The organism is Acidithiobacillus sp., from assembly GCF_027322205.1.
GTDB lineage: Bacteria > Pseudomonadota > Gammaproteobacteria > Acidithiobacillales > Acidithiobacillaceae > Acidithiobacillus.
In genome coordinates this window covers 1-53,235 of the sequence record NZ_DAHVHY010000005.1, presented here as the reverse complement: position 1 = coordinate 53,235, position 53,235 = coordinate 1, and the positions used below count along the sequence as shown (strand labels likewise).

The following is a 53,235-nucleotide window of genomic DNA, read 5'->3' as shown; positions in this document are numbered from 1 at the left end:
GGCCGGACTCGCCGGATTCCAGTGGGATTACAACGGCCTCATCGCCGCCACAGTGTCGGCCAACACCCAGCCCCCCACCGCCACCCGTGACCAGGGCTGGTTGGCCTCCGGCGCCGGGGACTTCGATCAACTCGCCCTGCCCTTCACTTCCACGGATGTGCTCCTGAGCGATGCCGAGAGCGCGCCCAGCCCGCAGAGCAACAGCAAATACGTTTACAACCAGATTTCCAGTCTCGTCCCGCTGAGCAAGCTCAGCTTCGTCAATAGTGCATTGTCGGTCCTGAAATACGGCATACCCGACCTCTCGGGGCTGGATATCGGCAAGATCCTGACCAACGACCCCAACGAAGTGCCCGCCGACCGCCTCGCCAACTATCAGGGCGGCAGCGGCGGTTCGTCGTCGGGGAACGCGACCCCGGCGCAGCAGGCCCAGACGGTCATCACCGAGATGACGAAGGCCGGCGACACGCTCCAGTCGAAAACCACCGATGCCCAGGGCAACATTCATCTGGTATTCACCACGCCAGGAGGCACCGATATCCCCATCACCATCTCCGCCGGTGGATCATCCCCCCAGAATCCGGGAGCACAAAAGACGACCACGCAAAGCACGCAGGACGTTTCCGCCACCGCCAACAGCCTGACGAGTTCGCTGACCACGAGCACGCCGGCGTGGACGCAGGTCCCGGTGGCAAATCCCCTCTGGCTCCCCGCGAACTGGGCGGCCTATGGAACGGGCGGGGCTACCGCTACCTTCACCCAGCAGCACGTTTATGCCAACCAGCAGACGACGGAAACCATGGTCGTGACCATTACGCCGATCATCACCAATGGCAATGTCACGGGCTCCACCGTGACCACCACGACCAGCAGTAGCAGCGGCCCGGCGTGATGGCGATGCGATCATTGCTTCTCCTGATGGGCATTGGCTGCCTGGACTTTTCCGGTCTGGCCGCCGCCGGCCAGGTGCCCGCGGTCAACTGCGCCCGGCCGCCCTTCCCGACCGGGACGAAACTGACGGTGGTGGCGCAGCAGGTGGCCATGAATGGTACACCCATGAGCATCCTGGCCATGGCGAACCGGCTGCCACCGGCTGCCGTACTGGATTTTTACCGGCATCGCTGGGTGGTCAACGGGCACCCCGCCTATGTGCAGTATCGGGTCGGTCCCTGGCAGGTGGTGGCGCATCGTGACGGCTCCTGTTTCTACACGGTGCAGGTCCAGGCCCAGGGAAGCGGTACCGAAGGGCTGGTGGGCGTCTCCTTGCCCGGCGAGGCGCAGGGGATGCCCGGCCAACCTTCCTTCCCGGCACCGAGCGGCACCAAGGTCATCAACGATATGGCCAGCAACGACGGCGGCAAGATCGGCCACACCTGGTATCTGGGCAATCGCGAGACGGTGCAGCAGAACGCAGATTTTTATCTGCGCACCCTGGTGCATCAGGGCTGGTCGCGGCAAATCGCCAACCACCCGCCCATGTCCCACGGAGCGGTGGCCATGATGTTTCAGAAGGGGGCGCAGACAGTCAGCATCGTCGTCGAACCCGCCATCTTCGGCTCCACTCTGCTGATCACCAAGGTACGGCGTTAAGAGGACCCCCATGCGAATCCTGATGCAACTCCGTAGATTCTCTGGCCGCTCCTCTCAGCAAGGACAGGCAATGGTCGAATACATCATCGTGCTGATCTTCGCCATCATCGTGCTCGTTTCCATTTCGGCGGGAAGTCCCTCGCCCATTGATCAGCTCGCCACTGCCCTGAAGACCTACTGGCAGAATTACTCTTACATCATTTCTTTGCCTTGAAAGGATCGCTATGCGTCTCCCTAACCTACCACGGCTAAACCGTTTTACGGTAATGCTCATTATCGCCGTTCTGCTTGCCGGTGCCGCCGCGTTTCTGACGGTGCATTACCTGCAAAACCGTGAACACCAGTTCAAAACGGAGCTGCAGACCAAGTTGAGCGCGAACATGGTGGATGTGGTGGTGCCCACCGCCAATGTCCATGCCGGCACCGTGGCCACCAATAAAAACATGGCGATCCGACCGGTGCCGCGCGATCTCATTTATTCCAGCACCATTACGGTCGCCCGTTGGGGCAGATATGCCGGCCGCATCCTGACCCATCCGGTGGAAGCGGGGCGTCCGCTGCTCGCGGAAGACTTCGCCAAACCCTATAACGGGGATTTTGCCAGCACCCTGCCCACGGACATGCGCGCCATCACCATCGACGTGGGCGGCGTCAATGCCCTCGCCGGCTTGATACGTCCAGGCGATCGCGTGGACGTGCTACTGGTCAAGACGGGCAACGGCGGCTCGGGAAACGCCGGTAGCCTGATCCCCCTCCTCCATCGCGCCCTGGTTCTGGCCACGGGACAGAATACCAAGTTCACGCCGCTGCTGGTGCATGACAACAACGTGCTGGAGGCGCAAACAGCGCTGGATAGCTATGGCAACATTACCTTGCAGGTGACCCCCGATCAGGCGGCCCAACTGGCGCTGGCGCAACAGGCCGGCCAGTTGCGGATTGTTTTGAGCCCGCACGCCGTGCCCGCTGATGCGCCCCAGATTCCATCACTTTCAGAGGCCACGCTGAGCAATGGCGGCACCGCCGGAGGGGATTCCGAAGCTACGGTGCAGTACATCATCGGTGGTGGCAGCGGCAATGTGGCCAGCCAGACCGAAGGCATGGGCGCCGGTGTGCCAAGCGATAGCGCCGCCCCAGCCAGCGCCACCCAAGATAGTGCCAGCAAGCAGAGGAACGCGATGAAAAAAGCCGTTTCCGGTCTCCAATCCATTCTCCATCTCGACCAGTCCGCTGCCGCGCAAATGCAAAAGGGAATGCAATGATCAACAAAATAAACACACGGTTTCGAGCTGTTGCCTTCGCTGTCTCCGGCGCCATGGTCGGCATGCAGCCGGCTCTGGCAGCCCAAGGAGGACTCTCTCCGGTTACCCAGGTCCCCATGGTGCGCCACACGCTGCAGCTTTACGATGGGCAAGTAAAGGTCCTGCCAGCCGAAGGGGTCACCCGGGTTGCCATTGGCAATGGCAAGATCATCGGGGTCAAGACCTTGAAGAGTCAAATCGTTTTGCTGGCCACCGGTACGGGCACTACCGATTTATACGTGTGGTCCAAAACAAATGAACTGCAGGCCTACCATGTTTTCGTCACTGGTGATGATACTGGGCAAAGCTACCGGCAGGTGGCGGCGGTACTTCATGGCGTGCCGGGCCTGCATATCGATCAGGAGGGCGGGAGGGTCGTCCTGTCGGGCAGCCTCGATCCAACGGAAAGCAAGCGGGTGGCCGATATCGCCAAGACCTTCCCCGGTGTCACCGATATGGTCAGGTCAGACAGTGTCGGGATGCGGCGCATGGTCTATCTGGATGTGCAGGTGGTGGATTTCAAGAAAAATGCGCTGCACAACTTGGGCATCCAGTGGCAACAAGGCATCGCCGGACCGGCGGTCGGGCTGGTGGGTGACTTCGTACATAACAGTACGTATCGATTGGGGGACGTGACCCAGGGCGGATTGCAAAGCAATACGCTGAACGGTCCGGCCGGACCTTTGCAGGGCCTGCCGCTGACCGTGAACCCGTTTGCGAGTTATCTCGGCCTCGTTTCGACGCTGACCTCGACGATCAATCTGGCGGTCCAGAGCGGTGATGCATATATCCTCGCCAATCCGCAGCTCAGTACACGCAGCGGCGGCAATGCGACCTTCCTCGCTGGCGGCGAAGTGCCCATTCCCATTAGCAGCGCCCTCGGCCAGACCTCGGTGCTCTATAAAAAGTATGGCGTACAGCTCGACATCAAGCCGGAGGCTGATGCCCAGGGCAACGTGCTGGCCAGCATTTCCACGGAAGTGAGCCAGATCGACCCCACTGTGACAGTCAACGGCTATCCGGGCTTCCTGACGCGCAAAACCACATCGGTGGTGAATGTGCACAGCGGTCAGACCATCGTACTCTCCGGACTGATCCATTCCGTAGGCTCGTCAACGCTGACCAAGTTCCCCTGGATCTCCGATATTCCAATCCTCGGGTATCTGTTCAAGAACAACAACTTCCAGGCGAGCAGGAGCGAGTTGGTGATCTTCGTCACGCCGGTGATCTTCAATCCCAACTCTGTCGTGAACCAGGAAGCGGTACTGCGGGGCACGCAGCTCATGCACCAGTTCAATGCAACGGCGGGCAAGGGGATCTACATGCCGGGCTTCGGCGTGGGACCAGGCAGCCACCTGCTTCCGGCCGGGGTGGGAAAAGCGGATGGATCGCAGCTTGGGAAGACGCCCGCGGCGCCGAGTCCGGCGGCCCCGGACGCAGGGAAAGCAGGACCCGCCGCTACCTCCATGGCAAAAACGCCGCCTGTAACGGTGCAGACGACCATCCCGCTCAAGACTCAATCCTGACCCAGGAGGTAGGGCATGTTTCGAATCAACAACACCAACTCCCGCGGGAAAAGCGAGCAGGTCAATTGCGCTGCCAATAGCTGCTCGGTGGGGAAGTCGGACGAGAATCTGGTGGTCCTGCAGGGATGGCAGGTGGCGCGGAAGCACGCCACCTTCTTTCAGGATGAATCGGCGATGTTCGTCAAGGATGAAGCCAGCGCCTTCGGCGTGAAGGTCAACGGCAACCGCATCAGCGGCACCACGGGTCCGTTGCGGCCCAGCGACATCGTGGAGATCGGCAGTTATCTGCTGACGGTGGAGGTGCTCAATAAAACGACCGAAGTGGATGCCCCCCGAGAAGCGCCGTCTCCAGTGGGGGAAGTGGTGGCCACTCCGGTTGTGGTGGCGGGCGGGACCTCCTCCAGCGACGGCGCTGCGGCTGGGGCGGCGCCGCAGGTCTCGCGTGACCATCATCAGTTCGCCACCCTCCGCATCGTTCAGGAGCGCCTGATATCACGCATGGATTTTCGGCGCATCGATACCACGAAGATGACCGAACTGGAATTGCGCCAGCGGACGAAAGAGCTGATCGAAGAGATCATCAACGAGGACCCGTCATTGGCAAAAGACGGCGACCGGGAGCGGTTGGTACAGGCCGCTCTCCACGAAGCGGTCGGTCTTGGACCGCTGGAAGTGCTCCTTGCCGACGACGGTATCACGGAAATCATGGTCAACAAGTATGACGAGATCTTTGTCGAAAAGAGCGGTCGCCTAACGCCGTCCGAAATCCTGTTTTCCAGCGACAAGAGCGTGTTGTCGGCCATCGAACGCATCATTGCGCCCCTTGGGCGGCGTATTGATGAAAGCTCGCCGATGGTGGACGGACGTTTAAAGGACGGTTCCCGCGTCAACGCCATCATCCCGCCATTGGCACTCAAGGGGCCGTGCATCACCATCCGTAAGTTCGCCAAAAACCGGATGACGGACGAGGATCTGGTCCGCTACAATTCCGCAAGCAAACCGATGATAGAGTTTCTGCGCCTTGCCGTGGAGCAACGCCGCAACATCGTGATCTCTGGCGGTACCGGATCAGGCAAAACCACCCTGCTCAACATCATGTCCAATTTCATTCCCGGCCACGAGCGTCTGGTGACGATCGAGGACGCGGCGGAACTGCGCCTTTATCAGCCCAACCTGGTATCCATGGAGGCGCGGCCGCCCAATGTGGAGGGACAGGGGGCCGTAACGATCCGCGATTTGGTGCGCAACAGCCTGCGCATGCGCCCAGACCGCATCGTCGTTGGCGAGTGTCGCGGCGGCGAGGCCCTGGATATGTTGCAGGCCATGAATACCGGTCACGATGGTTCGCTGACCACCGTCCACGCCAATATGCCCCGCGATACGCTGTCCCGTCTGGAAGTGATGGTGCTGATGGCCGGGATGGAGTTGCCCCTGCAGGCCATTCGCCAGCAGATCTCCTCCGCAGTACAGCTGATCGTCCAGCAGACCAGATTTTCCTGTGGCAGCCGCAAGGTCACCTATATCACGGAAGTGACGGGCATGGAGAATGGCACCATTCAGCTCCAGGATATCTTCCTCTTCAATCAAAAGGGCTATGGTTCCGATGGTAAAATCCAGGGCGATTTTATCGCGACCGGGGCGATACCGGAGTTTTACGAAGATCTGGCCAAACGCGGAATCGACGTGGATCGCAGCATCTTCCAGGGCAATAAAAGCGGGGGGATGAGACTATGAGCCGCGGTATGCATATCTATTTGATCGGCGGGGTCATGTTCGGCGCCATTCTGTTTTTCGCCGTGATTTTCATGCAAGTCCTCGGAAAGAGCGCGAAATGGCAAGAGAAGCGCATCAAGGAGGGTACCTACAGAGAACTGGAGGACCTCTTCATCTTCGTCGATTTTGAAAAGCTGACCTATGTCAACTTTGCCGCATTCCTGTTTGTTCCGGTATTGGTATGGATCATTACCTCCAACCCGATATTCACCACCGCCAGCGTGTTGCTGCCGATCTTTGCGCCGAAGTGGATCGTGGCGAGGGTGCGCCAAAAACGCCTGGATCAGTTCATTTCGCAGTTCCCGGACGCGCTGATGATGCTGTCCAGTTCGCTACGGGCGGGGTCCAGCCTGGCGGTCGCCATGGAAAATCTGGTGAATGAGAGCAAGGCTCCCTTGAGCCAGGAGTTCGCCATGCTCATTCGTTCCCAGCGGCTGGGGGCCAGCTTTGAAGATGCGGTGAGGGATATGGAGCGGCGCCTGCCCATTCAGGAGTTCATGCTCTTTTCCGCGGGGTTGCGCATTGCCAGGGAGGTCGGCGGCAATTTGGCGGACATGCTGGAATCGCTGGCGGAAACGCTGTACACGAAGATGCAGACGGAAGGAAAAATCAAGAGCTTGACAGCGCAGGGCAAGATTCAGGGCGTGGTGATGTCCGGCCTGCCTATCCTGCTGATGCTGGTGCTCACCCAGTTGCAGCCGGTCGCCATGCATCCCCTGTTTCACAGCGTGACGGGTTGGGGGGTGCTCACCCTGATTGCCGCCATGGAGTTCATGGGTTACATCGGCATCCGCAAGATCACCAGCATAGACGTATAATAATGAGTAAAAATAATAAGTTGAAAGGGGTTCGGCGATGATATGGTACTACATCGGCATCGGTTTGGCAGTGGCTCTGACCGTAATCTTGGTGATATGGGCATTTTCCGGTCTGCACTGGGAGGTTCCTGATGATGAGCGGGGTTATCTCGACCCGTTACCTCCACTGTTGCGTTTCATTTGGCCTTTGACACGCTTTGTCGCCTACTATGCGGGTGGCCGCATGCCTGCTCCGTGGCTCGAAAGTGCCCATCGCATGCTGGCCCGGTCCGGCGCCAATTACATGATGAACGCCGAAGAGTTCTATGCCATCCGCTTCATCGCCGCTACAGCGGCTTTTGTGCTGATCTGGCTCGGGACCAGACCGTTAGGCTCAACGGGACTGTTTCTCGCGACGATGGTCGGGATATTGGGCTTTGTCTACCCGGTCATGTGGCTGAACGGTCGCTACAACAGTCGCAAGAAAGACATTCTCAAGGCGTTACCGATGTTCCTCGATTATATCGTTTTGGCTGTAGAGGCTGGCACCAACTTCTCGGGGGCGTTGGCCCAGACTGTGGAAAAGGGGCCTGTTGGGCCGATGCGCCAGGAGTTCTTTCTGGTTCTGCGTGACTTGCGTGCGGGGCTGTCACGGGCGGATTCCCTACGCCGTATGGACGCTCGTCTGAAGATTCCGGAAGTCAGCTCGGTAGTGTCTTCCATCATCCAGGCCGAGCAGGTTGGGGCCAGCATCGGCAAAGTCTTGCGCATGCAGGCGGAAAGGCGGCGCATGGAGCGCTTTCAGCGTGCGGAAAAGCTGGCGATGGAGGCACCCGTCAAGCTGATGTTGCCACTCGTGCTGTTCATTTTTCCGACGACGTTTATCGTGCTGGCCTTTCCCATTGTCATGATGATCAAGCAGCAGGGATTGCTGTGAAGTGCGGATCGCTCCATACGGAAGATGGCGGTCTGGCGGTGACCGTGAGGAGGACCGAAACTGCGTGGGAACGCACGCGCGGTCTGCTCGGCAGCCCGGCACCAGGTCGCGGCCAAGGTTTGCTGATCGCCCCCTGCAACTCGGTTCACACCATGGGAATGTCATATGCGCTGGACGTGGTTTTTATCAACCGGCTCTGGCGAGTGGTCAAGGTGGTACACGTGCTTTCTCCATGGCGCTTTACCGCCGCACTGGGTGCGCGTTTCACCCTTGAGATGGCGGGTGGAGAGGCTGACCGGCTGGGTTTTGCAGCGGGCAGATTGTTGAGATGGGAGGAGGTCTCATGCAAAAGCGGGCAATAGCTGCAGCAACTCTGGTTTTTTTATCGCTCTCGGGATGCGCCGAGATGCAGAGCAAACCGCTGTTGACCCTCAATCAGAAGGCCAATGCAGCCTATGCGGCTGGGCAGATGGGCCCAGCCTTGAATGATTACGAGGCGCTCGCGTCCCGGTCACCGGACGATCCCAAGATCTGGGAAAGACTAGGAAATCTCTATGTGCTCTCCAAACAGCCTGAAAAGGCCATTGCCGCCTACCGGCGGGCCATCGAAATCACCCCGGGGAATGCTACAGTGTTTTACAACATGGGTGTCTTGCGCCTGCGGCAGGCCTGGGCCGTTCTGATCCAGGCCTATCAGAGCACAGCTCCCGGAGATCCCAACAAGGTGCTGATCGAGAAATTGCTCGATGGTATGGAAAAGCTGCCCGTGCTCGATATCGACGGGAAGGCCGCCGCCTCATGGCGGTTGTCGCCGCCCGCGAACGCGAATAAATCAGGTACAGAGAAACGGGTAGGAGCGCCTCGTGAGTGACTTGCCTGCAGTGCCCCTGCGGAACCACACCTCCTCGTCAAGGAGGAGCACCCTAGAGGACCCAGGAGCCGGGCACGCTGGGCAGGCGATGGCGGAGTTTATTGTCGTCCTGCCGGTTTTGCTGCTGCTCATCCTTGGCGCTTTCCAGTTTGCCCTGGTCTTTATGGCCAAATCCACCTTGAACCAGGCAGCCTTTTACGCTGATCGCGAGGGGACGCTGAACAACGCCAGTTCAACCTCCATGAAGGAGGGCCTGGCCAGCGGTCTGGCACCACTCTACCAGAATACGAGCTTTGGTACGGGAGTAACCATGGCGGGAGTGGCCCAGGCGAGCGCGCTTGCGGCTGTCTATACGCCAGGGACGGCCTGTATTCAGGTGCTGAATCCCGGTTCGGCGGCATTTAGCGATTTCGGTGTCAGCGTGCCATCGGGTAATGCGGGGGGCGGCAACGTAACGGAAATACCCAATGCCCGTCTACTGTACCAGCCTACCACGGTGGGAGCCAGCTCGGGTGAGGACATTCAGGACGCCAACCTGCTCAAGATACGCGTAAACTATTGTTACCATTTGATCGTGCCTTTGATCAATACTACGATAAAATCGTTGGCGGCAAATGGTGCAATCAGCGTTGGCGGAGCTTGGCAAGCGGCGTGCTATGCGAATGGGGGAATACCGCTGGTAGCCAATTCCACGATGCTCATGCAGTCGCCGGCCATTCAAAGCAAGAATAATACATCTTCCTGTACCTGATGGCGAGCACGATGCCAGAGCTACTCGTTATCTCCGCGGAGGTGCCAGTCTGATCCATACTTTGGTACGAATGCCATCATACTATAGCCATGATCACGTTTTCTACCATAGCAGTTTTACGCCGTTATGCAATACGATGATAATGTCGTTTTAAAAAGGTCTGTGATGCCCTCCAAAAAGATCAATAAATTACAGTCACGCAAAGGCACGTTAGTGAAAGTATGTGTCATTGGTCCGGTTAGGCTGATTGTGAACGGCAATATTCAGCCCTTGGCGCTCCAATCCAGCAGGTTGCTGCTCGCCTATTTGGCCTTGGAGCGTAACATGCAGAGGCGGGATGGCATAGCCAAGCTGTTGTGGCCGAATATCGATTCGGAGATAACGCGCACCCGCTTGCGGCAGGCAGTCTACCAGTTGCGTATTGCCTTGGGACCCATTGCCGAGAAGACGATCATCGGCGATCGCCATTTCATAGGGCTTGCACCGGATCGGATCTTGCTGGATACCGACGAACTTGCGACTGCTGGCGAGGAGTTGAGCTGGCAAAGGGTAGAATCGTTGCTGTCCGGCCCGTTTCTGATGGGTGAACAAGAGCCGGAAGGAGCATGGTTGCTTTGGCGGCGGCGTAGGAATGACGAGATTTCCAATCGCGTGGAAGCAACTATGGATTTTCTGGTTTGCAAGTACGAACAGGAAGGCAGGTCCGCCATGGCTCTCCAGGTGGCCAACCGGTGGGTTGCGTTTTCCCCATTTAGCGACAATGCCAATCTTGCCATGATGCGAGTTTTGAGCCGGGATAATGTCCATGCCGCGTTGGCGCAATACGATCTATTTCAGCGCAGGGTCATCGAATCGCAGGGCCGACGTCCAGGGCCTATGGTACAAAATCTGCGGCAAAGATTGGTTTCTACCTACAAAGGCCTGTCGCCAGCTTTGCCCCCTACCGGCGCTCCCGCCACCTTCCGGCAGATTCCCGTTAGTGTTCTTGTATTACTGCCTATCCTCGGGCAAGAAGATGATAGAGGAGTAACCCTCGAAAGGGTTTTTGTGCATTTCTATCCCACCATTCAGGCGGCTACGACGCGCTTTGCAGGGAGGCTACAGGTTGCTCCCGATGGGGCCATGGAGATCCGCTTTTGTGGCATGGATGATGGTGCAAGACGCGCTGTCGCTCTTGCATTCTCTATCATTGGGCAGAGCATCCGCAACAAAACATTACGTGTCGGCGTGCATAGCGGAATCATGATGGCCTGCCCGGGCGGGCAGCAGGATCTGATCGGAGAGGTCCCAGCTATTGCTCGATCCATTGCTGGACACAGCAACGGAGAAATCCTTGTCTCCATCGCGACTCTGGATCGGTTGGACAATGCGTTTTCAACCCGGTTTGCTGGTGTTTGGCAAGCGCCGGAGGGGGCGATGGGGTTCTATAAGGTTCTCGATTCGCGGAAATCACCGCGCCGTGCAGCAGTTCCAACTGTGGGGCGCGATGTGGAATTGCAAACGCTGGTGAACAAATGGCGAATCGTGCAGCGGACCGGAATAGGTGCGGTTATGCTGATTCGCGGCGATGCAGGAATAGGGAAAAGCCACTTGCTTGAAGATTTTCGTAAAGTGGCAGGTGATGTTTCATGGCGGACCTATCAGTGCTTGCCGGAATATTCGAAAATCATCTTATCTCCTGTAGCCGATGTCGTTCGTGATCTTTTAGAAGTAAATTTTAGCACCCGGATCAATAAAATAGAGATTGCGCGACTGCTCGGAGAATATGGAATAAACGACTCATTAACCGTAGATCTTTGGGTGCGTTGGCTCGATATCGGAGGGCAAGAAAATCTTTCCGTAGACGCTACAGATGGGCATAAAGAAATCTTGTATGAAAGCATTCTGGAGATTTTGGCTGCCGGACTTGGATCGCTTCCCCGCGTGATTGCCATTGAAGATCTGCATTGGGCTGATCATGCCTCGCTGGAACTGATGAGCCTGCTGATGGAAAAATTAGCAGTGCTACCGGTTCTGGTGATTATTACGGCACGAACAACTTTCGCACTAACCACCACCAATTGGCCAAACTGCAAAGAAATAAATCTCAGTCCCTTATCTAAAGCTAATGCCGCAAGGATGGCCGCTTCAATCAAACCTGACCGTACGGAGGAGTGGTATCTGGATGTGGCGCAGCGCAGTTGCGGTATCCCGCTCTTTGTTAGAGTCTTATCTCAGCAGACATCGTCACAATTAAAAGAAAGCAATGCCAATCCGACAACAATTTCAAGTGAAATCATGGATGTCATCCTGGCTCGCCTAGAGATTCTGGGTGAGGCGTTATCGGTTGCGCAGTTTGCTTCGGTATTGGGACCCCTTTGTAGCGAGAAGCTGCTTTCGTTGATATGTGCCGATAGCGGTTATTTGGTCGAGGAACTGATTCCAGTCCTTTTCGATAATTATATCATGATCAGGGGCGCGCATGGGTTTGAATTCTATCATGAACTATATCGTGACGCCATATATTCCGGAATACCACCAGAAAAGCGCAAAAAGATGCACCTTGACGTTGCCCAATTTTTGGTCGACAACCTGGAAGGCGGTGTTTACCCAGAAATGATTGCAGAACATTTCGAATTGGGCGGAAATATCGCAGCCGCAGTTCCATTTTGGCAACGTGCAGGCCACCGTGCGATGCAACTGTATGCTTTCAAGGAAGCGAAGGAATATCTTGCCAAGGCGATCCGTAATTTTTGCGATCATGGGGAAAGATCGGAGCCATGGAGGGATGAGATACATTTGCATCACGATTTTGCCATAGTTTCAGTGATGGATGATGGGTATGCGTGCGAGGCGGCACGATCCAGTTTTGCTCATATTCTCGCTCTTTGCGCACAGTACAAAATAGGTGGAAGACCCTACTATGCTGCATTATGGGGCATCTGGTTACAAATCTTTAGTTCCGGCGATATGTATCAGGCCATATCGGCAGCAGAGAAGCTATTGTCTTGTGCCCAGCACTGTCCTGATAATGGATTTGGCCTTACCGTTGGGAGATTTGCAAAAGGGGTATCCCTCGCCTGGCAGGGGAGTGTGGAAGAGGCGTACCAGCTATTTTCAGAAGGACAGAAACATTGGAAAGAGGAATATAGCCACTTGAGCATTTCCATGTTCGGAGAGAACTTGGAGATCAGCCTTCATTGCTACAAAGCGCTGGTATTATTACTCTTGTGCCGACCGGAAGAAAGTAGGGAAGAAATCGCCTATGCGCGCAATCTGGCAGATACTTCCGGCATGGAAGCCAGTGTGGCCTACGTTTCTGCCATGCAGCTTGCGCTGGATTTCTTCGGTAATTCTACCGCTGCTGCGAAGAATAGTCTGCTTCGTATTGAAGAAATCTGTAACCGGGAGTCGTTGGTCATGTGGTTTGCCTATAGTCAGGTATTTCGCGGCTGGTTGGGTATTCTTGAAGATGAATCAAATCAATCTATCCACCTACAAAAAATGCAGTCCGGTATTGATTGCATAAGAAACATCTGGCCTAGCGGCCTAGCCTTCCTGTCTATCGTAAAATCCGCTGCCTTGCTATCTGCTGGTAGCGATTTATTTTTAGCTGATTTAGTGGAATCTAGGAAAATAGCGAATAAAACCGCATCGTTCCTTATGACTTGGCACCTGTTGCTCCAGGAGGCCAACTGGTATTTGAATCATGTCCAGCCACAGGATGGGAAAAGGGCCGTGCGATGCCTACGCAAAGTGCAGAAATGCGGCGTTCCTTTTTTCTCGCGGTTGGCCGACATGGCTTTATTGAAAGTGAATGGTGGTTTTGAAAGTTCCCGACCAAAAAGAACGGCCGCAGTTTCTTCGGGTACAGGATAAGCGGTAGCTGCGCCACGATAGATTTATACTGCCCACAGGAGACCAGTGGGCGGGCAAACTGGATGACCAGGACGACGGCAAGAGAAACATCGGGGACACAAACTCTCCGACAACAGCGGTGCCAAGGCACGCTTCTACCATGCCGTCTGCGAGACGCATTTGTCGCGCATCATCCATGTCGACATGGCCGCACAGCAGTTTAACTACGACATCGACGAAAGCGCTCGGACGCTGGCGGAACGTATGGATGGCAAGTTCCTGCTCGTGAGCAATGCAGGATCTATCCCCCGAAGGAATCGTCGCGCGCTACAAATCTCTCGCCGATATCGAGCGGGGCTTCAAGGTGCTCAAATCCGAACTGGAGATCGGTCCGGTTTATCACCGGCTTCCTGAGCGGATACGGGCGCCCCCAACATACTCTGCGGGGACGTCGGTCTGGGTATAGAGTTCTAGCTGATCAAAAGGCTGGGAACCCACACCGATTTCGAGCGGTCTATAGCATAGGTTGCGGGTTCTCTGACCTCTTTTGGTGGTTATCTGTATTGATTGAAGTGAGGAGGAATACCATGAAGTGTGAACCGACGAAGAACTCAACTAAACGCAAAAAAATACCGGCTTTCGCAACAGCAGTCATTTTAGGCTCCGCCGCAGTGACGCTGGCCCACGCCACAACAAGCCCGGGCCGACCCGTTCGGCACCCTGTAGAAACCCCCATCATTCACATCTGGGTCAATGGCCATGCCATCCCCGCCTCAGCACAGAGCCGGGTGATCCATTTTCCGGGTGGGATAATGCGCATACAAACGGTCACCTGGGACAGCGGCATGCAACCCGGCAGGGTGCGGATTACCGATAACAGCCTTTCCACGGTGCGGGCACGCGCCATAGTGGAGAACGATCTGCAGCAAATGCGATCCATGCAGGTCTCCATGGATCGCGAAGTGGCACAAATGCAGCGCATGATGCAGCAGATGGCATTCAGTCCACTGACGATGCCACAGTTAGGTCTGCCCATGCAGGTCCTGATCCCCGCAGCGCCCCCAGCGGGTGTCCAGCGAACAGTATCTCCGACACTACCGGCAATAGGACCCCATGAGGCTCCGCCCCTGCCAATCACCGAGATGCCCGGACACCAGGTGCTCAGCGTACGCTGGAACCATAAGGCACCTACTCAGCAGGCCGCGCCCAAGGTCCCCGTTTGACCTCGGAAAGACACCCCAAGACCAGCCAGCGGAGTCTCAACACTGGCAGCGGACGATGGCCGCCCCTTCTCGGTCTCCTTACGACAACCAGGCGTCTGCCGCCGTGGGTCCGTTGCTCCTGCGGATCAGGCCCCACATGACGGGGCCATCTTTCTTGATCACCGGGCGTCGGGGAAGGATACAGTCGCGTACTTATCGAGTCGCCGTTCTGGCCATCCTGGCCGCCACCCTCACCTCCCCCGCCTTTGCCGGAATTGGAACAGCCCGACACTTTTCTGGACATACTGAATCCAGGCTGATGGATTTCGCCAGGCCCTCTGCACAAACGTCCATTCATGTACAGTATGCACCGCGTACCCTGTCACAATGCGATATGCAACACTTGCGGCAATTGGCGGCAGCAGGTGATCCTGCTGCCGCCAATGCGTTGGGAGATCGCTATTTTCATGGCAATAAAGGGGTCAAAAAGAATCGCCGGGAGGCGGTGCACTGGTTTCGCAAAGCTGCGCATGCGGGCAATGCCAAAGGTGCCTTCAACCTCGCTTTTGCCTATAACTTTGGCGAAGGTATCTCGCAGAATATTCCGAAGGCGGTGTACTGGTGGCGGCAATCTGCAAAAGACAGCCACCGGCATTAACGCCGCTTCTTCACGCTGCGCCACAAAAAGAATGGGGGGATGATGCAGTGCCCATTGCTTGTTTCATGACAAATGTCGATCGATCTGCCTGTATTCATTCCTTGATGATGCCTGATAGCTGTTGTCCTGTTACCCCTCCTATAGATAAGACGTGCTGCCCCTCCTGTTCAGTTTCAAATGGGCTGTTAAAAGTTTCAATCTCCCCCTTGAAATCATCTGAACCCGCACCCATAACTTGGTGTACCGGAATCCAGGCGTGCAGGCGCTTGGCTGGTGTTTATTGACGCATATTAAGGAGGTGTAAAATGGCAAAAGAAGTTTCACGGTCTGCGGTTAGGGATGTTCGCCAGGTAGAGCCTTTGGAAAGCCTCATGGAGACGGTATGGCCGGGTGTGTTCTCTCCATTCATTACCCGACAGGCCGCGCAACCCCATATCGCACATATCGATGTCCTTGACCACGACGACGCTTTTGTATTGAAGGCAGAGATTGCCGGTGTAGACAAGGAGAGGCTGGATGTCCAGGTACATGGGAATCAGGTCTACATCAGCGGCATCAAGGAAGAAGGCAGTGATCGGGAAGAAGGGAACTATATCTACCGGGAACGTCGTTACGGGGAGTTTTCGCGCACTGTGCAACTTCCTGCGGATGTTGACGGCGAAAAAACAAAAGCTATGTACAAAGACGGCGTTTTAGAGTTGACGCTGCCCAAAACAGAAGCGGCCAGACGCAAGAAGATTGCGATTTCCTGATCGTTTTTAGGATGAGGCTTCGTGCATTCGCACGAAGCCTCACGCCTCCCACCACTCTCTTGAAGTGGATGACAAAAAATGCCGGAAATGAGGTGTTTAGTACTGGAATTGATCCAGATGATTGGGTCTCTGAAGGCACTTAAAATGATCATAAAAATAATGCTGTTATCTGCCCTTGTTTTCTACTTATCCCATTCCGTCGAGGCAATAGCTCAGCCGTTGAATAATCTAGCGCACGATGCTGGGGAGATATACATGTGCAGAACCCCACAACAGGCCAGGGAACAGCATATCAATCCGGATTATCTCGTGCCCGGATGCCAGATCTATAGACCTTCAGCAAGTGCGCCGAATTTGCGGCCGAAAAAACAGGCCCCCCGGCGCGGATAAACAGATCACGGCTCTCGTACCTGATCGCGCGTTGAGTGGTACATAAAGGAGATGCACCATGAAAAAAATTCAGTGGAAAAAACCTCGCTACATCGTGTCTCTGGCTGTCGCTCTTGCACTGGGATTTGGGTTAGGGGCGACCGACTGGGTCTTTGGACAATCTGATCATGCAATAACGCCCCTGCCATCGCCCAAGCAAGCGGCTGCATCAGCACGGATGGTGCACATTGCAGACTTCACACCGATTGTGAAAAAGTATGGCAACGCTATCGTCAAAATAAGCGACTCTGCGACCAAAATAATCCACGGGCATCAGGGGTTTTTCAATCCATTTCCTCAGAACTCGCCGTTTTTTGGTTTCTTTCATGGACTGCCAAATTACACGCCCCCGGAAAAGGAAATGACTAAGGCACTCGGGTCGGGATTCATCATCTCTCACAACGGTTACATCGTCACGGCGGGACATGTCGTGAGAGGCATGCATCATATTGTGGTGACCCTGACCAACCATCATGCCTACCACGCCAAGGTGGTGGGTTTGTCTGTGCACTATGACACGGCACTGCTGAAAATCCATGCCCGCAATCTCCCGGTCGTGCAACTGGGGAATTCGAAGAACCTCAAAGTCGGTCAATGGCTTCTGGCCATAGGCATGCCCTTTGGATTCTACAATACGGTAACACAGGGTGTGGTTGGGGCCATCGACCGTTCATTGCCGCATGATGATGAATACATTCCATTCATTCAAAGCGACGTACCCATCAACCCAGGGAACTCTGGCGGCCCCATTTTTAATATGCGTGGGCAAGTCGTCGGGATCAATGATCAGATATATACCAACGATGGTGGCTACATGGGATTATCCTTCAGCATCCCGATTGATACCGCGATGCGAGCCGTTCATGCGTTCGAGCGCCATCAGAAAGTAAAATTTGGTTGGCTGGGCGTCGAGATTCAGTCGGTGACGCCACAAATGGCGCAGGCATTGCATCTTCCGGAGCCGGTGGGCGCATTGATCGCGCAGGTTGTGCCCTCCAGCCCCGCTGCTAAGGCGGGTCTGAAATCCGGGGAGGTCATCGTAGCCTACGATCACCGTCCTATCTATAACGTCGGCACGCTGCCCCCGTTGGTGGGGGATACCTCGCCAGGGAAAACCATAGCCATCGGGATCATCGATCATGGAAAATCCAAAACCTTGCGGGTCCAGGTAGGTGGTATGCCGCATAAGATGCTGATGGCCGCCAATCAACAGAGCATAGACATTCGACGTCTGGGGTTGCGCGTGGGTACCTTGCGACCAAAGGAGCAGCAGAAGCTGGGAGTGCATCACGGCGTGTTGATCCAGGCCGTCTATCCGGGGCCAGCATCTTTTATCGGCCTACAGAGCGGGATGGCGATTTTGTCCATCAACCAACAGCGGGTAACCAGCCCGGAGCAATTGGCCCATCTGGTGAAGGTTCTCCCGGCGAATACGCCGATTTCCATGCAGGTTCGTAATCACCATGCGAGCATTTTTGTTGTGATTACGCTTCCGGCACAATAGTCAAGAAAGTTGGATGCCTATGGTGTGAATCAAATAGCCTGGATAGCGGGCATTACGCGGTCTGAAAGAGCATAACGGTGTTGAGCTGCGTACGGGGCCGTGGGTGGTTGCTGAAAAAGATGGGGATTGGTACGTGGCTAGTGGTCACGCCGACCATTCTGACGGGGGTCCCCAATTCCAGGCTACTCACATTACCAACGTTCGCATGCAACAGACAGTCCTCACAAGGATAACTATCTGAAATTTTTATACCGCAAGATGGGCAAATTTACGGCGACACGAAATAAAGTGGTGAGACCTGCCAGCCACACCAGAACGTTTTTATATCTTTTATCTTCTTTCTCCATCGTCATTCAACCGCTCTCTCACATCGAGAATATAGTAGACCACCCCAAGACACAGTGCGGAAACGGCATAAGCGAAGATAGTATCGCCATGCATTGTTTCGGTATCCAGCAAAATAAACTCCCTGGCTATGACCAATATAGCGATGAGAACAACCGTTTTAACGCGAACTATTTGTCCCCTGTGTTGAATAGAATGGAAAATGGTATGATTGAACTCCAATGCAATCAGCAAGCTCATTATAGAGCCGAAAATAATCGAAAAATCATGGCCATGTATATCAGCTAATGTGGTTACAGGCAGCTTCGCAATGGTGGATATCACCCTCCCAAAAGCTATCACAATGACAATCATAACCATTAGCGATATAGCCGCTGAAACAAGCTGCTCAAAACGCTCATAAAAGGTAAGAACGGACCAGTCCGTGCGTAGCTTTTCAAAGAACCACTTGTGCTTCATCTCGTGATCCTCAATGTTCAGTTGCGGCCATTATTATGATTTTTGATATGCAATACATAGACATTTATCACCTGTAATATTATTAAAGACAGAAGAACGCTGGATGTAATCGGGTAGTTCTTCGGCCACGACAGGCCAGAAATGGTGAAATCGATACCCATCATGGCGGATGTCCACATGATTATAAGCCCTATATACTTTTTATACATAATCAACTCCCAGGGGGTCATCCAGCATTACTCAAAGTAACGCCATCCCCATGCCATACCTAAGCAATCAGGATGCATCTTCTTTTGTGAACCAGATTGACCAGTTACAACTGGAGTTGGAGTCTTGAATATATTTTTTCAAGAGCCATCGGGGATGAGCAACTTCTTGATGGTGTAATCGGTATTGAGTTACAAAAATGTTTCATCCTGGCGTCTCGCAGATTTTCTGCCCCTTCGGGGTGATCTTTACTTCCAGTGGCAGGTTGGCAGCGGCTGCCGACCATCAGCTGAATCACTGCCCACGATCGCCGGAATGCGCAATATGAATCGCGCTCTTACCCTTGATATATCCCACCACACTCGACACCGCATATTTCGGCGGAATCGAAATCAGCGTATGGACATGGTCCACCATCAGATGTCCACTTCTATCCGGCTTTCCTTATGCCGGGACATCGGAATAAACACTATGTGACATTTGCACTCCCACCTGCTGTGCCTTAGGCTCAATCCCTCGTCCATCGGTACCTCCTTCGTCCTGTGCTTGGCGGCTCGCAACGTCGGTTCTCCGATGGACTCCACTACATGTCCAGCACCTATTGTCACCCCGGCAAAGCCGGGGGATTTCCTGTTTTTGCTTAAGCAAGCTCAGCCTGCCAGCGCAAGCATCAACTGATTGATGCGAGCGACGAAACCGGCAGGATCTTCTAATTGTCCCCCTTCAGCCAGAATCGCCTGATCCAGCAGCAGTGCTGACCATTCGGCGAAGCGGGTATCGTCTTTTTCGCCTTCTATGCGTGCCAGCATGGGATGGGTGGGGTTGATCTCCAGGACAGGTTTGGTGCTGGATACTTCGTGGCCGGCCTGCTTGAGCAATTGCTGCATGTACAGGGCCATGTCCCGCTCGCCCAGGACGATACAGGCCGGAGAGCTGGTCAGACGGTGGGAGACGCGCACAGCCTCCACCCGCTCGCCCAAGGCGTTTTTGATGCGTTCCACCAAACCCTCAGCACCTTTTTCCGTTTCTTCCTGCGATTTGCGTTCTTCTTCGGTTTCGATGGCGCCCAGGTCAAGTGCACCTTTGGCGACGGATGCCAGTGCCTTACCCTCAAATTCGGGCAGATGGCTGGTCAGCCATTCATCTACGCGATCGCTGAGCAGCAATACTTCGATGCCCTTTTTGCGCAGCAACTCCAACTGCGGGCTGTTTTTGGCGGCAAGGAAGGAGTCTGCAGTGATGTAGTAAATTTTGTCCTGACCCTCGGCCATACGCGCGAGGTAATCGGCCAGCGATACATTTTGCGTGTCCGTGTCCGTGTGGGTGCTGGCGAAGCGTAGCAGCTTGGCGATCTGTTCGCGGTTGCTGTAATCCTCACCCGGACCTTCCTTGAGTGCCCGTCCGAATTCATTCCAAAACGTCTGATACTTTTCGGGCTCCTTCTCGGCCATTTCCTCCAGGAGACTCAGTATTCGTTTCACCGAACCGGAGCGCATCTGATCAATGACTCGGTTACCCTGCAGAATCTCGCGGGAGACGTTAAGAGGCAAATCGCTGGAATCGATCACACCACGCACAAAGCGCAGGTAGCGGGGAAGGAGCTGCTCGGCATCGTCCATGATGAAGACGCGCTGCACATAGAGCTTGATACCGTGGGAATGGTTGTGATCCCAGAGGTCAAAGGGTGCTTTGGCAGGAATGAAGAGTAAGGAAGTGTATTCCAGTCGTCCTTCAACATGGTTGTGGCTCCAGGTCAGAGGGTCGCCATAGTCGTGGCTGACGTAGCGATAAAACTCCTTGTACTCGTCGTCGCTGATCTCGGACTTGGATCGTTGCCAGAGAGCTGAGGCCTTATTGACCGTTTCCCATTCGTCACCAAGCTTGCCATCTTCGCCCATTTTGCGCATACGGATCGACAGGGGAATGTGATCTGAATACTTGTTAATGATGCTGCGTAAGCGCCAGGCGCTGAGCAAGTCCTGGCGTTCTTCCGCGCGCAAGTGCAAGACGATTTCGGTGCCCCGCGCGGGCAGATCCAGGGTTTCCAGAGTGTAGGTTCCGGTACCGTCCGACTCCCAGCGAACACCATGCTCGGCCTCCATACCGGCGCGACGCGTGTTCAGGCTGACGCGATCTGCAACGATGAATGCCGAATAAAAACCGACCCCGAACTGGCCGATCAGCTTGGCGTCTTTGGTCTGATCGCCGCTGAGGCGCTCAAAGAACTCTCGCGTTCCGGATTTGGCGATAGTGCCGATATTAGCAATCACCTCGTCGCGGTTCATGCCAATACCGTTGTCTCGCACGGTAATGGTGCCGGCCTCGGAATCGAAGTCCACCTCGACCTTGAGTTCGCTGTCACCTGTCAAGAGGGCGGGGTCGGCCAATGCCTCGAAACGTAGCTTGTCGCAAGCGTCAGAGGCATTGGAGATCAACTCGCGCAGAAAAATCTCTTTGTTGGAGTAAAGCGAATGGATCATCAACTGCAATAGCTGATTGATCTCGGTTTGAAATTGCATGGTTTCCTTGCTGGCGGTCATTATCTCTCCTGAATTAACTGGGTTCGCGCAGAGAGCGAACGGTTGAATGTAAGCAGACTGAAAGTGGTGCCTGCTAAAGAAAAAATCAAGACCGCTGGTGCCTCATCCAAAGCAGTCGCTGATGGGGTTTCATCGCGAGAGGATCGACCACGTCGATCTGCTGACGCCCGCAGACTTGCCGCTGAAGTTCCGCGCCAAAGTGCTTGAGGAAGCGCGACCGGTATGAGCGAGAACCAACTTCCTGACTACCTTGATCATATAAAACAAGCGGCGACTGATGCTTGTAGCTTTGGAAGGGCTGGGTAAAATCGATTTCATAAATGACAAGCGCACTCAGCAAGCCGTTATTATGAATCTCATCATCATCGGTGAGGCCGCAACTAAAGTGATGGACATATATACCCAGAGTTTGCGGAAGACCACTCAGAAATACCTTGGCGAAGCATGCGCGGAATGCGCAACCGCATCGCCCATGTTACTTCGACATCAATCTCGACGTGGTTTGGGATACAGAGAGTCTGGGGCGTGATAACGTCTTGCGGTTGCACCTGGTTCTTGCCGATGTGCGAACGCCCGATCCTTCTTGTTAACGGACAAAAGCCCCCTCACTCCACCGTTACGCTCTTCGCGAGATTACGCGGTCGATCTACATCAGTCCCCTTCACCAGCGCCGCGTGATAGGCGAGCAACTGCACCGGGATGGCATGGACGATGGGGGAGAGCTGGCCCGCGTGACGCGGCAAGCGCATCACATGCACGCTTTCACTGGCGTTAAAGTGACTGTCTGAATCAGCAAAAACATAGAGTTCACCGCCACGGGCGTGGACTTCTTGCATATTGGCGGCCAGTTTTTCGAGGAGGCGATCATTGGGTGCGATCACCACCACCGGCATCTCACGATCTACCAGGGCCAGGGGGCCATGCTTCAATTCGCCCGCCGGATAAGCCTCGGCGTGGATATAGGAAATTTCCTTAAGCTTGAGCGCGCCCTCCAGCGCGATGGGGTAGTGTAGGCCGCGCCCCAGAAAAAGCGCATGATCCTTGCTGGCAAAACGTGCCGCCCAACCCTGAATCTGCGGCTCCAGATTCAGGGCATGCTGGACACTGCCCGGCAATTGCCGCAAGGCGTCCAGATGATCGGCCTGCTGCACATCGTTCAGACGCCCCTGCACCTTGGCCAGGGACAGGGCCAGCAGATAGAGTGCCGCCAACTGGGTGGTGAACGCCTTGGTCGAAGCCACGCCGATCTCGGGGCCGGCCCGGGTCAGGAAGCGCAGCGCCGACGCCCGCGGAATGGCGCTCTCCGCGACATTGCAGATGGCCAGCGTGCGGGTATGGCCGAGTTCCTTGGCACGGCGCAAGGCCTCGAAGGTATCCAGCGTTTCACCAGACTGCGAGAGGGTCACCACCAACTGGCGAGGGTTCGGAATGGAATCCCGGTAGCGATATTCGTGCCCCAGCTCGGCCTGCGCCGGCATCCCGGCAATGCTTTCCAGCCATTGGCGTCCCACCAGTGTCGCGTAGTGACTGGTTCCGGAGGCCAGGAACAGCACACTATCCACACCCCGGAAAATGTCCGCGGCGTCTGCACCCCAGAGATCCGCCAGATCGAGCTGGCTGTTCAGCGCGCCCTCCAGCGTATCGGCCAGAGCGCGGGGTTGCTCGTGGATTTCTTTCTGCATAAAATGGCGGTAGGGACCTAGATCAGCAGCCGCCGCACTGAGCTGGCTCCAATGTTCTTCACGCTGCTGCGGCACTCCGGCCTGATCCGTAATCTGCAAAGCCCGGCGCTGCAACAAGGCCACATCACCATCTTCCAGATAAAGTACACGCCGGGTCACCGGTAGCAACGCTGCCACGTCCGAGGCGAAGTAATGTCCGTCATCGGCAATACCCAGCAGCAGCGGGCAGCCCATCCGCGCCACACACACCCTCTCCGGGTCGCGGGTCGAAATTACCGCGATGGCATAAGCGCCGCGCAGATCACCCACCGCCAGACGGGTTGCGGCAAATAAATCCGGCGCAGTCTGCCGGTAATGGTGTACCAGATGCGCAATGACCTCCGTATCGGTCTCGGAGGTGAAGGTGTATCCCGCTGCTTCCAGACGGGCGCGCAAGGCATGAAAGTTCTCGATGATGCCGTTATGGACCACAGCGATCTGTTCTTGGGAGATCATGGGATGGGCATTGCATTCGGCGACGCCGCCATGGGTGGCCCAGCGCGTGTGTCCAATGCCCACCCCGCCCTGCAGGCCACGCTCGGCAACAGCGGCAGTCAGCTCGGCGACCCGCCCCACGCTGCGTACCCGCAGCAAATCTGTGCCTTGCGGCCCCTCCTGCAGGATCGCCAGGCCGGCCGAATCATAGCCGCGATACTCCAAACGGCGCAGGCCCTCCAGAATCATGGGAACCAAATCTGTTTGGCTCACTCCACCGACAATCCCGCACATAATCCTGCTCTCCTGTAATCGAAGATAATGCCGGCGCTATCTGGCGCTATTTTTTCTCACGCCGTGGCCGCTGCCAATGTGGAATAGTACGCTGCGGACTGCGACTCAGCGTCAAACCACCTGCGGGAACCTCTCTGGTGATGGTACTGCCCGCACCGATGGTCGCCCCATCCCCAATAGTCACCGGCGCCACCAACTGACTGTCCGAGCCGATGAACACATCATTGCCGACAATGGTGCGGTGCTTGTTGACGCCATCGTAATTGCAGGTAATCGTCCCCGCGCCCACGTTCACCCCAGTACCAATCTCCGCATCGCCGATATAGGTCAGGTGATTGGCTTTGCTGCCGGCGCCAATTTTTGAGGCCTTTACTTCGACATAGTTACCGATATGCGCGGCTTCGCCGATCTCCGTTCCTGGGCGAATCCGCGCAAAAGGCCCAATCCGTGCCCCTGCGGCAATTCGCGCACCTTCGATGAGGCTGTAGGGCAAAATTTCCACATCATCACCAATCTGTACGTCCTGCAAAATCGCACCGGCACCCACGCGTACGCGATCGCCCAAATGCACCGCACCAACAAACAACACATTGGGATCCACCCAGCAGTCCTGGCCGCAGGTAACCTCACCACGGATATCTATCCGTGCCGGGTCTGCCACCCGTAATCCCCGCATCTGCAGAGCACGCAATTGCTGCCGCTGAAACACGCGCTCCAGATCCGTCAACTGCATGGGGTCATTCACCCCCAAGGCCTCAGTCGCATCCGCCAGCGTAAAGGGCCAGACGGCATAGTTATCCACCCGCGCTGCCAACACCACGTCCGTCAGATAAATTTCACTCTGCGCATTCTGGGCCGATAGTCCTTGCAACCAGCCCTGCAAAGGTGCCACCGGCAATACCATCATCCCGAGATTTACTTCGCGGATGACGCTTTCGTCCGGCTGACAGTCCTTGTGCTCACGAATACCCTGCACCTGACCGTCCGTATCGCGGAGAATCCGCCCGTATCCGTAGGGTTCACTGAGCGATGCAGTCGTCAGGCCTAGTGCTGATACTGGGGTTTGTCGGAGAAATTCGCGCAGTGTCGCAGCCGTTAAGAGTGGCACATCGCCGTACAACACCAATACCCGTTCCGCTCCCGTAAGGCCGGGTAATGCGGATTTCAACGCATCACCGGTACCGAGCTGCTGTGCCTGCACCCACCAGCTTACCTGCGCGTCAGGGAAGGCAGCCTGCACGGCATCGCCGCCGAAACCGACCACCACATGGATACGCCGTGGCGACAACTCCGCCGCTATGGCCAGCACGTGGGCAAGCATTGGTTTGCCCCCGAGCGCTTGCAGCACCTTCGGCAAAGCAGAGCGCATGCGCGTGCCCTGCCCGGCAGCGAGTATTACGATGTCCGTTAACATGAAATGTCCCCATGCCCCACATTGTTTGCCAGCATAAACGCTAGACCATAAAATACCCAGACCCCAGAGACTGTTTAGCCGCTGGGGTCTGTATGATGTAGCTCAACAAGTATGCAAACACTTCGAGACGTCAGCGCAGCAATCCCTGATCCCGCAAACGGCGCACCGTCTTCAGACGCGCGATCTGCTCCAGCAATTCGGCCTGAGCCGCAGCATACTCCATCTGATCCGTCTGCCCGGCCATCCGCGCTTCGGCAGCCTGCTTGGCAGCCATGGCTTTGGCTTCGTCGATATCCGTCGCCCGCTCCGCCGAGTCGGCCAGCACCGTCACCAGATGGGGCTGAATTTCCAGTACGCCGCCGTTGACGAAGAGATATTCCGTCGCCGCGCCATGAATGATCCGCAACTCACCAGGACGCAGCCCGGTCAGCAGCGGGGCGTGGCGCGGCAGGATACCGAGCTCACCCATCTCGCCAGGGGCCACCACCATATCGGCGACCCCCGCGTAAATGCTGCCCTCGGCGCTCACTACCTGCACATCTATGGTCATAGCCATGAATTAGCCCTGCTGCAGTTTCTGGGCCTTGGCAAGCACTTCGTCGATGGTACCCACCATGTAGAAGGCCTGTTCGGGCAGATGATCATACTCACCGGCCACGATCGCCTTGAACGCACGAATCGTTTCCTTCAGAGAGACATAGGTACCTGGGCTGCCGGTGAACACTTCAGCGACAAAGAAAGGTTGTGACAGGTAGCGCTGAATTTTGCGGGCCCGCGACACTAACAGCTTGTCGTCCTCGGACAGTTCATCCATGCCGAGAATCGCGATGATGTCCTGCAACTCCTTGTAGCGCTGCAGCGTCTTCTGACAGGAACGCGCCACATCATAGTGCTCCTGGCCGACAATCTGCGGATCGAGCTGACGGCTGAAGGAGTCCAGCGGATCAAGGGCGGGGTAGATACCCAGTTCCGCGATCTGCCGCGACAGCACCACCGTGGCGTCCAGGTGGGCAAAGGTCGTCGCCGGAGACGGATCGGTGAGATCGTCCGCGGGCACATAGACCGCCTGCACCGAGGTGATGGAACCCACCTTGGTGGAGGTAATCCGTTCCTGCAACTGGCCCATTTCTTCGGCCAACGTCGGCTGATAACCCACCGCCGACGGCATACGCCCGAGCAGCGCCGAAACTTCGGTACCGGCCAGGGTATAGCGGAAAATGTTATCAATGAACATCAGAATATCGCGGCCTTCATCCCGGAAATGCTCCGCCATGGTCAGACCGGTCAGGCCGGCGCGCAGACGGTTGCCGGGCGGCTCATTCATCTGGCCGTAGACCAGGGCGACCTTGTCCAACACGCCGGAATCGGTCATTTCGTGGTAGAAGTCATTGCCTTCACGGGTGCGCTCACCGACGCCGGCGAACACCGAGTAACCGGTGTGCTCGATAGCGATGTTGCGGATCAGCTCCATCATGAGCACCGTCTTGCCCACACCGGCGCCACCGAAGAGGCCGACCTTGCCGCCCTTGGCGAAAGGACAGACCAGATCGATGACCTTGATCCCGGTTTCCAGCACCTCCGTGCTCGCCGCCAGCTCGTCAAATGCCGGTGCCGCACGATGAATGGCTTTGCGCTCTTCAGCCTGTACGGGACCCTTGCCATCTACCGGGTCACCTAACACGTTCATGATCCGGCCCAGAGTACCATGACCCACAGGTACACTGATGGGCGCACCGGTACGGGTGACGGCCAGCCCGCGCTTGAGGCCTTCGCTGGGACCCATGGCAATACCACGCGCCACGCCGTCACCCAATTGCGCCTGCACTTCGATGGTCAGGTTGTTATCGCTGACCACAATAGCTTCCATAATCTCCGGGACCTGCCCGCGAGGAAAGACTACGTCGATCACTGGCCCGATCACCTGGACGATATGGCCGACGGCGTTTTCTTTAGCAACCGCTTCGCTCATGATTTAACCCTCAAAATTCCAAAAATGCTGTGCATAATCGTCAGACCGCCGCGGCACCGGCGCTGATTTCTGCGATTTCCTGAGTAATGGCGGCCTGTCGCGCCTTGTTGTAGGCCAACTGCAGATCTCCGACCATGCGCTTCGCGTTATCCGAGGCATTTTTCATGGCGACCATCCGGGCACTCTGTTCACAAGCCAGATGCTCGATGACCGCCTGATATACCACTGATTCCACATAACGCTGCAACAAACGATCCAATACCGGACGCGCCTCAGGCTCGTAGATATAATCCCAGCGCTCCCCACGCGGTTCTGCGGGAACTTCCGGCTTCTCCACCGGCAGTAATTGCTCGAGCGTCGCCCGCTGTAACATCGTATTCACGAAGCGGGAGGAGACCAGGTACACCACGTCGACCTCACCCTTGGCATAAGCATCCGCCATGGCCCGAATCGGTCCGATCATATCAGTCAGACGGGGCTTATCGCCCAATCCGTTGAGTTCTGCCACCAGATGCGCATTGTGACGCCGTAAAAAGCCCAGTCCCTTGTTGCCTATGACCGCGAGATCAGCATTGATGCCCTGCTCGTGGAGATCGTGCATCTTATGGACGACGTTGCGCAGCACGTTGACGTTGAGCGCGCCACAGAGGCCACGGTCCGTGGTCACGACGATAAAGCCCGCCTTTTTGATGGGCCGTACCTGCATCAACGGATGTTCGTACTCGGGATGCGCCTGCGCCAGATGTCCCAACACCTCACGAATCTTCTCCGCATAGGGACGGGCGGCACGCATCCGCTCCTGGGCGCGCCGCATCTTGCTCGCAGCCACCATCTCCATGGCCCGGGTGATCTTGCGCGTATTTTTAACGCTCTTGATTTGCCCGCGGATTTCCTTGGCATTGGCCATACTGCTCTCCTAGTACGTTGAACTGGACTTGAACTGCTTGACCGCCGCGTCGAGCTGCTTCTTGAAGTCGTCCGTCAACTCTTTCTTTTCTTCGAGTCCGGCCATCAAGTCCTTGTTATTGCTGCTCAGGTAAGCGAGCAGCGCCCTCTCGAAAGGCCGCACCTTGACCACTTCGACGTCATCCAACGCACCACTGCTGGCCGCGAAAAGCGCCGCCGCCTGTTCTGCCACCGACATCGGCGAGAACTGGTCCTGCTTGAGCAGCTCGGTAACCCGCTTGCCGCGTTCAATCTGCTTGCGGGTAATCTCGTCCAGATCCGAAGCGAACTGGGCGAAAGCCGCCAGTTCACGATATTGCGCCAAGTCAAGACGAATACCACCACCCAGCTTCTTGATGATCTTGGTCTGCGCCGCACCACCTACCCGCGATACCGACAAACCCGCATTGATGGCCGGACGGATACCGGAGTTAAAAAGGTCGGTTTCCAGATAAATCTGGCCATCGGTGATGGAGATCACGTTGGTCGGCACGAAAGCCGAGACGTCGCCCGCCTGCGTTTCAATGATAGGCAGGGCGGTCAAAGAACCGGTTTTGCCCTTCACTGCACCGTTGGTGAACTTCTCGACGAAATCGGCGTTGACGCGCGCCGCACGCTCCAGCAAACGGGAGTGCAGGTAGAACACATCACCCGGATAGGCTTCACGACCCGGCGGACGGCGCAGCAACAGGGAGATCTGGCGATAGGCCCAAGCCTGCTTGGTGAGATCGTCATAGACGATCAGGGCATTCATACCACGGTCGCGGAAATATTCCCCCATGGTACAGCCGGCGTACGGCGCCAGGTACTGCATGGCAGCGGACTCGGAGGCATTAGCAGCGATCACCGTGGTGTACTCCATCGCGCCATATTCTTCGAGCTTGCGTACCACGCCAGCGACGGTGGAAGCCTTCTGACCGATAGCGACGTAGATACACTGCACATCTTTGCCCTTCTGATTGATGATGGCGTCGATGGCAACAGCGGTCTTGCCGGTCTGACGATCACCGATAATCAACTCGCGCTGACCACGGCCAATCGGAACCATGGCATCAATGGACTTGATACCGGTTTGCATGGGTTCGTCCACACTCTGACGTTCGACCACACCGGGGGCAATTTTTTCGAGGACGTCGAATTCTTGCGTATCTATAGGCCCTTTGCCATCAATCGGTTGACCGAGCGCATTAACGACACGACCGAGAAGTGCCTTGCCAACGGGTACCTGCATGACCTTGCCGGTACATTTGACGACGTCGCCTTCTTCCAGACCGGAGAACTCGCCGAGCACGACTGCGCCGACATTATCCTGTTCCAGATTCATGGCCAGCGCGAAGCGGCCGCTGGCGAGCTCCAGCATCTCGCCGTACATCACGTCTTCCAGACCATGAATACGGAGAATCCCGTCACTCAAACTGATGATAGTGCCCTGCGAGCGCGTTTCGACGCGGCCTTCAAAGCCGGCGATCCGGGCGCGGATCAGTTCACTGATTTCCGATGGATTCAGTTGTTGCATACCATTTCCTCAAGACTTAGCTGCGAAGGGTTCGGGCAAGCTGCTGCACTTGTCCACGCACGGAAGCATCTATGGTGAGATCACCCGTATGAATAACTAGGCCACCGATCAGAGCCGCATCCACCGACTCGCGGAACACCACTTTGCGGCCGGTGAAACGACGATCGAGAGCGGATTGCACGGCCGTCTTCTGATCGGCGTCCAAGGCGATGGCACTGGTGACCAGAACATCGACGATACCTTCGGCGTGACGCAGGGCTTCGTCGAAAAGCGAGCCGATTTCTGCGGCGGCCGCCCAGCGATCATTACTGATCAGCAGCGCTAAAAACGACTCCCATGCCTTAACATCCATGGTTACCGGAGTGGCACACAGCAAAGCCACTTTCTCGGCTTCAGGACGCTCGGGGTCGTTGAGAAAAGCGCGCGCCTGAGCATCGGCGACCATGGCGGCGAGAACCCGCAGGGCATCTGCCCAAGCCTGTTCCTGGCCGCCCTCCTTTGCCACACTATACAGCGCCTCGGCGTAGGGGCGCGCCACCGTAATCAGATCGGCCATGGGAGTCTCCTCACAATTGGCCGACCATACGGTCGATGATGTCGCGATGGGTCTTATCGTCGATTTCCCGATGCAAAATGCGCTGGGTGCCATCGACCACGAGCCCGACCACCTGACCACGCAGCACTTCACGCGCCCGGTTGGTCTCGACATCAATTTCAGCGCGCGCCCCGGCAATAATCCGGTCGGCTTCCTCACGCGCCTTACCTTGGGCCTCTTCACGCAGCTCCACACCACGACGTTCAGCATTGGCGATAATTTCTGCCGCCTTTTCTTTGGCTTCATGGAGCAGTTCCGTCGCACGCTTCTGCGCCAGGACCATTTCTTCCTTACCACGTTCCGCTGCTGCCAGGCCATCGGCGATTTTCGCGCGACGGTCATCCATGACCTTGCGCAAAGGACCATACATATACTTGTACAACAACGCCACCAGGATGGCGAAGGTGATCAACTGAATGATCAGTGTTCCATTGATACCTACTGGATTCATGACTACCTCACTTGCAAGTGGGCCGACTCAGCCGGCCCAGCATCAGCCCAGGAACGGGTTGGCGAAGAGGAACCAGAAACCGAAGGCCAGAATAATGAAAGGGAAAGACTCCATCAAACCGGCAAAGATGAAGGTATTCACCAGCAACTGCGGGCGCATTTCCGGCTGACGGGTGATGCCTTCAATGGTCTTGGAGGTGATCAGACCCCAACCAATGGCGGAACCCAGACCAGCGGCGCCAAAAATGATACCCACGGCAATGGCAGTAGCAGCAACAATGATGGTATGTGCGTCCATGATAACTCCTTACAAGTGTCGCAAAGTGGAATAATAAACTTTTTAATGATCCTGCATGTTCGCCATGCCGAGGTAAACCACGGTCAGCACGGTAAAAATAAACGCCTGCAGGATGATGATTAAACTTTCGAACAAGGACCAGACCTCGCCCATAACCAGCTCGCCCCACCAGGGCAGCATGGCCAGCAGCAGGAAGACCAGTTCACCGGCGAACATATTGCCGAAAAGTCGCAAACCAAGGCTCAGGGGCTTGGTGATTTCTTCAATCAGCGACATGATGATATTCATCGGCGCCAGCCAAATGCCGAAAGGATGGGTCAGATAGGTCTTGAAGTAGGAGAATCCTTTCACCCGCAGGTTAGTTGCTACCATCAACAGGAAGATCGCGATGGCTACACCCAACGTCGTATTCAAATTGACGGTCGGGGTGATGCGGAATTCCGTGATCCCAAACCAGTGCGCAACCGTGCCAGGCAGGTAGGCGGGGATAACGTCCAGGCTGTTCATCAGCAAAATCCACAGAAAGACGGTCATGGCGACGGGGGCAATCAAAGGATCTTTGACCGGGAAGCTGCCTTGCACCAGATCATCAATGAAATCAACAACACCTTCCAGCCAGTTCTGCATGCCGCTGGGGGCGCTGGTCTGTAAACGTGCGCCCACCACCATGGCGGTAATGACCAGAATAGCAGCCACGACCCAACCCATGATGATGGTGTCGAGATTGAAGGTCCAGAAGCCTTCGCCGATGGACCAGTTTACGAGGTGATGGGCGATATCGCCTGATGCCACGCTTAACTCCTTTGCCTGGTCCGTTCACGGACCAGAAATGCCATAAATATGAAATGCGTCAGCAAAAACCCGGCGACCAGCCCGATAACCGGCAGGTGCAACCAGAAGATTGCAAAAATGAGTCCGAGGATGGTAATAATCCAGCGCTGCAACACCGCGCCACCCAGGCGCTGTGCAGCGCGATGCGTGGAGACGGGGAGCGCGATCAGGCGGCCACCCAAAATGAGCATGTTGATGACGCTCAAAAATGCAGCAAACAGCACCGCGTAGGCTGCTTCCCGCCCCCAGCGCCAAACCACCAAGGCAGCCAGGAACAGGGCCAGCGTCAGCACTGTCGCAGTTACCCGCCCAACATAGGACGAGAAATTTACCATGCCCGTTTGTTTTTCTTGCTCTTTCAACGGGCAGGTCCAGAATACGGGCAGAGTCTAAACAGGCTGATGCAACCCGTCAAGAGCCGAAACTCAGCTTTCGTCATCATCCAACGACACGCCCAGACGCCGGAAAAGCATCATTTCCTGTTCGGGATCATCCCAGCGAATCCGCAATTCGCCGCCCCGCCCCTGAGCACGCAAAACAACAGGCAGCCCCAGACGCGCCGCAATACGGGCTGAAAGCGCGGCCACATTGGGATCCTGGTCGGCTTTGGACGGCCTGACCCGGCCTTCGGCCTGCACCAAGCGTTCGGTGGCCCGCACACTCAAGGCCTCACGCACGACTCTATCCGCGAGCCGCACCTGACGATCGTCTGGCAACGTGAGCAGGGCGCGGGCGTGCCCCGCGCTGAGGGCGCCATTTTCGACATGGGGATGGAGGTCTGGACAGAGGCGCAGCAGGCGCAACTGATTGCTGATGGCGGCCCGGGAACGACCCAGAGATTCCGCCAGCGCTTCGTGACTGAGGCCAAACTCGTCGAGCAGGCGTTGCAGGGCCTGGGCTTCTTCCAGAGGATTAAGAGCCTGGCGCTGGATATTTTCGATAATGCCGATGGCGAGGGCTTGTTCGTCACTGCACTCCCGGACCACGGCGGGGATATGGCTGAGACTGGCCAACTGCGCGGCACGCCAGCGGCGCTCACCGGCGATGATTTCGTAGCGACCGCCGCCGATGGCGCGAATGACAATGGGCTGCACCACCCCCTGACTGCGGATGGAGGCGGCCAGCTCTTCCAGAGACTCCTCGCTGATCAAACCGCGTGGCTGATAACGGCCACGTTGCAGCAAATCAACGGGAACCTCGCGCATAGCGCCGCCCGCGCTCCCTTCACTGGCGAAGAGGGCGTCCAGCCCGCGCCCGAGACCGACCCGCTTCACTCCGCCCACTCGCGACGTAAAAACTCAGCGGCGACCCCCTGATAGGCCCGCGACCCGGCACAGGCCGGATCATATTCCAATGCAGCGCGGCCAAAACTGGGGGCTTCGGCCAGGCGGATATTGCGGGGTACCACCGTACAATAGAGTTTATCCGGGAAATGGCGCTCCAGCTCCAGCCCCACTTCGGAGGAGAGGCGGTTGCGATTGTCGAACATGGTTCGCAGCAGGCCATGCACTTCGAGGCGTGGGTTGAGTTGCGCACGCACCCGGCGCACGGTGCCGAGCAACTGGGTCAGGCCTTCGAGGGCATAATATTCGCACTGCATGGGGATCAGCACGCTATCCGCGGCGACCAGTGCGTTAATGGTCAGCATATTGAGCGCGGGCGGGCAGTCGATCAGCACGTATTCGAAGTTACTCACTGGGGCCAACGCATTTTTAAGATGCCGCTCACGGTCGGGGCGGCCATAAAGCTCAACCTCCGCCCCGGCAAGATCGGGGCTGGAGGGTGCGAGAGAGAGACCCGCCGGAGAGGCGTTCAGCAGCACCGCGCTCAGCGGCAATTCGCCGAGGAGGACGTGGTAAATGGTCGACGTCGCGCTGCTGCCGAGACCAAGGCCGGTAGTGGCGTTGGCCTGGGGATCGAGATCAATCAGGAGGACGCGTTTGCCCACCTGGGCCAGTCCGGCGGCCAGATTGACGGCGGTGGTAGTCTTACCCACCCCTCCCTTTTGATTGGCAATAGCGACCGTGCGCATGATGACTGGATAGACTTCCATCTTCGACAATGATTTCCCTTAGAGTACCCCGTAGCGGCGCAGGGGGCTAGGGCATGATTACGGGTACACACCAGGAAAGCAGCAGACGGGGCGGCAGGTCGGGGACAGCGAGTTCCTGACGAGCGATGTGGAGGATTGCGGCACGGGGCCAGTCGGCCAACTCCGCCTCGACACCCGGACCTTTCTGAGCGAGCACCCGCGTGTGCGGACCCTGCAAGTGCCGGGTCATGGCGTCGAGACGGGCGAGGGGCGCGGTGGCGCGGCTGATAATGACTTGCGGGAGGGGATCGGGGTGGTAATCTTCGCTGCCCTGTGGGGCAACTTGCACGTTGGTCAACCCAAGATCTGCGATGGCATGGCGGAGGAAGGCTACCCGCTTCGCCGCCGGTTCAACCAAGGTAAACGGTTGCGCCGGGCGGCAAATGGCCAGCGGGATACCGGGCAATCCGGCGCCGCTGCCGATATCCGCCACCGCGCCCTCCGGCAGGTAGGGTAGCACCGCCAGGCTGTCCAGCAGATGGCGGGGCACCATCTCCAGGGGATCGCGCACCGCCGTCAGGTTGTGGGTGGCATTCCAGCGCTGCAGGAGGGCGAGGTAGCGGATCAGCAGATTACGCTGCTCCGCATCAACTCGGTCGAGGCCGAGGGCCACCAGTCCGGCATCCAGACGGGCGCGCAGTACCTGCGGAGATATCTCCGGCTTGGCCATCGGGATCAGCCGGCCTGCTGCAGACCGCGACGTTTCACATGGATCAGGAGCAGGGAAATGGCCGCCGGGGTCACACCAGGGATGCGGCTGGCCAAACCGATGGTCTGGGGCCGCTGGCGGGCGAGGCGCTGCAGCACTTCGCTAGAGAGACCACGCACCGCGGCATAGTCCATGTCGGCAGGGATATCCGTACCCTCCCAGCGCGCGGCGCGGGTGATCTCATCGTGCTGGCGGGCGACGTAGCCGGCGTATTTACATTCGATCTCCAGTTGCTTCCGGGCCTGGGCATCCGTACAAGGGGGCAGCTCGAGGGTGTTGAGCAGGCCGACGTAATCCCAGTCAGGACGGCGGAGAAGTTCGAGGGCGGTAACATCGCGGGAGAGGAACTGATCCGTCTTCGCCGCAATACGCTCGGCGATGACGCTACCGGGGTGGATGCGCAGGCCTTCAAGGCGGCGGCGCTCCGCCTGCACGATGTCCTGCTTGGTACTGAAAGCCGTCCAGCGCGCGTCATTTACCAGCCCCAACGCCCGGCCATGGGGGGTCAGACGCAAATCGGCATTGTCTTCGCGCAGTTGCAGGCGATACTCGGCGCGACTGGTGAACATGCGGTAGGGCTCGTCAAGACCGCGGGTGACGAGGTCATCCACCATCACCCCCAGATAGGCCTCATGGCGACCGGGCGTCCACGCCGCGAGGTCACGGGCGCGGCGGGCGGCGTTGAGTCCGGCGAGCAGGCCCTGTGCCGCGGCCTCTTCGTAGCCGGTGGTGCCGTTGATCTGCCCCGCACAGAAAAGACCGGGCAGGCGCTGGCTTTCGAGACTGAGGTGGAGGTCGCGGGGGTCGAGGTAGTCGTACTCGATGGCATAACCGGGACGCAGGAGGACGGCGTTCTCCAGGCCGCGCATACTGCGCACCAGTTCCACCTGCACGGTAAAGGGCAGACTGGTGGAAATGCCATTGGGGTAGACTTCGTGGGTATCGAGGCCTTCCGGCTCCAGAAAGATCTGGTGCGCGCTTTTGTCGACAAAGCGCACGACCTTGTCCTCAATGGACGGGCAGTAACGTGGGCCCACCGACTGGATATGACCACCATACATGGCCGACTGGTGCAGGTTCGCGGCGATGATCTCATGGGTGCGCAGGTTGGTATGAGTGATATGGCAGGCGCGCTGGGGCACCGCGATGCGCTGGGTCATGAAGGAGAAGGCGGGTGGCGGGGTGTCACCGGGCTGCGCCTCCAGCACGCTATAGTCGATGCTGCGACCGTCGATGCGCGGCGGCGTACCGGTCTTCAGGCGCGCCACCGGGAAGGCCATCTCGCGCAGGCGCTGGGCGAGGGCGTTGCTGGGCGGATCGCCGGCCCGGCCGGCGGCGTAGTTCTGGTCGCCCATGTGCACCCGGCCCCCGAGGAAAGTCCCCGTGGTGAGAACGACCTGGGGTGCGCGCAGCACCAGCCCCGTTTCGAGGATGACCCCCGCGAGCTGATCGCCCTCCATGAGCAGATCGCCGACCATGCCCTGGAACAGTTGCAGGGCGGGAATGTCTTCGAGCAGGCGCCGCACCGCGCGTTTGTAAAGGCTGCGGTCGGCCTGGGCGCGGGTAGCGCGTACCGCCGGGCCTTTGCTGGCGTTGAGGGTGCGGAACTGGATGCCCGCCTGATCGATGGCGAGGGCCATGATACCGCCGAGGGCATCGACTTCTTTGACCAGATGCCCCTTACCGATACCACCGATGGCTGGATTGCAGGACATCTGGCCGATGGTGTCGAGGTTCTGGGTGAGCAGGAGTGTACGCACGCCGAAACGGGCGGCCGCAGCAGCCGCCTCCGTCCCGGCGTGACCGCCGCCAACGACGATGACATCAAATTGATTTTGCATGGCGGGATTATCCGCGTTTCCGCCGGGTTTTGGCAATTTTTTTCAGGATAAAACGCGCCGCGAGGGGGCCTGTGATCACTTGGCCATCCCTACCCAGTTGGGTGAGCCGGTTCGCGCCGACACGGTAGAGCTTCGGCCCAGCGCCCACGCCCTCCAGCCGGATGGTGTTGCCATCGATCCAGGAGAACACATTCCCGCGCCGAAAAAGCTGGTCACCACGACCCACGTATTGGGTGGTGATCTCATAGGCGTGATCTTTGTTTAACGTGATGACCTCACGCACGCCGGGGCAGTCTGCGCAGGGGAGCACACCCGCATAGGTGCCAACCCAGTCTAGTGTCGCATGACGGGTGTGGGCGATGCCCCGCTTCGGGGTTGGCGTGCGGGTTGTCGCGGCCGGTTGGGTGGCGCAGCCGCCCAGGAGGATGGCGGCGGAGAGAAACAGAGCGTGCGGCCTTAGCACCGCCAGACCCCTGCCGCCCGATCCACATCCTCCTGCAATTCCAGTAAAATCAGCCCCGTGAAAGCCCCTGCCAACTCCCCTAAACCCAGCCGATACGCCATATTCTGTGGCCCGCGCCCGGCATACGCCCCGGCCCACGTCTCATAAAACAGCAAGCCGCCGGGCCGCAGCGCCGCCGCCAGCGCCGGGAACAGCGGCCGGTGCAAAAAATGCGTAACCACGATCACTGCAAATGACTCGGGCGCCGGTGGCCGGGCAATCACATCCCGGCATTGCACCTGCAGGGGCAAGCCAACGGCCCGCTCGCGCAGCCCGGCCACGGCGCTTTCCGCATAGTCCCAGGCCTCAGTCTCCAGACCGCGGCGTGCCAGAAACAACGCATTCCCGCCCCGTCCACAGGCCAGATCCAGCGCCCGGCCACTGGCGGGCAGCCAATCCGCATGCGCCGTCAAAAAAGGCAGCGGCTCTGGCTCCACCGCCTCCACTTGCGCATAGCAGGCGTCCCAGTGCGCCCGCTTTTCGTCGTCTGTCATGGCCGTACCCTCACTGCTCGTGGCGGATGCGCGGCAGCAGTTCGCTGAGGTTGCAAGGGCGGTGCCGGATATCCAGTTGTGGGATGATGATGGCCTCCATGCCGAGACGGACGCCGCCGGTGGAACCGGGAAGAAGGAACACGATGGTGCCATCGCAGATGGCAGCTTCGGCACGGGACTGGATGGTGCTGGTGCCGATCTCCTGATAGGAGAGCATGCGGAAGAGTTCGCCGAAGCCGGGGATGGGCTTGCTGATGAGGGGGGCGAGGGCTTCGGGGGTGACATCGCGGCCGGTGACACCGGTGCCGCCGGTGGCGATGATCACGTCGATGGCGGGGTCGGCGATCCAGTCACGCAGTTGCGTGCGCAGGCTTTCGGCGTCGTCGGCGATGATCTGGCGGACAGCGATCCGGTGTCCGGCCTGACTGGCGAGTTCGGCAATTTTGTCACCGGACTGGTCGGTTTCCGGCGTACGGCTGTCGGAGACAGTGAGGATGGCAATGGCGAGGGGTAAAAAGGCTTTGCTTTCGGGTGGCTGCTGCGCACTGCTCACGGCGGTATTCCCTTTACAGGATGACGGAAAGTCCAGTATAAAAGGCTCCGTCCTGCGGTCCAAGGGTCACGGCATGCGGCGCTCTCCATAAGCGCTGATTCCGGGCACTGGCGCCGAAATAGCCCGCTTCTGATCTGGAGAGCATCATGGATGTGTCCCTGCCAGCAGATCCGCAAGCCCTGACGTCGGCGCCCGAACCGGCGGCGGCAGGCGGCTGGCAGCATCTCACGGCACCGCTGCCGGCGGACTGGCAACGGGCGGGGCAGTTGGCGGACGACTGGGACTTTGCCCAGGACATCCTCGACCCCGATGAGCGCTCCTGGCTGCGTCGCGATGGCGCGCGCGTCTTCATTACGTTGCAATTCCCGGTGAAGGGGGATGACGCGGGTGTCGATAGCTGGGAACAACGGCCCTTGGGCATCATCCTGCAAGGAAACCGGATTACCACGGTGCTGGCCCGGGATTTTGCGCCATTATCGCCTTTTTTCGCGCAGATGGAGCATCTTTCCAGCCCACCGGAAAGTGTCGAAATTCTCGCCGCCATCCTCAAGATTCTGGCGCAGAGCTACGAAGACGCCCTGCATCAGCTCAATGCCGCCATCCACGATAACGAGCAGCAACTGGACTGGACCCAGAGCAATGGCGACTTTTTTACCCTGCTGGAGATCAGCAAAAGTCTGACCCGCTTTGAGGTGGCACTGGTAGGCAATATCGCCACGGCCTTCAAGATTTCCCGCCTGCCGGAAATCCGCGACGATCTGCCCGCCACCCGGCAGATCGACACGGCTCTGCTGGAATTGCAGGTGGCCCATGAGCGGGCGCGGGTCTATGCCGGAACCAGTACGTCGATGATGGACGCCTACGCCGGCATGGTGCAGAACAACATCAATCATGGCCTGAAGGTGGTGACGGTGCTGGCCATGATCTTTTATGTGCCGAGTCTGCTGGCGACCCTCTACGGGGTGAATACGACCCTGCCGTTTCAGAAGACCGACTGGATTTTTTGGGTCGTGCTGGGTCTGGGGGCGAGCATTTCTACCGGACTGGCACTGATTTTCAAGCGGAAAGGCTGGATATGAACGGGCTGACGGACGCACGGAGGGGACGGAATGCTGCATTGGTTTAACGAAAAGACGGACGCTGAACTGAAAGTCACCGCCGACTTCCAGTGGCCACCGAGCGCCACCTGGATTCAGGTGGTGGCGCCGACGACCGCGGAGCTGGATTTTGTCGCCCAGCATTTGCAGGTACCGGATTATCTGTTTCAGGACGTTTCCGATGAGGATGAGCGCCCGCGTCTGGAGCGGGAGGGCGACATCGCCCTGATCATTCTCAAGGTGCCCGCCCCCATGCAGGCCGCCGCCGAACTGCGCTTCCGTACCCTGCCCGTGGGACTCTGGCTCCTGCCCCAGCAGATGGTGACGGCCAGCGCCCAGCCCCTTGCCCTCTGGGACGAGTTGCGCGGGCAGCGCCAGCGCGGTAAGGCCCTGCATGTGCGCGGGCTGCTGGCGGAGATTTTTCAGGCCATCGCCAGGGACTATCTGCGCGCCCTGCGCATTATCAACGCCGAAATTGCCGCAACCGAGAAAATACTTCGCAACTCTCAGAATAACAATGAATTCTTTCGACTTCTCGCGCTCAATAAGAGCCTCATCCTCTTTTCTTCGGCGCTCAAAGGTAATATCTCCGTCGCTCAGCAAACCATGCGCCTGCCGCTGCTCAAACAGGACGAGGGCGATCTGGAAGACATCGCCGACGCCCTCATCGATCTTCAGCAGGCGCGAGACATGACCGAAATTTACGCCTCCACCATTACCAATATGATGGATGCCTATGTCGGCGTATTGCAAAACAATATCAGCAACACCCTGAAAATCATCACGGCCTGGACCGTGGTCGTGGCGGCCCCGGCAACGGTGGCGAGCATCTACGGGATGAACGTACCCCTGCCCCTGCAGAATTGGATCTATGCGTGGCCGGTGCTCATGGGGGGCGGATTTGCGGTATCCGGGATGCTGTTCATGATCTTCCGCAAGAAAGACTGGATCTGAGCGCGCGCCATGAGTTGTCAATTTTACGATAAGACGGAAGGGACCTGGATCGCCGCCGAACGCTATACGGCAGAAGGGCTTTTTCTGCTGACGCCGGAGCAGGTGAATCGGTGCCCGCAATTAGAAGCCGCGCTGCGGCACTGCGTAGAACAACGTCTTTATTGTCACCATGATGAAATGACCCTGCGCCTGCCCGTAGCCCTGCTGGAAAAAGATGCGCAGTTCGGCACGGTAGCGCGGATGGCGCACCTGACCCTGCATCATACGCCACGGAGTCTGGCGATTCTGGGCGAGGAAGCGCTGATCCAGCCGTTGCAGCAGGACTGGCTGGGCGAGTTACGGCAAACCGCTGTGGGCGAAGTTCTGCAACGCGTGCTGCTGAATGTCATCTATAGCCACGAACGGGTAGCACGGGTGCTGGTGGAACGTTTGCAGGAGCTGCGCATGGCCCTCAAAACCTCCATGAGTAACGTCGAACTGCGCCAGATTGTGGTCCTGAATCGGGACCTCGGCGAACTGGTTATCGCCCTGCGGGAAACCGGCCTTATTCTCCGCGATGCGCTGCGTGCCACAGCCGGTGAATCGCCGGCCTATCCGTTGCTGGACGCGGCGCTGCGTGAACAGCGCCGGATAGAAGAGGGTGTGAATCTGATTCATGAGCGCTACCTGGCGGTAACCAATGCCTATAATGGCATTGTCCAGAACAATGCCCATACGGTGATGAAGGTGATGACGGTATGGCTGGCCCTGCTCATGATGCCCATCGCTTTCATCATGCCCTGGCACATGATGACGCCCCTGCCTCTTGAGCATTGGCATTATCTCTGGTTCGGATTAATCGCCTATGTCTTCGGCGTAACCTGGTTGTTCGCGCGCTGGGCGCGTAAACACGGCTTTTTTTCCATGTGAGGGCCGCCCCATGATGCGCATCACCCGCGATTCTCTGCTGTCCGGAAACGCCAACCGGCGGAGCTGGATGGCATTGGTCGCCCCCTCGGCCAGCGAACTGACCCAGGCGGCGACGACCCTGGACATCCCCGAGAGCTTCCTGCGCAAACGCCTGGAAGGCGAGGCATCGCGCCCGCTGATCAAAGAAGAACGGTTGATTTCTTTGCAATTCCAGGTGCCACTACCGAAAGAAGGTGCAGCAGGACAATTCACGCTGGTGCCCCTGAGTTTGTATTTCGTGCCCGGCTATTTTGTCACCCTGGCCGAGCGGGAGATTCCCTTCCTGAGCCACCTGATTGATCCGCAGAAACCGAGTAAACGCTGGGAGCTGGTACTGCGCATCATCGCCGAAGTCACCCGCAATTATCTGCCCACCGCGCGTTCAGTGGCCCGGGAGATGGCCGTGGTGGAACGGGATCTGCGCCAGGCGCAACGGCATGACGTGGTGTATCGCGGTCTGGACATCAATGACCGCCTGCTGGCGCTGGATCTGGGCCTGCTGCAACTGGAGTACGTGGTCAGTGAAATCGGTCATTTTCTCCCCAGCGAGGATGCTGACCTGGTGGAAATTCATGAAGATACCCGCATCGAACTGTCCCAGGTGCGGGATCAGGTGGACAGTGATCAGGCGACCATCAATGAACTGCTGGAGTCTTATGCTTATGTGGTGCACAACAACGTGAACCACCTCTTCAAATTCATGGCGGCGCTGATCATTCTCGCGACGATTCCGCTCTTTATTCCGGGTGCCGCAGCCATGAACGTGCCGCTGGGGCCTTTTCCACACTGGCGTTATGGCTTTGCGGCGGTGACCGGCGGGCTAGTGCTGGTGGAAGTGCTGACGGCCTGGGTGTTTTACCGCAAGGGGTGGCTACGGCTGAGTTGAGGAAACACTCTCTCTTCCAGCGGGTGCCAATGCCTCGGCACACAGTTCCAGCCAATGACGAACCGGAGTCTCACTGCCGCTTTGCAGGTGCATCTGGCAGCCGACATTGGCCGTGGCGATACAATCCGGCTGCTCTGCCTGCAAAGCCTCCAATTTCTGATTGCGCAGCTGCTGGGACAGCACCGGCTGCAAAATAGAGTAAGTGCCCGCCGAGCCACAACAAAGATGACCGTCGCGGACCCTGGTCAAGCGGTAACCGGCTCGTTGCAGGAGCATTTCGACCCCGCCTTGCAAGCGCTGGGCGTGTTGCAGGGAACAGGGGGCGTGGAAGGCGACGGTGCCGCGATCCGCGGCCACGAAAGGGATTTCTCCGGCGCGTTCCAGAAGCCATTCACTGGGGTCGCGGGCCAGAGCGGCGACGCGCGCGGCCTTTTCGGCATAGTCCGGATCGTTTTGCAGCGCCTCCCCATATTCCTTGACCATACTGCCGCAGCCGCTGGCGCTGACCAGAATGGCTTCAGCGCCAGCCTCGATCAGCGGCCACCAGGCGTCGATGTTGCGACGCATGTAGTCGTGGGCTTCGCTGTGGGCGCCGAGGTGCAGGCTGAGGGCACCACAGCAGCCGGCGCTGGCCGGAACCTCTGCAGCGATACCGAGGGTGCCGAGTAGTTGTTCCAGCGCCGCCCCTGTCGCCGGAGTCATCACGCTTTGTACGCAGCCGGCGAGGGCGATGACCCGCCGTTGGTGGGCCGGTTTCAAGACGGTGGATCTGGCCGGCAAGGGTTTGGGCAGGGCTGGGACCTTGCGCGCCAAGGCTTCCGGCAGCAGAGGTTTGCAAGCATCGCCGAATTGTACCAGCAGCCGGAAGCGCTCGGGATGGGGGACGATAGCACGCAGCAGGCGGCGCTTCAGCCGCTCCAGTGCCGGGCGACCCACTTCTGCCTCAATATGCGCGCGACCGATTTCCGCCAGCCGCGCGTAGCGCACGCCGGAAGGACAGGTGGTTTCGCAGGCGCGGCAGGTGAGACAGCGGTCCAAATGCTTCAGGGTGTGTTCCGTGGCCGGGGCACCGGCGAAGAATTCCTTGATGAGATAGATGCGGCCGCGCGGACCATCCAGTTCGTCACCGAGAATTTGGTAGGTGGGACAGGTGGCGGTGCAAAAGCCGCAATGGACGCAACTGCGCAGAATGGCGTCGGCCTCGGTCACGCTGGGGTCATTCTGAAAGCGGGGGGCGATGTGGGTTTGCATGGGCGAGCCTCAGAGGACGACGTAAAGATGGCCGGGATTGAGGACGGCGCGCGGGTCGAAGGCCGCTTTGAGCCGTTGTTGTACGGCCAGCAGCGGTGGTGTGAGGGGATGAAAGACCTCATCGTGGCGATCGCCGCCGCGAAAAAGGGTGGCGTGACCACCGTGCTCCGCCACCAACTGCCGCAAGGCCGTCGCATCGCGGACACCACGCAGCCAGCGCTGACCGCCGCCCCATTCGACGAGGGTCTGGCCCGCGAGAGGCAAGGGCGGTGTGGCCGGGGCAACGGCCAGACGCCACAAGGGCGCATCCCCCTGAAAAAAAACGTGCCGCTGTTCGCGCAGGGCCACCCAGAAGGCTGCCGCCTCGGCATCGGGCAACCTTTCGCCACCCAGCCGGGTCTGTGCCGCCCGCACGGCGCTTCCGGTGCCGGAAAGACGTATATACAGGTGCTCGCCATCATACGCCGTAGCGGAGAGCGGCAGGGGTTGTCCAGCCCAGAGATTCATGCGCTGGACGGCGGTGGCGGGGTCCACCCGCTGCACCAGAGTCACGGCATGATCGGGACGCGGCAGCACCTTGAGGCTCACCTCGAGCAGGACGCCCAAGGTGCCGAGCGCGCCCACCATCAAGCGGGAAACATCATAACCGGCGACATTTTTCATGACCTGCCCGCCAAAGCGCAGGATTTCGCCCTGCCCGTTGAGGATGCGCATGCCCAGCACCGTGTCGCGGGCCGACCCGGCGTAGGGGCGGCGCGGACCGGAAAAACCGCAGGCCAGCGTGCCGCCGATGGTCGCGGCGGGTCCGAAGTGCGGGGGTTCAAAGGGCAGTATCTGTCCGGCTTCCGACAGTTGTGCTTCGAGTACCTGCAAAGGTGTACCCGCGCGCAAGGTGATGAAGAGTTCATTGGGCGCGTAGTCGACGATGCCCTGATGGCCGCTGAGATCGAGCCGATCGCATTCCGGCGTTTGGCGGCCATAGAACGCCTTGCTCCCGCCGCCGCGAATGGCGAGGGGCCGGGATCTGGCGTGGGCCTCCTGCACGATCGCCTGTAAGGTCTGGCTCTGGTCCATGTCAAAAACGCTCCAGTTCGGGGAAAGGCAACCGGCCATGATGCACATGCATGGCTCCCAGCTCGGCGCAGCGATGCAGGCTGGGCACGGCCTTTCCGGGATTGAGGCGATCTTCGGGGTCGAAGGCGTGTTTGATGCGATGCAACTGCGCCAGTTCGGCGGCGTTGAACTGGACGCACATGCTGTCCAGCTTCTCGACACCGACGCCGTGCTCGCCAGTGACACTGCCACCGACGGCCACGCAGAGTTCAAGGATGCGGCGTCCAAATTCCTCAGCGGCGTGCAACTGCCCCTCGGCGTTGGCGTCGTAAAGAATCAGAGGATGCAGATTACCATCGCCCGCGTGAAAAACATTGGCGACCCGCAGACCATATTCGACCGACCAGGCGGCGATCCGCTCCAACACCTCGGCGAGACGCTGACGGGGTATCGTGCCATCCATGCAGTAGTAGTCCGGGGCCAAACGCCCCACCGCCGGGAAGGCGGCTTTGCGACCTTTCCAGAGCAGCAGGCGGGTCGCGGCATCCTCGGCCATGCGGATGGCACTGGCGCCGTGGCGTTGGAGAATCACCTCCACTTCCTGGCGGCGCTCTTTCAGCTCTACGACCGAGCCATCCAGTTCGCAGAGGAGGATCGCGGCCGCATCGCGGGGATAGCCGGCGTGGACAAAATCCTCGGCGGCTTCGATGGCGAGCTGATCCATCATCTCTAATCCGGCAGGGATGATCCCGGCGGCAATGATGGCACCGACCGACTCCGCCGCCGCCACGACGCTGGAGAAAGCGGCAAGCAGCACCAGCGTATGCTCCGGCACTGGCAGCAGGCGCACCGTGCATTCGGTCACCACCCCGAGCAGGCCCTCGGAGCCGGTCATCAGCGCCAGCAAATCATAGCCGGGGCTGTCGGGGGCCTGGCTACCAATCTGCAGGGCTTCGCCCGCCGCCGTCAGCACTTCCAGTGCCAGAATATTGTGGACGGTGAGACCGTATTTCAGGCAATGCACCCCCCCGGAATTTTCCGCCACATTGCCGCCGATGCTGCAGGCGATCTGCGAGGAGGGGTCGGGCGCGTAATACAGGCCCAAGGGGCGGGCCGCTTCGCTGATGGCCAGATTACGCACGCCCGGCTGCACCCGCGCGGTACGGTTTTCCAAGTCGATGGCGAGGATATCACGCAGGCGGGCCAGGCTGAGGAGGACCGCGCCGCGGATCGGGCGGGCGCCCCCCGATAGACCGGTACCCGCGCCACGCGGCACCACCGCCACGCCATAACGCTGGCAGAGGTGCAGGACCGCCTGCACGCCCTCCCGGTCCGTGGGCAATACCACACAGAGCGGCAACTCGCGCAGCACCGAGAGGCCGTCGCATTCATAGGGCCGCAAATCTTCCGCACCGCTCAATACCGCCTCCGCAGACAGCGCCGCCCGCAGTTCGGCGAGGAAGGCGGCGCTGTCAGGAGGGGCAGACATGGAACGCGTCACTCGATTGCCGCACCGCGTAACCGCCGACGGACGAGCGCGAGGCCCTCCGCATCCCCCACATTGCCGGGGAAAATCACCACCGGCAGATTGGGCGTGCGGGGGTGATCAGCAGGGCAGGTCACTACCGAGCAGCCCGGCAGAATCTGCCCCATGACCCGCGCCATGCGCAGGGCAAGGCCACTGCTGAGCACATCATTGGAGGTAATACCGCCCTTGCTGATGAGGAAGCCGAGGTCCTCCGGCAAGCCTCGCACCACGGCCATGAGGAAAGCCGACACCGCCTCCCCAAAGGCCAGGCGGGCAGCCTGATCGGCAAAACGGCGCTCACTGCGGCTGGTGTAGATGACCACGTCCAACCCTTTGTCGTGCGCCGCTGCCGCCTGCTGCAAAATGGCTGGCAATTGCCTGGAACGCGCGTCGCCAGCGCAGGCATCCACATTCACCTCGATCGCCTCCAGACCGGGCTCCTGCAATAGGCGCTCCAGTTGCTCGGTGCTTTTGCGCACATGGGAGCCGACCACGATGGCACCCGGCTTGCCGCCGCGCACCAGTCGCGCCATATCAATGGCCGCGACCGGCTGCGGCGGCAAGTCCGCCAGCGCCGTCAACAGGCTGGCGGCGCTACGGAACAGGAAGCGCTTGCCCTGTGCCGCCGCCACTCGCAAATCCCGGGCAAAAGCGGCGAGATCGGCAGGCTCCACGGCATCCACCACCACACAAGCGTTGTCCCTGAGCGCCAGTAGACGCGGCAGACAACCGGCATGCAACTCCGCCAGCGTCAGGCGCTCCACCACCACCGCCGGAATCCGCCCCTGGGTCTTCTCCTCCACATAATCCGGCAGAAAGCTGTGATGGAAGGCAAACACCGAATCCTGGGCAAACTCCGTCTCGTGGGCGGGCGTTTCAACCCCGTTCTGGCGCACGTAATGCACGCCGTCGCGGGTGATGCGCCCGCCCTCAAAAAAAGCGGGGACCAGGAAGTGGGCGTCGAACGGCCCCAATTCCTCGGCCATGACGTCGGTTTCCACCGGATAATGGCCGCGCAAGGTGGAGTCGGAACGGCTCACCAGAATAGGCCGTAGCGCCTGCCCCGTCGCCGCCAAGCGGTCCAGCGCCACCCGCAGATTCCGGCAGATTTCGCGGGTCACCGCCGCCGCCTGCGCGGCCGCCATGCCCCGGGTGTTGCTGAGGACAAAAAAGAGCGGGGCCGGATCGCGCAGGGCGATGCCCAGCGTTTCCGTATCCCAGCGGGTGAGCAGCAGGCATGAATGCACTGTTTGCGAACCCGTGGGGTCGTCGTCAATGACGATGATTTTGCTGTCGGCGTCGGCCATTCGCTGCAATCCTTATCCGGCGTTGAAGCCGTGGATCTTACCGACGATGGTCTCGGCGGTAATCCCGTTGAAGGCCATCAACTCACCCGGCGTCGCGGTGGTCTCCCCCCGCAACCAGGCCAGCACATCGCGCTGTGTCGCCCGGCTACGCAGCAGCACCGGCTCCAGCGCCCCGGAAGTGCCGCCGCTGATGCCCAGCAGCCAGTCCCCGGCGAAGAGGGCGTGGAAATCCGCGTCGCGCATGAAGCCGGTATCGGCTTCGGAAACGGTATGCGCGGCCACATCCACCGGACGATACAACTGACGTGGGTTAATCACCGACACGATCCGCACCCGATACCCCTCCTTCTCCAGCACGTCCCTGGCGGCGAAAACCGGCAGCAGAACCATATCGCCGGTCACCGCCAGGGTCACGGTGCCGCGCTGCCCTGCACCCGTATCATGCAAGAGCGCCGCCCCCTTGCGCACCGCCGCGCGGGCCTGTGCCATGCTCAGGCGCACCGGCAGGGGGCTCTTGGAAGCCACAATCACCATCGACTTGTTGACGCTGTTCACCGCGTACTCGTAGGCCGCCTGGATGGTATTGGCATCGGTGGGATAGAGCAGGAAGACGTTGCCGTTGCGCATCTGCGCGGCAAAGTAATTCTCGATCTCCGGACGCTGATGGGTCCAACCGTTGCGGCCCTGCTCCAGCGCACCGGCGGTGAACATACAGACGGTGGACGGGGTCTTGCGGCGCAGTTCGGCCATGGCCTGGGCCACCGTCTGCATAATGGGCCAGCCGTTAATGGCGAAGGACTCATAAGACAGCCACAGGGAACGGCTGCCGAAAAGTGCCAGTCCCGCCGCCAGACCCGCGCAGGCATCCTCGTTCAGGGGTTCATAGACCTGCCCCCCAGGCTGCTGGTTGTAGAGCGGGTCCTCTGTGGGGTGGCGGATTTTCAGGGCGTCATTGATGTTCTTCATGGCCGAGGCTTCGTTGCCGTCGGCATTGGTCACCACGAAGCGTGGGTCCTGCCGCCCCAGCCAGGCCACCAACGCGCCCATGGCGGTGGCGGGCACGACCTGCTCGCCCAAGGCGAAATCCTGCATGGGAAATTCGCCCAGCTTGGCGATTTCCAACACCTGCTCGGTCACCGCCGTTTTGGCGGCAGGACCACCACCGGCCCGCGCGAAGTTCTCCCGCACCAGTGCCCAGGCTTCCGGACTGAGGGCACGTTGCTCCAGCGCCGTCCTGATCTCCGGCGATTCCGGGGTGTCCTTGGGATAGAGATTGTGGGACTTGGCACCCGAAACATGCATGCCCGCCCCCTTCAACTGCTTGAGAATGAAGGCGGTGTGACGACCGCCCAGGGCGTGGTCCGCCGCCCTGGCCACACCGGTCAGCACCGCCTCCATGAAGGCCAGCCGCTGGCCGAAGGAGAAGCGCGCGGAGTCGACATAGGCCCCTTCCTGACCGGCATCGTCGAAGTCCCTGGCATCCACCAGGATGACTTCGTCGAAGTCATGGGCGCGCCAGTAGGCGATCATCTCGTCATTCGTCATCAGGGAAACCATGGAGTGATGCTCCTGACTAAAGCCATTCCAGACCAGCACCGGCAGGTAGTTGGTGACCCGCGGGTAGGCAAAGTGGAAGTGCTTCATGGCGCTCAACACATAAGGCTCCCCAAAACCGCCGTCACCGATGGTCACCGGGAAGAGAGTACCGGGGTGCAGCAACGCGCCCGCCATGGCAAAGTGCTGTCCCTGCCCCAACGGGCCGGCTGGCGCCAACAGGCCGGGGATCGCCCCGGAGAGATGGCCGAGCAGGCCATGCTGTTCGCGGAAACGCGCCATCATGTCATTCATGTCGCGGATACCCATATCCTCCAGCGAGCTGTCGAGGAACATGGCGCTGTAGAAACCGGGGGCGTGGTGGCCCACTTCGGTGACGATGTTGGTATGGCCGAGCATCACCAGCGCCGCATAAGCCTCAACGCTGGAGGCAAAGCCGCCGGGATGGCCGGAGGATTTGGCGGCGCAGATCTGCAAGGTGCAGTAGCGCAGGGCGTCGGCCATGAGCAGGGTCTGGTAGACGGCGGCTTTGGCCGCCGGATGCGGGATGGCTTTGTGGCCAGCGGCGATGGCGGCACTGCGGCCGTACTCCGCAAAATTCGGCCAGGATTCACCAAAGTGGAACATACCCGCGCAAAAGGCGGGAGCGTTAGCGGGCAAGGTGCTTTGGGCGGTCATGGCGTGATGATCCTGTGCTAAAAAAGGTTGCACCCACTCTAAGCAAGACCGTATGATTCCGCAATAGGGTATCGTTTCCACAATGCGGAATATTCCATGCCAGACTCTACCAGCGACAGAAACTCCTCCATCCAGGTCATCGACCGCCTGCGCGCCCTGCTGGACGCCCTCGCGGCGGAGGGCGGCAATGCCCCCCTCAAGATACTCGCCGCCGTAACCGGACTGGCGCCCTCCACCGCCTTCCGCATTCTCGCCTCGGCACAGGACAACGCATTGATCACCCGGGACACCGTCGGCCATTACCGCTTTGGCCCCCACCTCCAGGACTGGGCGCAGCTCGCCCCCGGCCGCAGCGACCTGCGCGCCATCGCCCGGCCCATCATGGCCTGGCTGCGCGATCAGGTGCAGGAGACGGTGAACCTCACCATTCAGCAGGACGACGAAGTCGTCTATGTGGAGCGCGCCACCCCGTCGCGGATGATGCGGGTAGAGCAGGTGATCGGCAGTCGCGCGCCCCTGCACACCACCGCCGTCGGCAAGCTGATGCTGGCGCTGAATGGTGAGGCGGCGGTCGAGCGTTATGCCACCCGCACCCACTTACCGGCGCTCACCATACACACCCTGCACGACACCCCGACACTCTGGAAGGACGCCCGCACGGCTCTGGAGCGCGGCTATGCGCTGGATAATGAAGAGGCCGAGATCGGGGTGGGTTGTATCGGTGTATTACTTCGCAGCCAACTGCCCTGGAATGCCGGACTGAGCATCTCCGCACCCATTGAGCGTCGTCAGGAAAGTTGGGTACCGCTGTTGCAGGAGGCCGCCCGGCGGATAGATACGCGCTTGCAGGGACAGACGGTAACGGTGGATGTGGGGGCGTTAAGTTAAGACGATTACGCAGCTATCGATGGCGATTTCCCAGAGGCTGGCGGCACTGAACCAGACCATATGGGCAGGATTAGCGATCGTCAGATGTAATATCTTATGAGATATGCTAAAGATCGTTCTCGATACTTCGGTCTTGGCCAGCGCGCTACGTCGATTCAAGAGATAAACAAGCTCCTGGACGCGCTGGCGAGTGCTTGCATACCTGTGGAGATTCATTTTCAGTAACCGGTAATGGATTACCGGTAATGGATTGATGAGGAGCATCGGGCTGAACTCATGGAGAATTGGGAGCTATGCACACACCCCCTGTATCGGGGGCCGGCGATATCCATGAGTTGCAAGATTAACTGTCGAACTCGGGGGCGCCATACCCAGTTGCTGCATCAGGATGTCCACGGACTGACCGACTTGTACGATCCGATCCCCGTTTACCCGATAAATAGGGTTATTGTACGGGCGGGCCTGATTAGCAATCCCGCTGTTTGGACCCAGGTGGTGGCCGTATCAATGAGTACTGAAAAGCGGAACGCCCGCAGTTGTGGCTGCCTTCGCCAGATCGGCATCAAGTGTTGCCAGCGGTAGGCCCGTGCGCAGCGATAGCTCCAAATAAGCCGCATCATAGGCTGACAGTTTATAGCGCCGGGCGAGGTTCAAGGTGTCCCCTAATGCGTGTGCCGATGTTGCCTGATCGGTCACGATGTTGAGTCGCCCAAGGAGGGCGATGAATCGTTGTACGTCCGCTTCAATCACAACACCCTTGGATTCCACCTTGGCTGCAACGTTGGCTGCCTCCAGCGCGAACAGGGACGGCACAACGGCTTGCGATTCCCTAAGCGCCTTCAGGGTCGCACTGGCATAATCCACACCTGCCGGATTGGATTCGGGCACCAACCAGAGCAACGCAACAGAAGCATCCAAGACAAATTTCATGCCCGACCTTCGTTAATAAGCGCCTTGAGATCGACACCGTCCACAGGCTGACGAGCCTGCATGAAGGACAACATTTCATCGACGGCTGCCATGGCATCCGAGTGCTTGTTGCCTTCAGCGGGTACAAGATCGGCCACGGCCTCGCCCCGCAAGGTGATAGTGTAGCGATTGCCCGCCTGGATACCGCGCAGCAACTCCGGCAGCTTCGTCTTGGCTTCGTATGACCCAACTTCGATATTCATGAACAGTTCCTTTTTAGCTATATGGACCAGTATACAGACTGGTCCATATAGGTCAAGTTATCGTAATGTCTCGAAACAGCCCCTCACCGGTACCCGGAGAACCCAGCATATCTTTGCGCGTGTACGGAATACCTTGGGCCTGGTCTGCATTTTAAGAGTGAGTTAACGCCCAACCACCTCCCGCATCACCGCCAGCACCTGCGCCGCCGCCGCCTCCCAGGTATAGAGCGCCGCCCGCGCCGGGCCGACGGCCGCCAACCGGGTCCGCATCGCATCATCCTCCGCCAGCCGCCGCATCCCCGCGGTGATGGACCCCACATCCAGCGGATCGCAATAAAGCGCCGCATCGCCGCAGACCTCCGGCATCGCGGTCACGTCGGCCACCAGCACCGGGCAGCCCGTGGCCATGGCCTCGATGGGCGGCAGACCAAAGCCCTCGTAGAGGGATGGGTAAACCAGCGCCAGGGCGCGGCGATAGAGTGCCGGCAGCAGCTCGTCGCGCAGGTAGCCCAGCATCCGCACCTCGCCGCGTTCCAGCATTTCCGCCAGGACCGCGGCGAAATTACTCTCCTGCCAGCCCATCTGCCCCACCAGCACCAGCGGGTGCGCCCTGCGGATGACCACCGGCAAGGCCGCGTAGGCCGCCAGCAAGCCCGCCAGATTCTTGCGCGGCTCCAGAGTGGAGAGAAACAGGAAAAAGCGCCGATCATCCCCCAGCAACACGCCATCCAGGGCCGCCTCCACCTCCGCCGCCGGAGCCACGGCAAAGCGCCCGCTGATACCGGGATAGACCACATGCGTCCTGCCCGCCGCCTCCGGGAAGTAATGCAACAATTCTGCTTCCGTAAAACAGGAATCCGTGAGCACCGCCCGCGCATGCGCCAGGGCCGGTCGCAAGTGACCGTCCAAAAAGGCCACGCGGGCCGGGGGGTGAACCTCCGGATAGCGGATATGGGAGAGATCATGCACCACCAGGACAGACGGCGCCCTGGCAGGCGGCAGGACAAAGTTCGGCCCCAGGATGAGATCCGGCCGCCAACGCCTTTCCAGACGCGCCAGTTGCCGCCCCTGCAAAGCCCACTGCAGATCCCGACCCAGGGGAATATGCTTACGCCACTGAAGCAACCGGGGAATGCGCAGACCCGCCGGTCGCGGCGGCACCCGCGCCCAGGACCGCGCGGTAAAGTAGGCCAGAGTCGCCCCCCCATCGGCCACCAGTTGCTGACAAAGCGCAACGCTATAATGCCCGATCCCCGCCAGTCGCCCCGACAGCGTATTGGCATCCACCGCCACCCGCAGCGGCCCCAAACCCGGCGCTCCCCCATCCATGAATGGGGACAGCGAAAAGTCGTAGGGCCGGTCCCACAGCGCGGAAACCATCGCCCGCACATTGCGCCACTTACCCCAGAGCAGTCGCCGCGCAATGCGCCCCAACGCGCCCAGAGTCATCGCCAGGCGCGGCCTGGAGGCGTAGCGCCGCAAAAAACGGCGGGAGGAGGCGGTGACATAATAATCCTTGAGGGGGTTGGCATGCCCGAGGCTGGACGAGCGCTGATGCCAGATCACCGCATCACCGGCCACCGCCAGCTTCCAGCCCTGCGCGCGCAGGCGAAAGCACAGATCCACATCTTCCCAATACATAAAAAAGGTATCGTCATCAAAGAGACCCGTGCGCTCCAGCGCCTCGCGGCGCAGGAGTATGCTGGCCGCCGTCAGATAATCGAGACGCCGTGCCGCCACCGGCCGACGATGATGCCGTGCTACTCCCGCCCAGCGCCAAACCC

The 53,235-nt window shown here is 58.9% G+C and carries 50 protein-coding genes and 2 pseudogenes; 23 read left to right on the top strand and 29 right to left on the bottom strand.

Annotated elements, in window-relative coordinates:
• From M7F93_RS01935 to M7F93_RS01860, 17 genes and pseudogenes are all read left to right on the top strand, one after another.
• Positions 1 to 892, top strand: an 892-nt coding sequence (locus M7F93_RS01935) for a hypothetical protein (RefSeq protein ID WP_298168223.1), incomplete at its 5' end; no start/stop codon positions are given.
• The gene (locus M7F93_RS01930; protein WP_298168220.1) at positions 892 to 1,590 is read left to right on the top strand and encodes a hypothetical protein; all 699 of its coding nucleotides are present in this window, start codon (positions 892 to 894) and stop codon (positions 1,588 to 1,590) included. The genes M7F93_RS01935 and M7F93_RS01930, both read left to right, overlap by 1 nt.
• A gap of 10 nt (positions 1,591 to 1,600) precedes the next feature.
• Complete coding sequence (locus tag M7F93_RS01925) at positions 1,601 to 1,804, top strand: hypothetical protein (RefSeq protein WP_298168217.1); 204 nt, start codon at positions 1,601 to 1,603, stop codon at positions 1,802 to 1,804.
• A 10-nt stretch (positions 1,805 to 1,814) separates the two neighbouring features.
• A complete protein-coding gene (gene cpaB, locus M7F93_RS01920; protein ID WP_298168214.1) occupies positions 1,815 to 2,849 on the top strand; it encodes a Flp pilus assembly protein CpaB in 1,035 nt (344 codons plus the stop codon).
• The gene (locus tag M7F93_RS01915) at positions 2,846 to 4,414 is read left to right on the top strand and encodes a type II and III secretion system protein family protein (protein ID WP_298168213.1); all 1,569 of its coding nucleotides are present in this window, start codon (positions 2,846 to 2,848) and stop codon (positions 4,412 to 4,414) included. The genes cpaB and M7F93_RS01915 overlap by 4 nt, the downstream gene beginning before the upstream one ends.
• Before the next feature lie 15 nt (positions 4,415 to 4,429).
• Complete coding sequence (locus M7F93_RS01910) at positions 4,430 to 6,148, top strand: ATPase, T2SS/T4P/T4SS family (protein WP_298168189.1); 1,719 nt, start codon at positions 4,430 to 4,432, stop codon at positions 6,146 to 6,148.
• Between the two features lie 8 nt (positions 6,149 to 6,156).
• Positions 6,157 to 7,005 carry a type II secretion system F family protein gene (locus M7F93_RS01905; RefSeq protein ID WP_298168186.1) on the top strand — a complete coding sequence of 283 codons (849 nt, stop codon included), beginning with the start codon at positions 6,157 to 6,159 and terminating at the stop codon, positions 7,003 to 7,005.
• Between the two features lie 37 nt (positions 7,006 to 7,042).
• On the top strand, positions 7,043 to 7,921 hold the full coding sequence (locus tag M7F93_RS01900; RefSeq protein ID WP_298168183.1) for a type II secretion system F family protein: 879 nt from the start codon (positions 7,043 to 7,045) through the stop codon (positions 7,919 to 7,921).
• Positions 7,918 to 8,283, top strand: a complete 366-nt coding sequence (locus M7F93_RS11895) for a DUF192 domain-containing protein (protein ID WP_366144656.1) — start codon at positions 7,918 to 7,920, stop codon at positions 8,281 to 8,283. Before M7F93_RS01900 ends, M7F93_RS11895 begins: the two co-directional genes overlap by 4 nt.
• Positions 8,265 to 8,792, top strand: a complete 528-nt coding sequence (locus M7F93_RS01895) for a tetratricopeptide repeat protein (protein WP_298168180.1) — start codon at positions 8,265 to 8,267, stop codon at positions 8,790 to 8,792. The genes M7F93_RS11895 and M7F93_RS01895 overlap by 19 nt, the downstream gene beginning before the upstream one ends.
• Positions 8,785 to 9,543, top strand: a complete 759-nt coding sequence (locus M7F93_RS01890) for a TadE/TadG family type IV pilus assembly protein (RefSeq protein ID WP_298168177.1) — start codon at positions 8,785 to 8,787, stop codon at positions 9,541 to 9,543. The genes M7F93_RS01895 and M7F93_RS01890 overlap by 8 nt, the downstream gene beginning before the upstream one ends.
• Positions 9,544 to 9,669: 126 nt before the next feature.
• Complete coding sequence (locus M7F93_RS01885) at positions 9,670 to 13,401, top strand: AAA family ATPase (RefSeq protein WP_298168174.1); 3,732 nt, start codon at positions 9,670 to 9,672, stop codon at positions 13,399 to 13,401.
• Between the two features lie 40 nt (positions 13,402 to 13,441).
• A pseudogene (locus M7F93_RS01880) lies at positions 13,442 to 13,807 on the top strand (IS1634 family transposase); the annotation flags it as partial.
• 160 nt (positions 13,808 to 13,967) lie between these two features.
• Positions 13,968 to 14,603, top strand: coding sequence for a hypothetical protein (locus M7F93_RS01875; RefSeq protein ID WP_298168171.1), 636 nt, complete (start codon positions 13,968 to 13,970; stop codon positions 14,601 to 14,603).
• A gap of 55 nt (positions 14,604 to 14,658) precedes the next feature.
• Positions 14,659 to 15,240, top strand: a complete 582-nt coding sequence (locus M7F93_RS01870) for a tetratricopeptide repeat protein (protein WP_298168168.1) — start codon at positions 14,659 to 14,661, stop codon at positions 15,238 to 15,240.
• 305 nt (positions 15,241 to 15,545) lie between these two features.
• Complete coding sequence (locus M7F93_RS01865) at positions 15,546 to 15,992, top strand: Hsp20/alpha crystallin family protein (protein WP_298168166.1); 447 nt, start codon at positions 15,546 to 15,548, stop codon at positions 15,990 to 15,992.
• A gap of 448 nt (positions 15,993 to 16,440) precedes the next feature.
• Positions 16,441 to 17,925: a trypsin-like peptidase domain-containing protein gene (locus M7F93_RS01860; RefSeq protein WP_298168161.1), complete on the top strand. Its 1,485-nt coding sequence runs from the start codon at positions 16,441 to 16,443 to the stop codon at positions 17,923 to 17,925.
• Positions 17,926 to 18,255: 330 nt separating this feature from the next.
• Here M7F93_RS01860 and M7F93_RS01855 read toward each other — a convergent pair whose 3' ends face one another.
• From M7F93_RS01855 to htpG, 3 genes and pseudogenes are all read right to left on the bottom strand, one after another.
• Positions 18,256 to 18,729 (bottom strand): phosphate-starvation-inducible PsiE family protein, encoded by a 474-nt coding sequence (locus M7F93_RS01855; protein WP_298168158.1) that lies wholly within the window; start codon positions 18,727 to 18,729, stop codon positions 18,256 to 18,258.
• Positions 18,730 to 19,254: 525 nt separating this feature from the next.
• A pseudogene (locus M7F93_RS01850) lies at positions 19,255 to 19,460 on the bottom strand (transposase); the annotation flags it as partial.
• A 126-nt stretch (positions 19,461 to 19,586) separates the two neighbouring features.
• Entirely contained in the window at positions 19,587 to 21,476 is a 1,890-nt protein-coding gene (gene htpG / locus M7F93_RS01845; RefSeq protein ID WP_298168155.1) for a molecular chaperone HtpG, read from the bottom strand.
• A 277-nt stretch (positions 21,477 to 21,753) separates the two neighbouring features.
• Here htpG and M7F93_RS01840 point away from each other — a divergent pair, with 277 nt between their 5' ends.
• Positions 21,754 to 22,005: a HepT-like ribonuclease domain-containing protein gene (locus tag M7F93_RS01840; protein WP_366144655.1), complete on the top strand. Its 252-nt coding sequence runs from the start codon at positions 21,754 to 21,756 to the stop codon at positions 22,003 to 22,005.
• 76 nt (positions 22,006 to 22,081) lie between these two features.
• Here the strand turns inward: M7F93_RS01840 and glmS are convergent, their stop codons facing one another.
• The 18 genes from glmS to moaB form a co-directional block, all read right to left on the bottom strand.
• Positions 22,082 to 23,926: a glutamine--fructose-6-phosphate transaminase (isomerizing) gene (glmS, locus tag M7F93_RS01835; protein WP_298168152.1), complete on the bottom strand. Its 1,845-nt coding sequence runs from the start codon at positions 23,924 to 23,926 to the stop codon at positions 22,082 to 22,084.
• A 46-nt stretch (positions 23,927 to 23,972) separates the two neighbouring features.
• Complete coding sequence (glmU, locus tag M7F93_RS01830; protein ID WP_298168149.1) at positions 23,973 to 25,340, bottom strand: bifunctional UDP-N-acetylglucosamine diphosphorylase/glucosamine-1-phosphate N-acetyltransferase GlmU; 1,368 nt, start codon at positions 25,338 to 25,340, stop codon at positions 23,973 to 23,975.
• A 130-nt stretch (positions 25,341 to 25,470) separates the two neighbouring features.
• Complete coding sequence (locus tag M7F93_RS01825; protein WP_298168147.1) at positions 25,471 to 25,896, bottom strand: F0F1 ATP synthase subunit epsilon; 426 nt, start codon at positions 25,894 to 25,896, stop codon at positions 25,471 to 25,473.
• Positions 25,897 to 25,899: 3 nt separating this feature from the next.
• Positions 25,900 to 27,309 carry a F0F1 ATP synthase subunit beta gene (gene atpD / locus M7F93_RS01820; protein ID WP_298168144.1) on the bottom strand — a complete coding sequence of 470 codons (1,410 nt, stop codon included), beginning with the start codon at positions 27,307 to 27,309 and terminating at the stop codon, positions 25,900 to 25,902.
• 40 nt (positions 27,310 to 27,349) lie between these two features.
• Positions 27,350 to 28,216, bottom strand: a complete 867-nt coding sequence (gene atpG / locus M7F93_RS01815; protein WP_298168141.1) for a F0F1 ATP synthase subunit gamma — start codon at positions 28,214 to 28,216, stop codon at positions 27,350 to 27,352.
• A gap of 9 nt (positions 28,217 to 28,225) precedes the next feature.
• Positions 28,226 to 29,770: a F0F1 ATP synthase subunit alpha gene (gene atpA, locus M7F93_RS01810; RefSeq protein WP_298168138.1), complete on the bottom strand. Its 1,545-nt coding sequence runs from the start codon at positions 29,768 to 29,770 to the stop codon at positions 28,226 to 28,228.
• A gap of 16 nt (positions 29,771 to 29,786) precedes the next feature.
• On the bottom strand, positions 29,787 to 30,326 hold the full coding sequence (locus tag M7F93_RS01805; RefSeq protein WP_298168135.1) for a F0F1 ATP synthase subunit delta: 540 nt from the start codon (positions 30,324 to 30,326) through the stop codon (positions 29,787 to 29,789).
• Positions 30,327 to 30,336: 10 nt separating this feature from the next.
• On the bottom strand, positions 30,337 to 30,816 hold the full coding sequence (gene atpF / locus M7F93_RS01800; protein ID WP_298168133.1) for a F0F1 ATP synthase subunit B: 480 nt from the start codon (positions 30,814 to 30,816) through the stop codon (positions 30,337 to 30,339).
• Positions 30,817 to 30,858: 42 nt separating this feature from the next.
• Positions 30,859 to 31,113 carry a F0F1 ATP synthase subunit C gene (gene atpE / locus M7F93_RS01795; protein WP_009561114.1) on the bottom strand — a complete coding sequence of 85 codons (255 nt, stop codon included), beginning with the start codon at positions 31,111 to 31,113 and terminating at the stop codon, positions 30,859 to 30,861.
• A 42-nt stretch (positions 31,114 to 31,155) separates the two neighbouring features.
• Positions 31,156 to 31,905, bottom strand: coding sequence for a F0F1 ATP synthase subunit A (gene atpB, locus M7F93_RS01790; RefSeq protein ID WP_298168130.1), 750 nt, complete (start codon positions 31,903 to 31,905; stop codon positions 31,156 to 31,158).
• A 2-nt stretch (positions 31,906 to 31,907) separates the two neighbouring features.
• Positions 31,908 to 32,306, bottom strand: coding sequence for a hypothetical protein (locus M7F93_RS01785; RefSeq protein WP_298168127.1), 399 nt, complete (start codon positions 32,304 to 32,306; stop codon positions 31,908 to 31,910).
• A gap of 63 nt (positions 32,307 to 32,369) precedes the next feature.
• Positions 32,370 to 33,218 (bottom strand): ParB/RepB/Spo0J family partition protein, encoded by an 849-nt coding sequence (locus M7F93_RS01780; protein ID WP_298168124.1) that lies wholly within the window; start codon positions 33,216 to 33,218, stop codon positions 32,370 to 32,372.
• Entirely contained in the window at positions 33,215 to 33,997 is a 783-nt protein-coding gene (locus M7F93_RS01775) for a ParA family protein (protein WP_298168121.1), read from the bottom strand. The genes M7F93_RS01780 and M7F93_RS01775 overlap by 4 nt, the downstream gene beginning before the upstream one ends.
• 46 nt (positions 33,998 to 34,043) lie before the next feature.
• A complete protein-coding gene (rsmG, locus tag M7F93_RS01770; RefSeq protein WP_298168118.1) occupies positions 34,044 to 34,706 on the bottom strand; it encodes a 16S rRNA (guanine(527)-N(7))-methyltransferase RsmG in 663 nt (220 codons plus the stop codon).
• Between the two features lie 5 nt (positions 34,707 to 34,711).
• Positions 34,712 to 36,586 carry a tRNA uridine-5-carboxymethylaminomethyl(34) synthesis enzyme MnmG gene (gene mnmG / locus M7F93_RS01765; protein ID WP_298168115.1) on the bottom strand — a complete coding sequence of 625 codons (1,875 nt, stop codon included), beginning with the start codon at positions 36,584 to 36,586 and terminating at the stop codon, positions 34,712 to 34,714.
• A 7-nt stretch (positions 36,587 to 36,593) separates the two neighbouring features.
• Complete coding sequence (locus M7F93_RS01760) at positions 36,594 to 37,049, bottom strand: copper resistance protein NlpE (protein WP_298168112.1); 456 nt, start codon at positions 37,047 to 37,049, stop codon at positions 36,594 to 36,596.
• Positions 37,043 to 37,582: a class I SAM-dependent methyltransferase gene (locus M7F93_RS01755; protein ID WP_298168110.1), complete on the bottom strand. Its 540-nt coding sequence runs from the start codon at positions 37,580 to 37,582 to the stop codon at positions 37,043 to 37,045. Before M7F93_RS01755 ends, M7F93_RS01760 begins: the two co-directional genes overlap by 7 nt.
• Before the next feature lie 10 nt (positions 37,583 to 37,592).
• Positions 37,593 to 38,135, bottom strand: coding sequence for a molybdenum cofactor biosynthesis protein B (gene moaB, locus M7F93_RS01750; protein ID WP_298168107.1), 543 nt, complete (start codon positions 38,133 to 38,135; stop codon positions 37,593 to 37,595).
• Between the two features lie 146 nt (positions 38,136 to 38,281).
• On the opposite strand from moaB, the gene M7F93_RS01745 reads away from it, so the two are divergent.
• From M7F93_RS01745 to M7F93_RS01730, 4 genes are read left to right on the top strand one after another with little or no spacing between them, the layout of a single operon-like run.
• Positions 38,282 to 39,214, top strand: a complete 933-nt coding sequence (locus M7F93_RS01745; protein ID WP_298168104.1) for a magnesium transporter CorA family protein — start codon at positions 38,282 to 38,284, stop codon at positions 39,212 to 39,214.
• Positions 39,215 to 39,244: 30 nt separating this feature from the next.
• Positions 39,245 to 40,186 carry a magnesium transporter CorA family protein gene (locus M7F93_RS01740; RefSeq protein WP_298168102.1) on the top strand — a complete coding sequence of 314 codons (942 nt, stop codon included), beginning with the start codon at positions 39,245 to 39,247 and terminating at the stop codon, positions 40,184 to 40,186.
• 9 nt (positions 40,187 to 40,195) lie between these two features.
• Positions 40,196 to 41,095 carry a CorA family divalent cation transporter gene (locus M7F93_RS01735; RefSeq protein ID WP_298168098.1) on the top strand — a complete coding sequence of 300 codons (900 nt, stop codon included), beginning with the start codon at positions 40,196 to 40,198 and terminating at the stop codon, positions 41,093 to 41,095.
• 10 nt (positions 41,096 to 41,105) lie between these two features.
• Positions 41,106 to 42,020, top strand: a complete 915-nt coding sequence (locus M7F93_RS01730) for a CorA family divalent cation transporter (protein ID WP_298168095.1) — start codon at positions 41,106 to 41,108, stop codon at positions 42,018 to 42,020.
• On the opposite strand, the gene glcF is transcribed toward M7F93_RS01730, so the two are convergent.
• Genes glcF through M7F93_RS01705 form a run of 5 tightly spaced genes read right to left on the bottom strand, consistent with a single transcriptional unit; the run spans position 42,006 to position 49,391 of the window.
• Positions 42,006 to 43,271 carry a glycolate oxidase subunit GlcF gene (gene glcF / locus M7F93_RS01725; protein ID WP_298168092.1) on the bottom strand — a complete coding sequence of 422 codons (1,266 nt, stop codon included), beginning with the start codon at positions 43,269 to 43,271 and terminating at the stop codon, positions 42,006 to 42,008. The genes M7F93_RS01730 and glcF overlap by 15 nt on opposite strands.
• 9 nt (positions 43,272 to 43,280) lie before the next feature.
• On the bottom strand, positions 43,281 to 44,345 hold the full coding sequence (gene glcE / locus M7F93_RS01720) for a glycolate oxidase subunit GlcE (protein ID WP_298168089.1): 1,065 nt from the start codon (positions 44,343 to 44,345) through the stop codon (positions 43,281 to 43,283).
• Position 44,346: 1 nt separating this feature from the next.
• Complete coding sequence (locus M7F93_RS01715) at positions 44,347 to 45,813, bottom strand: FAD-linked oxidase C-terminal domain-containing protein (protein WP_298168086.1); 1,467 nt, start codon at positions 45,811 to 45,813, stop codon at positions 44,347 to 44,349.
• A gap of 8 nt (positions 45,814 to 45,821) precedes the next feature.
• A complete protein-coding gene (locus tag M7F93_RS01710) occupies positions 45,822 to 47,159 on the bottom strand; it encodes a four-carbon acid sugar kinase family protein (RefSeq protein ID WP_298168082.1) in 1,338 nt (445 codons plus the stop codon).
• A 12-nt stretch (positions 47,160 to 47,171) separates the two neighbouring features.
• Positions 47,172 to 49,391 carry a phosphoketolase family protein gene (locus M7F93_RS01705; protein ID WP_298168079.1) on the bottom strand — a complete coding sequence of 740 codons (2,220 nt, stop codon included), beginning with the start codon at positions 49,389 to 49,391 and terminating at the stop codon, positions 47,172 to 47,174.
• Between the two features lie 96 nt (positions 49,392 to 49,487).
• Between M7F93_RS01705 and M7F93_RS01700 the strand changes: the two genes are divergently transcribed.
• Entirely contained in the window at positions 49,488 to 50,279 is a 792-nt protein-coding gene (locus tag M7F93_RS01700) for an IclR family transcriptional regulator (RefSeq protein ID WP_298168076.1), read from the top strand.
• 504 nt (positions 50,280 to 50,783) lie between these two features.
• Here the strand turns inward: M7F93_RS01700 and M7F93_RS01695 are convergent.
• The 3 genes from M7F93_RS01695 to M7F93_RS01685 all read right to left on the bottom strand — a co-directional run.
• Positions 50,784 to 51,209, bottom strand: a complete 426-nt coding sequence (locus M7F93_RS01695) for a type II toxin-antitoxin system VapC family toxin (protein WP_298168074.1) — start codon at positions 51,207 to 51,209, stop codon at positions 50,784 to 50,786.
• Positions 51,206 to 51,451, bottom strand: coding sequence for a type II toxin-antitoxin system Phd/YefM family antitoxin (locus tag M7F93_RS01690; RefSeq protein WP_225487321.1), 246 nt, complete (start codon positions 51,449 to 51,451; stop codon positions 51,206 to 51,208). The genes M7F93_RS01695 and M7F93_RS01690 overlap by 4 nt, the downstream gene beginning before the upstream one ends.
• Positions 51,452 to 51,613: 162 nt before the next feature.
• Positions 51,614 to 53,235, bottom strand: a 1,622-nt coding sequence (locus M7F93_RS01685) for a glycosyltransferase (RefSeq protein WP_298168070.1), incomplete at its 5' end; no start/stop codon positions are given.

Excerpts from the sequence above, each read along its gene's own strand:
- M7F93_RS01875 (WP_298168171.1), top strand. The coding sequence starts at position 13,968 with ATGAAGTGTGAACCGACGAAGAACTCAACTAAACGCAAAAAAATACCG.
- M7F93_RS01705 (WP_298168079.1), bottom strand. The coding sequence starts at position 49,391 with ATGACCGCCCAAAGCACCTTGCCCGCTAACGCTCCCGCCTTTTGCGCG.
- M7F93_RS01865 (WP_298168166.1), top strand. The coding sequence starts at position 15,546 with ATGGCAAAAGAAGTTTCACGGTCTGCGGTTAGGGATGTTCGCCAGGTA.
- M7F93_RS01700 (WP_298168076.1), top strand. The coding sequence starts at position 49,488 with ATGCCAGACTCTACCAGCGACAGAAACTCCTCCATCCAGGTCATCGAC.
- glmS (WP_298168152.1), bottom strand. The coding sequence starts at position 23,926 with ATGTGCGGGATTGTCGGTGGAGTGAGCCAAACAGATTTGGTTCCCATG.
- atpE (WP_009561114.1), bottom strand. The coding sequence starts at position 31,113 with ATGGACGCACATACCATCATTGTTGCTGCTACTGCCATTGCCGTGGGT.
- M7F93_RS01910 (WP_298168189.1), top strand. The coding sequence starts at position 4,430 with ATGTTTCGAATCAACAACACCAACTCCCGCGGGAAAAGCGAGCAGGTC.
- M7F93_RS01900 (WP_298168183.1), top strand. The coding sequence starts at position 7,043 with ATGATATGGTACTACATCGGCATCGGTTTGGCAGTGGCTCTGACCGTA.
- M7F93_RS01715 (WP_298168086.1), bottom strand. The coding sequence starts at position 45,813 with ATGTCTGCCCCTCCTGACAGCGCCGCCTTCCTCGCCGAACTGCGGGCG.
- atpG (WP_298168141.1), bottom strand. The coding sequence starts at position 28,216 with ATGGCCAATGCCAAGGAAATCCGCGGGCAAATCAAGAGCGTTAAAAAT.
- M7F93_RS01735 (WP_298168098.1), top strand. The coding sequence starts at position 40,196 with ATGAGTTGTCAATTTTACGATAAGACGGAAGGGACCTGGATCGCCGCC.
- atpD (WP_298168144.1), bottom strand. The coding sequence starts at position 27,309 with ATGAGCGAAGCGGTTGCTAAAGAAAACGCCGTCGGCCATATCGTCCAG.
- M7F93_RS01855 (WP_298168158.1), bottom strand. The coding sequence starts at position 18,729 with ATGAAGCACAAGTGGTTCTTTGAAAAGCTACGCACGGACTGGTCCGTT.
- M7F93_RS01730 (WP_298168095.1), top strand. The coding sequence starts at position 41,106 with ATGATGCGCATCACCCGCGATTCTCTGCTGTCCGGAAACGCCAACCGG.
- M7F93_RS01710 (WP_298168082.1), bottom strand. The coding sequence starts at position 47,159 with ATGGCCGACGCCGACAGCAAAATCATCGTCATTGACGACGACCCCACG.
- M7F93_RS01695 (WP_298168074.1), bottom strand. The coding sequence starts at position 51,209 with ATGAAATTTGTCTTGGATGCTTCTGTTGCGTTGCTCTGGTTGGTGCCC.
- M7F93_RS01915 (WP_298168213.1), top strand. The coding sequence starts at position 2,846 with ATGATCAACAAAATAAACACACGGTTTCGAGCTGTTGCCTTCGCTGTC.
- M7F93_RS01805 (WP_298168135.1), bottom strand. The coding sequence starts at position 30,326 with ATGGCCGATCTGATTACGGTGGCGCGCCCCTACGCCGAGGCGCTGTAT.
- M7F93_RS01885 (WP_298168174.1), top strand. The coding sequence starts at position 9,670 with ATGCAATACGATGATAATGTCGTTTTAAAAAGGTCTGTGATGCCCTCC.
- htpG (WP_298168155.1), bottom strand. The coding sequence starts at position 21,476 with ATGACCGCCAGCAAGGAAACCATGCAATTTCAAACCGAGATCAATCAG.
- M7F93_RS01930 (WP_298168220.1), top strand. The coding sequence starts at position 892 with ATGGCGATGCGATCATTGCTTCTCCTGATGGGCATTGGCTGCCTGGAC.
- rsmG (WP_298168118.1), bottom strand. The coding sequence starts at position 34,706 with ATGGCCAAGCCGGAGATATCTCCGCAGGTACTGCGCGCCCGTCTGGAT.
- M7F93_RS01745 (WP_298168104.1), top strand. The coding sequence starts at position 38,282 with ATGGATGTGTCCCTGCCAGCAGATCCGCAAGCCCTGACGTCGGCGCCC.
- M7F93_RS01840 (WP_366144655.1), top strand. The coding sequence starts at position 21,754 with ATGCTTGTAGCTTTGGAAGGGCTGGGTAAAATCGATTTCATAAATGAC.
- M7F93_RS01925 (WP_298168217.1), top strand. The coding sequence starts at position 1,601 with ATGCGAATCCTGATGCAACTCCGTAGATTCTCTGGCCGCTCCTCTCAG.
- M7F93_RS01755 (WP_298168110.1), bottom strand. The coding sequence starts at position 37,582 with ATGACAGACGACGAAAAGCGGGCGCACTGGGACGCCTGCTATGCGCAA.
- M7F93_RS01860 (WP_298168161.1), top strand. The coding sequence starts at position 16,441 with ATGAAAAAAATTCAGTGGAAAAAACCTCGCTACATCGTGTCTCTGGCT.
- glmU (WP_298168149.1), bottom strand. The coding sequence starts at position 25,340 with ATGTTAACGGACATCGTAATACTCGCTGCCGGGCAGGGCACGCGCATG.
- M7F93_RS01740 (WP_298168102.1), top strand. The coding sequence starts at position 39,245 with ATGCTGCATTGGTTTAACGAAAAGACGGACGCTGAACTGAAAGTCACC.
- glcE (WP_298168089.1), bottom strand. The coding sequence starts at position 44,345 with ATGGACCAGAGCCAGACCTTACAGGCGATCGTGCAGGAGGCCCACGCC.
- M7F93_RS01690 (WP_225487321.1), bottom strand. The coding sequence starts at position 51,451 with ATGAATATCGAAGTTGGGTCATACGAAGCCAAGACGAAGCTGCCGGAG.
- atpA (WP_298168138.1), bottom strand. The coding sequence starts at position 29,770 with ATGCAACAACTGAATCCATCGGAAATCAGTGAACTGATCCGCGCCCGG.
- cpaB (WP_298168214.1), top strand. The coding sequence starts at position 1,815 with ATGCGTCTCCCTAACCTACCACGGCTAAACCGTTTTACGGTAATGCTC.
- M7F93_RS01905 (WP_298168186.1), top strand. The coding sequence starts at position 6,157 with ATGCATATCTATTTGATCGGCGGGGTCATGTTCGGCGCCATTCTGTTT.
- atpF (WP_298168133.1), bottom strand. The coding sequence starts at position 30,816 with ATGAATCCAGTAGGTATCAATGGAACACTGATCATTCAGTTGATCACC.
- glcF (WP_298168092.1), bottom strand. The coding sequence starts at position 43,271 with ATGCAAACCCACATCGCCCCCCGCTTTCAGAATGACCCCAGCGTGACC.
- mnmG (WP_298168115.1), bottom strand. The coding sequence starts at position 36,586 with ATGCAAAATCAATTTGATGTCATCGTCGTTGGCGGCGGTCACGCCGGG.
- M7F93_RS01895 (WP_298168180.1), top strand. The coding sequence starts at position 8,265 with ATGCAAAAGCGGGCAATAGCTGCAGCAACTCTGGTTTTTTTATCGCTC.
- M7F93_RS01775 (WP_298168121.1), bottom strand. The coding sequence starts at position 33,997 with ATGGAAGTCTATCCAGTCATCATGCGCACGGTCGCTATTGCCAATCAA.
- M7F93_RS01870 (WP_298168168.1), top strand. The coding sequence starts at position 14,659 with ATGGCCGCCCCTTCTCGGTCTCCTTACGACAACCAGGCGTCTGCCGCC.
- M7F93_RS01825 (WP_298168147.1), bottom strand. The coding sequence starts at position 25,896 with ATGGCTATGACCATAGATGTGCAGGTAGTGAGCGCCGAGGGCAGCATT.